Genomic DNA, 57,121 nt, shown 5'->3' on the forward strand with positions numbered 1-57,121 from the left:
AATCCCGGTCCGGGTGGCTGGGGCGCGCTGCTGAAGTTTCGTGGCGCGGAGCGCGAGCTCTGGGGCGGTGAAGCCAATACTACCAACAACCGCATGGAGCTGATGGCGGCGATCCAGGCCCTGGCAGCGCTCAAGCGGCCGTGCCGCATCCGCCTGACCACCGATTCCGAGTACGTGATGAAGGGCATTACCCAGTGGCTGGTGAACTGGAAGAAGCGCGGCTGGCAGACGGCGGCCAAGCAACCGGTCAAGAACGCCGAGCTCTGGCAGGCCCTCGACGAGCAGGTCCAGCGCCACGAGGTGGAATGGCGCTGGGTGCGCGGCCATACCGGTCACCCGGAGAACGAGCGGGCCGACCAGTTGGCCAACCGTGGGGTGGATGAAGTCCGACAGATCAAACAGGCCGCCAAGGCCTAGCGGCGCGAGAGGTAACGATGAGATACGTAGTTCTGGATACCGAAACCACCGGCATGCCGGTCACCGATGGTCACCGGGTGATCGAAATCGGCGGCGTCGAGGTCATCGGCCGGCGCCTGACCGGGCGTCACTTCCACGTCTATCTCAATCCGGATCGGCAGATCGACGAAGGCGCCATCGCTGTCCACGGCATCACCGATGAGTTCGTCGCCGACAAGCCGCGCTTCGCCGAGATCGCCGACAGCTTCTTCGAGTTCATCGAAGGTGCCGAGCTGATCATCCACAACGCGCCCTTCGACGTGGGCTTCATTAACGCCGAATTCGCCCGGCTGGGTAGCCATCCCGAGCGCGCCGACATCACCCAGCACTGCACGGTGCTCGATACCCTGGTCATGGCTCGCGGTCGCCACCCCGGCCAGCGCAACAGCCTGGATGCGCTGTGCAAGCGCTATGGGGTAGACAACTCCAACCGCGAACTCCACGGTGCGCTGCTCGACGCCGAGATCCTGGCGGACGTCTACCTCGCCATGACCGGTGGCCAGACCAGCCTGTCGCTGGCGGCCCACGGCCAGGAAGGCAACGGTGACGGCAACTATGTCATGCCGATCAGGCGGTTGCCGGCCGATCGTTCCCGTACCCGGGTGATCAGTGCCACGACTGCCGATCTCGAAGCCCATGCGGTGCGCATGGCGGCCATCGAGAAGAGCTGCGGCAAGACGCCGCTCTGGCTCGCGGGTGAGCGCGCCGAATAGTCTTACGGCTCTCTAATCGGTCTTGGCGGGTGCAACCCGGGATGTCAGTGCCTACGCTCGTCCGAATAAACAGAAAGGCTTCACAATTTTCAGCTATCGTTCAACAAAGTTGGTGCACGCTGACCGTTTGGACCTGAATGAAGTACCGAATTTCGAGTCGTGTGGAACTTTGTTCACTTTCCGTATTCCTATAGCGAATCACGTGATCGCTGTGCTTGTACGATCACAGCGCGGGCAACGGCAGAGGTAGCAGGTTCCGCTCGAACGCCTCCGCGGTGATGCGTAGGTGGAAAAAGACGGTTGGCGTGACCTGATCAGGACGATCCGGGTACCTTAGCTTCATCAGGAATAGCAAGCCTTTTATCCCGTTCTTGGGTGGCGTTTGCGAGGTTGTAATGGCGCAGGAGGCGTAAGGCACCATGGTGACCGGAGCGAGAGCTTTGAGTTTGGTCCGCGAACAGCTGTTCGCGACCATCGAGGAAGCTGAATCCCATCTTGAACGATTCATCGTCGAGCGGCATTGCAGCAGCCTCTTGCAACGTGCGGTCGAAAGCATCGGCCAGATTCGCGGCGCCCTGACGCTCATCGAGCTGTCAGGCGCCCAACTGTTGGCGCATGAAACGCTACAGATCGCCAATGACATCCCTGCCGGTGCCGGCCCCGAACACGACGAGCACCTGATGTCGATCTGCCGTGGTCTGCATGTGCTGCGTCGTTATCTCGAACAGCTGCGCAGCGGGCAGGATGAAATGCCCGAGCTGCTGCTGCCGGCCATCAATGCCTTGCGGCTGGCCGGTGGCGAGCCGGAATTGCCAGAAAGCTACTTCTTCAGCGTTCGCCTGGATCAGCGTCCTTCGATCAGCGCCACGACCCGGCTGGCCTATCGTGACCGCCAGAACCAGGCGCGCAGCATGCGACGGATGTACCAGATCGGTCTGCTGGGCTTCTTGCGCAACGTCAACACCGCCGCGAGCCTCAAGCTGATGGCGCGGGCGCTGGAGCGATCCGCGACCCTGTTGCACGACCATGTCGGCGGCTACCTGCCGTGGGTTGCCGCGGCCACTGCCGAAGGCTTCGCCCAGGGTCGCCTGACCGCCACCCGCGAGCGCAAGCAGCTGTTCGCCCGGGTCGACCGGGAATTGCGGCAGATGCTCGGCAACGAGTTGCACGAGCCGGCGCGCAGCACCCTGAAAGAGCTTCTTTACCTGCTGGCGCTCGCCGGTGTCGACAGCGAGCATCCGCGCCAGGTGATGGCAGCCTATGGTATCGAGCGCCTGGGCTTCACCGACGCCCAATTGGAGGCGGGCAAGAAGCGGCTCGCCGGCCCCGGCCATGCCGTCATGCATTCGCTGTCCGCGGCGATTCGCGAAGAACTGGAAACGGTCAAGGACCTGATCGACCTCATCGAAAACGAGGTCCGCGAAGGCTCCGATTCCGGCCGCTCGGCGGTGTCTGACAACTTCTCCCGGCTCTATGTCCAGGTCGGGGTGTTGGGCAAGACGCTGGAAATGGTCGGCCAGCAAAACGCGGGCGAAGTACTGCAGCGGTGCCTGCCGACGCTTGCCCAATGGAAGGACAAATCCCTGACCCTGGAGGACCTGGTTCCTCTGGCGGACGCCTTGCTGCTGGTGGAGAGCCTGGTGGCGCAACCCGAGGGCCAGGGGAAGTTGCTCGACGTGCCGCTCGAAGCCGAGGACGTGCAGGTCAGTGTCGCCAACTACCAGTTGGGCGAGGCTCAGGCCCTGTTGCATCGCGAGGCCTACAACGGCCTGAACGAGGCCAAGCGGGCTATTGGTGCCTTCCTCGATTCGCGGGGCGATGCCCTGCATCTGGCCACCGTTCCCGCGCTGCTCGATACCGTGCGCGGAGCACTGTTCTTCCTGGGTAACCCCCGCGCCGCCGAGTTGGTACGTGCCTGCACCGGCTACATCCAGCGCTGCATGATCGAAGGTGGCCAGGCTTGCGAGCCCGCTACCCTGGAAGTCCTGGCGGACGCGCTGAGCAGTATCGAGTTCTTCGTCGAGAGCGGGGGTGCCGAGGGTCAGGACGGCACTCCGGAAATCCTCGACATCGCCGCCCAGAGCATTCGCGCCCTGGGCTGGACCTCGGCCGCCGCATGACGGCGTGGCAGCCCGGCTGGTTCCAGACGACCCAGGCGTCGTCCGGCCTGCTGGTAGTCCACAGCGGTCAGGCCTTTCTCTGCAGTGGAACGGACGTGCTCTTCAGCGCGGACGATGCGCGCATCCAGAGACTGGAAGGCGATCGGCATGGCTTGGGCCACTGGCAATCCCAGCCGGTCACTCTCCTGGAGCTGGATGCCCCAGGTGACTTCGAAGGCTGCAGCTGGCAGCCGCTGCGCCCTCTGATGCTGCAATCGCCCCATGCGCTGTTCAAGCTTCTCGGCTACGCCAACCAGATCGGCGTCTGGGCTCGGCAGCATAGATTCTGCGGCCAATGTGGCACTCGGACCTTCGCCCTCGACGGCCAGCGCGGCCTCTCTTGCCCGAATTGCCGACTCACCCAGTATCCGCGGCTATCGCCCAGCATGATCGCCTTGGTCACCCGCGGCGACGAGGTGCTGCTGGCGCGCTCGCCGCGCTTCGCGCCGGGGGTCTTCAGTACCCTCGCTGGATTCGTCGAACCTGGTGAGTCGGCGGAAGCCTGCGTGCACCGGGAGATCATGGAGGAGGTAGGGGTCACGGTCGGCAACCTGCGCTATCAGGGCAGCCAGAACTGGCCCTATCCGCATTCGTTGATGCTCGGCTATCACGTCGATTACCTGGCGGGCGAGATTCGCTGCCAGCCCGATGAGATCGAGGATGCCCGCTGGTTCGACCTACGGGACCTGCCACTGCTGCCGCCGCCGTTTTCCATCTCCCGCTATCTGATCGACCTGTATCGGGTCGAGCGGTTAGGCGGCGCCAAACCAGTGTTGCCAGATTAGTTTTACGGTCAGGGCCAACACCACGCAGATGAACACGGGGCGGATGAATTTGGCGCCGCCGGCGATGGCACTGCGGGCGCCCAGGTAGGCACCCAGGGTCAGCGACAGCCCCATGCTCAGCCCCAGCACCCAGAGCACCTGGCCGAGGACGATGAACATCGCCAGGGCGACGCCGTTGCTGACGAAGTTCATGGTGCGGGCGACGCCGCTGGCCTTGAGCAGATCGAGCGGGTAGAGCAGCAGGCTGCTGACCGTCCAGAAGGCGCCGGTACCCGGGCCGAAGACGCCGTCGTACATGCCCAGGGTGACGCCCTGCGGCCATTGCCGTCGTTGTGCCACGGGGGCATCGCTGAGTACCGGGGCCTTGGGCGTACCGCCGAACAACAGGTAAAGGGCGCAGCTGAACACCACCACCGGCAACAACTGATTGAGGAAGTCCGCCGGTAGGTGATGAGCGATCAGCGCACCCACGCCGGCCCCGACGGCCGTGGCGATCAGGCCGTTACGCCATTGGCGCGGCTGGAAGAGCTTGCGGCGATAGAAGGTATAGGCCGCCGTCGCGCTGCCGAAGGTGGAGCTGAGCTTGTTGGTGCCGATGGCCAGGTGGGGTGGCACGCCGGCCATCAATAACGCGGGGACCGTCAGCAGCCCCCCGCCGCCGGCGATGGCGTCTATGTAACCGGCGAGGAAGGCGACCCCGGCGAGCAGCAGCAGGGTCGTGGGGTCCAGAGCGAAATCGAGCATGGGCAGGGCAGGCCAGGTGGAACGGGGGCGCCATCATGCACCAGTCGCGTGCCCGTCACCACCCGTGCCGAGCCCTGCTCAATCCAGCGCTGGGAAGGGCAAGCCGACGTAGTTCTCCGCGATGGTGGTACGCCCCGCTCTGGAATCGAGCAGGGCACGCCATTCGGCATCCTGGACGCGTTGGGTGAAGGCATCGGTATCGGGAAAGCGGTGCAGGGCGGTGGTCATCCACCAGGAGAAACGCACGGCGGCCCAGATCCGCTGCAGGCAGAGCGTCGAATAGCGTTCCAGGCAGGCGGCATCGCCGGTACGGTAGGCTCTTTCCAGCAGTAGGTGCAGATTGCGCACATCGCCCAAGGCCAGGTTGAGGCCCTTGGCCCCCGTGGGCGGCACGATGTGAGCGGCATCACCGACCAGGAACAGCCGGCCGTACTGCATGGGTTCCACCACGTAGCTGCGCAGCGGCGCGATGCTCTTTTCCAGTGAGGGCCCTGTCACCAGGCGGGCGGCCGTTTCGGCGGGGAGACGGGCCTTGAGTTCGTCCCAGAAGCGCTCATCCGACCAGTTTTCCACCGAATCACCGGCTTCCACCTGGAGATAATAGCGGCTGCGCGTGGCGGATCTCATGCTGCAGAGTGCGAAACCGCGTTCATGACTGGCGTAGATCAGCTCCTCGCTGGCGGGCGGGGTGTCACTGAGTAGGCCGAGCCAGCCGAAGGGATAGACCCGCTCGTATTCGGTGAGCACCCCGGCAGGGATGGCGCGGCGGCACACGCCATGGAAGCCGTCGCAACCGGCGATGTAGTCGCAGTCGATCCGCAGTGTTTCGCCGGCGACCTTACAGGTGACGTAGGGCCGCTTGTCCTTGAGCTGGTGTGGCTGGACATCACTGGCCTCGTACAGGGTGGTAGCCCCACTGGCAGTACGCGCCTCCATGAGGTCTCGGGTCACCTCGGTCTGGCCATAGACGGTGACACAGCGCCCGCCCAGCAGGTCGTTCAGATCCAGACGCTCGCGTTTGCCGTCGATGGCGAATTCCACCCCCTCGTGCACCTGACCCTCACGTTCCAGGCGCGCACTGACGCCGGCCTGGCGGAGCAGGTCCACGGTGCCCTGTTCGAGGACGCCGGCACGAATGCGGCTGAGGACATGATCGGCGCTCTGGCGCTCGAGGATGACATTGTCGATGCCGGAGCGGGTGAGTAGCTGACCGAGGAGCAGGCCGGAAGGGCCGGCGCCGATGATGACGACTCGGGTATGCATGAAGGTGTCCTCTTGTGGGGCGTGATCGCCGCGTTCTTGTAAGGCTCCCCGGTATTTTTGGACGATTCACGACAGGGTAGTCAGCCCCTGAATACCTAAAATCTGGTACTTTTCGATGATTCGTGCGGCTATCGCCCGAGGTCGGATCATGACTGACGCCTATCCACCCATCTTCAAGCTGTATGGCGAGGCTCAGGCCTGGCCCGATCCCGATCTGCTGCATTGCGAGACGATCGAGAGCCGTAGTCGCCTCCACGCCTGGAATATCGCGACCCATCGCCATGCCGACCTGGTGCAGCTGTTGTACGTCCGCCAGGGGCGGGTGAAGCTGCAGCTGGAGGATTGGCACGGCGCCCTGTTCGGGCCCTTGCTGGTGGTGCTGCCGGTCCTCTGCGTCCACGCCTTCGAGTTCGATCCGGCGGTGGAGGGCTTCGTCATCACCCTGCCGGTACCCCAGGTCGAGCGTCTCAAGCTACGCTGCCAGCGGGCCGGCCAGGGGCTGTTCCAGAGCGCTGCGCGATTGCCGCTCGCCGCGACGGAAGCGGGGTGGATCGATCAACTGGTCGGCCAATTGGTCGGCGAATACCAAGGGCGCAGACCCGGGCGCGAGGTGATGCTCGAAGCTCTGCTCGACAGCCTGGCCATCTGGCTGCTGCGCCAGCAGACCCGAGCGGTGGCCGCCACCCTGCCGCGGCGTGCCGAGCAACACCTGGGGCGCTTCCTGGCCCTGGTCGAACAGCACTATCGTGCCCACTGGAACCTGGGGCGTTACGCCGCGGCCCTGGGCATCTCCGGGGTACACCTGAACACCCTGTGCCGCGAGTTGGCCGGTGCCTCGGCCTTGGCGATCGTCCATCAGCGCCTGCTGCTGGAGGCGCGCCGCAGCCTGACCTTCACCCAGGCCCCGGTCGCGGAGGTCGCCGATGCCCTGGGCTTTGCCGATCCCGCCTACTTCGCCCGCTTCTTTCGTCGCGGTACCGGCCAGAGTCCGCTCAACTATCGGCGTCGTGCCGGCGGGCAGGACCAGGGTTAAGGTCGGCATCCGCGGCGGCCAGGGTTTCCCCCACGCGGGCCGCCAGCACATCCAGGTTGAAGGGTTTGGCGATCAGGGTCATCCCCGGCTCCAGGTAGCCTTCCAGGTGAGCACCTTCGGCATAGCCGGTGGCGAAGACGACCTTGAGGCCGGGCCGGCGTTGGCGGGCGATCTCCGCCAGTTGGCGACCGTTCATGCCGGGCAGGCCGACATCCGACAGTAGTAGATCGATGGGGCGCGAGCTTTCCAGGATCGGCAGCGCACCGCGGGCGTCCTCGGCTTGCAGGGTCGCATAGCCCAGTTCCCGCAGCAGCTCCACCACCATCTGCCGGACCACGGGTTCGTCCTCGACCACCAGGATGGTCTTGCCGGCCCCGTTGGGCGTCACGGTCGAAGGCGTCGCACGCGGCACCTCGACGTCGGCCCCCAGGTAGCGCGGCAGGTACAGACCCACGGTAGTGCCGCGCCCGGGTACTGAGTCGAGCCTGACGTGACCCTTCGACTGCTTGGCGTAGCCGTAGATCATCGACAGGCCCAGCCCAGTGCCCTGGCCGATGGGTTTGGTGGTGAAGAAGGGATCGAAGGCGCGCGCCATGACTTCCGGCGGCATCCCGGTACCGTCATCCGTCACCAGCAGCGCGACGTAGTCACCGGCGCTCACCGCATCCAGGCCGTTGCCGCTTTCGTTCAGGTAGACGTTGCGCGTCTCGATGCGGATCGTGCCACCATCGGGCAGGGCATCGCGGGCATTGATGACCAGATTGAGCAGAGCGCTTTCCAGCTGGTGGGCGTCCGTCAGAGCCTGCCAGAGGTCGGCATGCAGATCCAGCACCAGGGCGATGTCGCCACGCAGGCTGCGCAGCAGCAACTCCTCCATGGAGCTTACGCTGGCATTGACCTGGATCGGTTGCAGGTCCAGCGCCTGGCGCCGGGAGAAGGCCAGCAGGCGCTGGGTGAGGGCGGCCGCGCGCTGGGCGGAGGTCAGGGCGGAGTTGAGGTACTGGTCGAATTTGTCCTGGCGCCCGGCCTTGTGATGGCGCTGCAGCATGTCCAGGCTGCCCATGATGCCGGTCAGCAGGTTGTTGAAGTCGTGGGCGATACCGCCGGTGAGCTGGCCGACCGCTTCCATCTTCTGCGCTTGGCGCAGCTGTTCCTGCAATTCCTGTTGTTCTGTGACGTCCCGACCCACGGCGTAGATGAGGCCGTCTTCGGCACTGGCCGTCCAGTCGAGGACGCGATAGCTGCCGTCACGGGCGCGGACGCGCGCCCTGAGGCTCGCAGCGCCTTGGCGCAAGCCCAGGCTGCGTAGGGTGTCGAAGACCAGGTGCTGGTCATCCGGATGGACCAGCTCGGTCAGTTGCAAGGTGGCGAGATCGGTCTCGCGGCGACCCAGCAAGCGGGTCGCCGCGCTGTTGACCGTCTTCACCTCGCCGTCGGTATGGCAGATCACCATGAGGTCGTGGCTGATGCGCCACATCCGATCGCGCTCGCGGGTCCGCAGCTCGATCTGCTGTTCGAGTTCCTGGCGCGAGCGGGTGAGCACCTCACGGGCGTCCACGATGCTCTGGATGTCGGTGCAGGTACCGAACCACTGCTCGATCCGCCCCGTGGCGTCGCGAACCGGCTGGGCCCGACCGAGCACCCAGCGATAGCGCCCGGAGCGATGCCGCAGCCGGTACTCGATGTGATAGGGCTCGCCAGTGCTGAGGCTGTGGTGCCAGACCTTCCAGGTGCGTTCCTGGTCATCGGGATGAAAGACATTGGCCCAGCCATCACCTTCCGTGGACCCTTCGGGCACGCCGGTGAATTCGTACCAGCGGTCGTTGAAGTAGAAATGGTGACCATCGGGGCGGGTGGCCCAGACCATCTGGTCGATGGAGTTGATGATGGCGCGCAGCTGCGCTTCGTTGCGCGCCAACTCCTGGGACTGCCGGCGATGGCCGCTGATGTCGATGAACAGCACGGCGAAGCGATCGCCTGGCAGGCGGTGCGCGCGTACCTCGTACCAGTGCTCGTGCGGCAGGTGCAGCAGGATATCGAACTGGATGAACTCCGCATCGGAGTTCATGAAGTCGGCATAGGCCGGCAACAGGTCCGCCTCCAACTGCGGCAGGGATTCGCGCAGGGTCTTGCCCACCACCTGCTCCAGCGGCACCCCGGTGAGGCTGGAGAAGATGGGATTGACCTCCAGGAAGCGGAAGTCCTGCATCCGACCGACGTCATCGCGGATGGCCTGGGCCATGTAGAAGCCCTCGCGCATGCCGTGGTAGAGCTCCTGCAGCCAGAGATCCCGTTCGGTGATGGCGGCCTCGTTGAGCTTGCGCTCGGTGATGTCGTAGCAGACCCCGAGGTAGCGTCCGGCGCCCTGGCCGGTCATCAGTTGGCCACGCCGGCCGAGCCAGCGCTCTTCACCGGTATCGACGCGGCGAATGCGGTATTCGAGGTAGTCCAGGGCGTCGTCGTCGGGGGTGGCCGTCAGGGTCCGCAGACTGCTCACGTCGTCCGGGTGCAATTGCTTGACCAGTTCTTCCTGGCTATAGCTGCGCTTTTCCGGGAGCCCCCATAGCTGGCAGAAGCCTGGGGAGACCAGCAACCGGGATTCGCCCGGCAGCAATTCGAAGGTGCCCACCCGGCCGACCAGTTGGGCCAGGCGCACCCGCTCTTCAGTCACCAACTGTTCGCTGCGGTCCTGCAGGACGTGGACGAACCCCCTGAGCTCGTCGGCTTCCTTCAGGGCCGTCGTCGCCACCTCCACCCAGCGGGTTTCCCCGCTACGCACACCGATCCAGCCGGCCCCCCGGCCATGCTCCTCGATCAGCGCCTGATGCTGGGCCGTGGCGAGGAAGCTGCCATCCCGTTCCGCGACGAGCAAGTCGGAGAGTAGCCAGCCGAGTGTGTCCGTTGCCGACCAGCCACAGAGCAGCTCGGCTCCGCGATTCCAGCGCTCGATGCGCCCCTGGCGATCGGTGATGACCAGGGCGTGGGACGTCAGCTGCGCTAGCGCCTGCTGCTCGAGCGAAGAAATCGACATCTGTGGCTTCCCTGTGACTGGCGCGTCAGGCTTCGACACCCTCGCTCAGTTGGACATTCAAACTGCGCAAGGCATTCCAGTACTCAGGATAGGTCTTGCCGACGCACTCGGGGTCGAGAATGCGAATGCCGGCGACCTTGAGACCCGCCAGGGCGAAACTCATGGCGATGCGGTGATCCGCGTGGGTTTCGATCACCGCATCGACCTGGCTGCCTGCGAGGGTCGGGTCGGCCGCGACCAACAGGTCGTCCCCCTCGACCGTCGCCAGGCCGGGGCGGATGGCGTTCAGGCCGTCGTGCAGGGCCGCGACGCGGTCGCATTCCTTGACGCGCAGGTTGGCCAGGCCGACGAAGCGCACCGGGGTCTCGTTGAAGGCCGCCAGCACCGCCAGGGTAGGGATGGCATCCTGCATCTGCGAGCCATCGATGACGGCCGGCAGCCGCGGGAAGGCGGCAATGAACTCGCGGGCCTTGGCATCGGGCTGGGTGAAGTCCGCGTCGGCCACCCCCAGGTCGATGGCGCCGCCGGTCAGGGCCTGGGCGGCCCAGAGATAGGTGGCGGCAGACGCATCCGGCTCGATGAAGTAGTCACGGGCGACGTAACCGGTCGGGGCGACGCGCCAGGTAGCCGCATCGAGCTGCTCCACCTCGGCACCAAAGGCGCGCATGGCGGCCACGGTGAGATCGACATAGCCACGGGCGCCGATCTCGCTGCCGCGCAGGGCCACTTCCACGGGTTCGCTGCCCAGGGCGGCGAGCATCAGCAGGGCGGAGACGTATTGGCTGGAAAGACCGGCGTCCACCTCGAAGCGGCGCGCGTTCAGGCGACCCTGGCCCGCTACCGTCACCGGTGGGCACCCAGTGGGAGCGTCCACCTGGATGCCGTTGGCGCTCAGGGTTTCCAGCAGGGGACCGATGGGTCTTTTCTGCATATAGGCGTCGCCGGTCAGGGTCACCTCGCCGTCGACGGTCGCCACAGCCGCGGTGAGAAAGCGCACCGCGGTCCCTGCGTTACCGAGGAACAGGGGCTGCTCAGGGCGTTGCAGGCGACCTGAGCTGGTGACCAGGAAGGTAGTGGCGTTGGGTTCGTCGATGGTGACGCCCATTAGCCGCAACGCCTCGGACATGTGGCGGGTGTCGTCGCTCTTGAGCGCGCCGGTGAGACGGCTGGTGCCCTTGGCCAAGGACGCCAGCAGCAGCGCCCGGTTGGTGATGGACTTGGAGCCGGGCGGGGCGATCCGACCCTGCAGCGCGATGTTGGGAGGGGTGACGGTGATGTAGGGTCTCGCGGACATGGGGGCTCCAGGCAACTTCGCGACAGCCATGGCGGCGGGTCGCAACAAAGTCGCCATGATGCCATTTCATGCCGTCCAGGCCCAGGCATGCCGGTGCGTAATACCACCCCTATAGCAGATAGGCTGTCTTTGGATACTCCTCCTTGTCACAAGCGGGTAATCAAGGCGGGGTAGTGCTAGGGCTTTTCCGCTGGAGGCACCTGCCATGTCCCTGACCCGTCCCGATCGCCGTCGTGTCCTGCAAGGCCTGGGCGCTACGCTGCTGCTACCAGCCCTGGGCAGCCGTACCTGGGCGGCGGCCGGTGGGCGTCCCGCCATCACCGATGGCGTCCAGGCCGGTGATGTCACCCAGGATCGCGCCCTGATCTGGAGTCGCACGGACAAGTCGGCGCGCCTGTTGGTGGAGTGGGATACCCGGGAAAGTTTCGCCTCGGCACGCAAGGTCATCGGCCCCGTCACCACCGCGGCCCAGGACTACACGGCGCGCATCGACCTGCGCGGATTACCCGCCGACCAGCGCATCTTCTATAGGGTCCGCTTCGAGGACGTGGATAGCGGTGCGCTCAGCGAGGCCGTCACGGGCCATCTGCGCGCGGCCCCGAGTCAGCGTGGCGATGTACGCTTCGTCTGGGGCGCCGACACCGTGGGCCAAGGCTTCGGCATCAATCCCGACATTGGTGGTATGCGGATCTACACCGCCATGCGCGAACGCCGCCCGGATTTCTTCCTGCACAGTGGCGACACCATCTATGCCGATGGCCCAGTGCCGGCACAAATGACCGTGGAGGAGGGACGCATCTGGCGCAATCTCACCACGGAGGCCAAGAGCAAGGTCGCTGAAACGCTGGCCGAATTCCGCGGCAACTACCGCTACAACCTGATGGACGATCACCTCCGCCGCTTCAATGCCGAGGTGCCGCAGGTATGGCAGTGGGACGATCATGAAACCACCAACAATTGGTCGCCGACCAAGGAGCTGGATGAGCGTTACCAGGTGAAGGATATCGGCGTCCTGAGCCAGAGGGCGCGCCAGGCGTTCCTGGAGTACGCCCCTATGCGCGGCGTTTCGGCCGACGGGACAGGGCGCATCTATCGGCAGATCGCCTATGGTCCGCTGCTGGACGTCTTCGTGCTGGACATGCGCAGCTATCGCGCGGGCAACGACAGCAACCAGGGCAGCGACGTCGGTGGGGCGGGGGCGTTCCTTGGGCGTGAGCAACTGGATTGGTTGAAGGGCCAGCTGCAGGCCTCGCGAGCTACCTGGAAGGTCATCGCTGCGGATATGCCCATCGGCCTGCAGGTGCCCGACGGCAAGGATGCCCAGGGGCAGGCGCGGTGGGAGGCGATCGCCAATGGCGATCCGGGTACGCCTAAGGGCAGGGAACTGGAGATCGCGGAATTGCTGAGCTTCATCGCTCGCCAAGGCATCCGCAACACCGTCTGGCTGACGGGCGACGTGCATTACTGCGCGGCGCACCACTACCATCCGGATCGCGCCGCTTTCCAGGATTTCGAACCCTTCTGGGAATTCGTCGCCGGCCCGCTCAATGCCGGCAGCTTCGGTCCCAATCCGCTGGATGCCACCTTCGGTCCCGAGGTAGTTTTTCAGAAGGCACCGCCCAAGCCCAATACTTCTCCCTTGTCCGGTTTCCAATTCTTCGGCGAGGTGGAGATCGATGGCCAGTCAGGCCAATTGACAGTGACTTTGAGGGATCTGGATGGCAAGGCTCAGTTCACCCAGCTGTTGAGCCCCAAGGGAGGTAATACCACCCATGCAGTATAGATAGATTTCAGACATAGCCTCGTGCCAAGTAATCAAAAGTAAGGCAATAAGGCGCTCAAATGCTACAATCTAGCTGTTATCTGGCTGGAGTCTGCAATGTACGAAGACATCAAGAGCGCCTTCGAAAACCTCCAGGCGAGTATCGTCGCCTTCAATGCGTTGTGGCCAAGCCGGGTAGTGGCGGCGAGAGTCTGGCGGCTGCCGCTGCTGGCACAACAGAGAGTGCCCGATCTCATCGAGGTTGAAGCCTTCGAGGGTAGTTCGGCAGTGGAGCTGACCCAGGAAGCCCTGTTGGCCTTCCACCTTCAGCCTGGGCAGGCACCCGGAACGGTAAGCCGCCTGCCGGGCTACATCGCCCTGAGCGAACCCCTGATGGCGGAAATCCTCGCCATCAATGCGTGCAAGCACGCCTTCAGCGCCGCCATCGAGCAGACCCGGCTGGAGTTGGAGCTGGCACCGGAAGCCCGGCCGCGGATCATGCGCAAGGCACTGGGCGGGGCCTTCAATACCAAGCAGTTGATCCGCAAGGTGCACGGTTTCCCTGATCCGGTACGCCAGCTGACCTTCACCTGGGCCGGCCATACCGCCGGAGGCGAGAGGGTCACGGTGGCGAAGGTCCGCGAGCAACTCAAGACCCTGGCCCTGGCCCGAGCGGATCGAGAACACACTGCCCTGGATCGCACGCCGGAATGGCAGGAGCATCAGGCGCTGATCCGCATGGCGGATGACGACATCCTGGTCAGGCACAAGAAGATCGCGCCTCATCCCAGGGCCATGCTCTGGTTCGGTGAGGAGAGTCGTTACGACGCCATGATCCACGCCAACCTGCCGGTGTTCGTGGTCCCCGCGCAGGACGGCATGCAGGTGGTGGATCTGCGTGACTTCGACCGTACCCAGCGCGGCGCGCTGCGTCCCGACATCAAGCCCCGTCGCGAAGTGCTGGCCACGCGACTGCTGTACCTGCCCACGGACAATCCGGAACGGCCGGCTACCCAGCGCAACAATGAGGCCACCCTGAAGCGCTCCACCTACAGCCGCTGAGCGAGGCGGGGAAGGCGATGGCGTTACCGAACACAGCCAGGTCGTAACGAGATCCTTCGTTGCCGAGTGAAAAGGTAACGAAATCTTCGTTACGCCTAGTCACCTGGCTCGGTGTCATTTTATAAAATCCTTAATTTTCAATAACTTAATAATGTTGGCACAGTGCCTGCTTTATTATTGGCACAAGAACAACAAGATGCGCCGCTACAAGCCCACAACAAGAACAAGACGGCTGAAGCTCGCGAACCGATCATTTTGGAGCTCCTTCGAGTGGCCAAAGTAATCTGTTCACTTCCCACCTCTTGGTGGGGCGTACTGACAATCGATGACGTTGGCGTCCGACAACAAAAACAAGAGGACAACGACGTACCTGGATGAGGGAGCCCAAGGGCTCCCTTTTTTCTTGCCTGCTGGAAAGCCTCGCCGGGTTGCCAAGCTACCCCCAGTACTGTGTATCAGCAGATAGCAGATATTGGGAATGTTCGTCATCGTCCTGATGATGGTCACCAAGCTCTATCCCCATCAGCTGCTGGCCTTCTTCGGCTAGCGTCGGCAGCGGCCTTCTTTGGCATGCCGCGGCACCTTGGACTAAGGTTTCCGCAACCCAACTCACTCTGGACGCTGCCATGGACTCCGCGAACGCCCCGTCTCCCCTTTGGTTGAACGAGCCGCAACGCTGGTCCGAGACCGAGGGTTCGCTGCACGTCCGCACCGACGCCGACAGTGATTTCTGGCAGAAGACCCAGTACGGCTTCGCACGCGACAGCGGGCATTTTCTCGGCCATCCGGTGGACGCGGACTTCACTGCTCAGGTCAGGATCACCGGGACCTTCACCGCCCTGTATGACCAGGCTGGGCTGATGGTGCGTCAAAGCAGCGAGCAGTGGTGCAAGACCGGACTGGAGATCAACGACGGCATCGCCCATCTGGGCAGCGTCCTGACCCTGGGGCATTCCGATTGGGCATTGGGGGCGGTACCGGATGCGCTGCATGGTTTCTGGCTGCGGCTGACGCTGCAGGCCGAGGTGTTGCGCATCCAGTACTCGCTGGACGGCCAGGTCTGGCCGTTGCTGCGCCTGTGCCGCTTCGCGAAGGGCGAGGGCGGGGTCCTCCAGGTCGGGCCCTATTGCTGTTCGCCGCAACGCGAAGGCCTGGAAGTGACCTTCGCCGACCTGCGGATCGGTCCGGCGCTCGGCAAAGACCTGCACGACCTGAGCTGAGGGCGCGTCGCTCAGCTCATCCAGTTGCCACCGTCGACGTTATAGGTCTGGGACACCACGTAGTCGCTGTCGCTGGATGCCAGGAACAGCGCCATGCCCACCAGGTCCTGCGCCGTGCCCATCCTGCCGTAGGGTACGGCATCGCCGACCAGGCGTTTCTTCTCGCCCAGCGGCCGCTTCTCGTAACGCGCGAAGAGGGCGTCCACACCCTCCCAGTGCTCGCCGTCCACCACACCCGGGGCGATGGCATTGACGTTGATACGGTGTTCGATGAGGTTGAGACCCGCCGACTGGGTGAGGCTGATCACCGCGGCCTTGGTCGCGCAATAGACCGCGACCAGGGCTTCGCCGCGGCGGCCGGCCTGGCTGGCCATGTTGATGATCTTGCCGCCATGGCCCTGGGCGATCATCTGCCGCGCGGCGGCCTGCAGGGTGAAGAGGGTACCGGCGACGTTGATGGCGAACAGCCGGTCATAGCTTTCGCGAGTGATCTCGACGATGGGTGCCAGGTCGAACAGCGCCGCGTTGTTGACCAGAATATCCAGCTTGCCGGTGGTGGCGACCACCTGGGCGATGGCGGCGTCGATGGCGGCCTGGTCGGTCACGTCCAGCGGCACGGCATAGGCGCGCTCACCCAGCTCCGCGGCGGTCTCGCGGGCCTGGTCGATGTTGATGTCGGCGATGGCCACCGTCGCCCCTTGCTCCAGATAGGCCTTGGCAAAGGTCTTGCCGATGCCGCGGGCCGCGCCGGTGATCAGCGCGCTCTTTCCTTCCAGTCTGTTCATGTTCGTTGCTCCGCTGGGCAGCTTGGGGCCGCGGCGCTCCTGGGGCGCTGCGGCGGTCGGTCGGTTACTTGGGATAGCCGGCGCGCTTCATGTCCCGCGCCGTCGCGGTCTGGGCGGCGGTCAGCGCCTGCTCGATGCTCATCTGCCCGGTAAGGGCAGCGGCGAACAGTTGGCCGATACTGGTACCCAGGGCCTGGAATTCGGGGATGGTCACGTACTGGATGCCGACGTAGGGCACCGGTTGGGCCGAGGGATGGGCGGGATCGGCATGCTGCATCATGTCCAGGGTGATCTTGGCGAAGGGCGCTGCCGCCAGATAGGCCGGGCTGTAGGTGGATTGGCGGGTACCCGGCGGTACGTTGGCGACGCCATCCCGGTCGGCCACCAGCTGTACGTACTCCTTGGAGGTCGCCCAGGTCACGAAGGTCTTGGCCGCGTCCTTGTGCTTGGCACTCGCCGGAATGGCCAATGACCAGGCGTACAGCCAGGAAGAGCCCTTGTCGGTGACTTCGCGAGGCGAGGCGGCGAAGCCGACCTGGTCGGCCACCTTGCTCTGGCTGCTGTCGGTGGTGAAGGAGCCCGCCACACTGGCATCGACCCACAGCGCGCATTTGCCACTGTTGAACAGCGCCAGGTTCTCGTTGAAGCCGTTGCTGGAAGCGCCGGGCGGACCGTATTTCCTGAGCGTGTCGACGTAGAAGGTGGCGGCCGCCTGCCATTCGGGACTGGTGAGCTGCGGCTGCCACTGCATGTCGAACCAGCGGGCACCGAAGGCGTTGGCCAGGATGCTAATGACCGCGACATTCTCGCCCCAACCGGGCTTGCCCCTCAGGCAGAGACCGTACTGCTCCTTGTCCGGCTGGTTCAGCTTGGCGGCGAAGGCGCCGAGCTGCGACCAGGTAGGCTCGGCAGGCATGCTCAGACCGGCCTGCTGGAACAGGTCCTTGCGGTAGTAGGTGACGGTGCTCTCGCCATAGAACGGCAGGGCATAGAGGGTGCCCTTGACCGACAGCCCCTCGCGTACCGCGGGGAAGATGTCGTTGACGTCGTAGCTCGCCGGCAGATCCTGCAAGGGTTCCAGCCAACCCTTGGCGCCCCACAACGGGGTCTCGTAGGTTCCTATGGTGAGGACATCGAACTGGCCGCCGCCGGTGGTGATGTCGGTGGTCAGCCGCTGACGCAGGACGTTCTCTTCTAGAACCACCCAGTTGAGCTTGATGTCGGGATGCTGCTGCTCGAACACCTCGGAGAGCCGCTGCATGCGGATCATGTCGCTGTTGTTGACGGTAGCGATGGTGACCGATTCGGCGGCCTGGACGCCCCCGGTCAAGCCCAGTGCAGTTGATAGCAGCAAAGTGAGGTAAGGCTTCATCCTGTCTCTCCATGGCTGCCGCAAGGGGCAGCTTGTTGTTGTTCTGGATCGAGGACCGCCGATGGAAATTTGATGCGGTGTGGCGGCTGGCACTGATTACAGCAGCAGCATCGAAGCCTTTGCTAACTGGCCATTGACCATTCGCTGATACTTTTTTGACGAGAAACGCCTGGTGCGGCGCAATCAAAAAAACATTGGTAGACCGCGGCAGGTGAGGGCGGGCAGAGTGGTCCCACAACAATGAACCGAGCAAGCGCCATGACGGTTTCCGCCTTCCTCGAAGCCCGGCCTGCCGAGCTGGAGGTGATCCTGGCCGAGCCAGACCAGAGCTTTCGCTGGTACGAGCATGACTATCCCTATGCGCTCGCCCGCTGGAATCATCACCCGGAGTACGAGATCCATCTGATCCGCCAGGGCAGCGGACGACTGTTGGCCGGTGACTATGTCGGTCCCTTCGCGGCCGGTCATGTCGCCCTGATCGGCCCGGATCTCCCACACGACTGGATCGGTGATCTGCCGCCGGACCAGGTAATCGCCGGGCGCGACGTGGTCATCCAGTTCACCGGCGACTGGCTGCGCGCGCTGAGTGCCTTGGCTCCAGAGCTGGGCACCTATCTACCGCTGCTGGAACGGGCCAGGCGTGGCCTGGAGTTCAGCGGCGAGACCGCCCGGCAGGCCGCAGAGCTGATCGAGGCCATCGGCCAGGCGCGAGGTGCGGCGCGGTTGCTTACCTTGTTCCAGCTACTCGGCCGGCTGGCCGAAGCGCCGGCTAGCGAGGTGATGGTCCTCGCCAGTGCCTGTTATGCGCCGGCACTGGACGCCCGCAGCGCCGCGCGGGTCCACCAGGCCTTCGACTATCTCCTCAGCGAGCTGACCGAGGATATCCGCTTGCCCGAGATCGCCCGGCGGGTGGGCATGAGCGAGGCCGGCTTTTCCCGCTTCTTCAAGAAGGTCACCGGCCATGGTTTCATCGAGCTGGCACGCAAGTTGCGCATCCAGCGTGCCTGTCGTTTGCTGATGCAGGCGGAACTGTCCATCGCCACCATCTGCTTCGCGGTGGGCTATTCGAATCTGTCCAACTTCAATCGGCATTTCCGCAACGAAATGCAGCAGACGCCGAGCGAGTATCGGCGTGGATTGCTGGTAGCCAGGCGCCAGGTGGGTGAGGGCGGGCGAGGGTAGCGGTGCCTCGCCCGCCGCTGGCGTCCAGATTGCTCTTTACTCGGCGCTCGACGGCTTGGCCCAGAGATTGATGTCGCCTTCGACCGCATGGGTATCGATCTCGGCCAGTTCTTCAGCGGTGAAGGCCAGATTGTCCAGCGCCGCCACGTTCTCCACGATCTGCTCCGGCCGGCTGGCGCCGATCAGGGCGCTGGTGATGCGTGGGTCGCGCAGGGTCCAGGCCAAAGCCAGCTGGGCCAGGCTCTGGCCGCGGCGCTGGGCGATAGCGTTCAAGGCGCGGACCCGCTGAAGGTTTTCGGCTGACAGATGACCCTGCTGCAGCGACTGGCCACCAGGCTGGTTGACCCGGGCATCGGCGGGCACGCCATCGAGGTACTTGTCGGTCAGCAGCCCCTGAGCCAGGGGCGTGAAGGCAATCACGCCACTACCCAGCTCTTCGGTCGCGTCCAGCAGATCCTTTTCGATCCAACGGTTGAGCAGGTTATAGGCGGGCTGATGGATCAGCAGCGGAATCTTCCAGTCGGCCAAAAGCCTGGCCATTTCGCGGGTCTTGGTGCCTGAATAGGAGCTGATACCTATATAGAGGGCCTTGCCTTGCTGTACCGCAGTGGCCAGGGCACCGGCGGTTTCTTCCAGCGGCGTATGCTCATCGAAACGGTGCGAATAGAAGATGTCGACGTAGTCCAGCCCCAGGCGCTTGAGGCTCTGGTCGAGGCTGGCCAGGACGTATTTACGCGAGCCGCCACCTTGGCCATAGGGCCCGGGCCACATGTCCCAGCCAGCCTTGCTGGAGATGATGAGCTCGTCGCGGTAGGTAGCGAAGTCTTCGCGCATTAGCCGACCGAAATTGATCTCGGCGCTGCCATAAGGCGGACCGTAGTTGTTGGCCAAGTCAAAGTGATTGATGCCCAGATCGAAGGCGGTGCGCAGCAAGGCGCGCTGCCGATCCAGTGGCGTGCTGTCGCCGAAGTTGTGCCACAGCCCAAGGGACAGCGCCGGCAGCACCAGACCGCTGCGACCCACGCGGCGGTAAGGAATACGGTCGTAACGATCGGAAGCGGCTTGATAAGCCATGCAAAGCTCCTTTGGAAGAAATGGGAATCGGCGGGACATGGAATCGGAAAGCTCCGCCCACCAAGGTATAGATGGTGACGTGGCGAAGGTGCCATCGGATTAGAGCTGCCGGTAACCACTTGTTCAAACCGGCGCGGGCATACGCCTGGAGTTCCAGCTAACGAAGAGCACAGGCGGAACGAGCACTCGGATTCTGCAGTGCCGGTGCATGAGCGTCTGTGACTGGCATCGCTTGGCGACGACCCTGGTAGGCTGGGCAACGAAGGAAGGTGGAGGTTCGAGCGTGAAAAGCGCGAGGCCCAGGGCCATCCCCCATAACCATAACTTCGCATAATGTATATTATGTTAAATTACGTATTACGCTGGCTTCTCTTCTGAGTCTTTTGCAGCGCTGATTCGATCATTCCGTGTTTGGCCTCCACTCTCTTTACCGCCATGTCCTTCGTGTTTATGGCATGAGGTGACTGTCGGTGAGCGGATTCAGTGCCATTCTCATCCGGCTAGCACAAGCCCCTGCATGGGATGGTCTACCAACGCCATTATCAAGTTAGTTCTAGCTAAGTAGCGCACCTTCGTGCGATCCATGTGTTGCCTAAATTTCTTACCCATGACTGTCGCCACGCTTTCACCGGCCGTATTCTCGCTCGCCTAAATCGAGCAGCGTGGGCATGACCTCAAGCGCGCAACGGACGAGCTGTGACGAGTCTGCGGAAGGTGAACTCAAAATAAAAATAGATTAGACTTTTGCCGATTCAGCTTGAAACCAAACTGAATCGGCAAAAGCTTTTGTTAATGAGGTGGCCCCATGCTTCGATAGAATCAGATAGAACCCTTAGAATAAATCTCTCTTATTTAGCCTGAGCGATGGGCAGGTTTTGGGTATTGAAAATGGCAAAGATGATACCTAGTCAAGGTGCTATTGACACAAACAGCTTTGGTGAACGTACAGTCTTTTCCTTGCTGAGAGATGGCTTACCTGAAGAGTATACGGTCATTCATAGCCTCCCATGGCTCTGTTCTGCAATTAAAAAAATTGACTCCAGTTTCGCCCCCACTGGAGAAATCGACTTTCTTATCATTCATGAAAGCCTCGGCGTACTTGCTCTCGAAATTAAAAGTGGCGCCTACCGTGTTGAGGGATCAATTTTTGTACATGTGCGATCTCAAAGAGTATCCAATCCGGTTATGCAGACCCGGAAAAACTCTCACGGCCTAGCGAGATGGCTCGGCTGTGATGAGAATTTACGGATAAGAATAGGATACGGGTTCGTTTTCCCGGACAGTAGTTTTGGAGAAAGCGACTTAGGTCCAGCTTTAACTGACCGCAGTACACCACTGCCTTCCAAGATCTTTGTACACCATGATGAGATGGGCGCCCTATCATCCAGAGTTGTCGACATCATGAAATACTGGAAGGCTGCGCTTGGCAATCCTCCCCTAGGGAGGGAGAAAGCAAATGCTATCCTTTCAGCATTGTGCCCACAGTACGATGGAGCCTTGACATGGGGAGCAAGAATATTATTCGATAATCACATGTGGTTACGACTAACTAAAGAGCAAGCCTCGGCTGTTGAAAGAGCTCTTAACAAGAAAAAAACGGTAATAACAGGCTGGCCGGGCACAGGAAAAACAATCATTGGAATAGAGGTCGCTAGAAGATTTTCAAGCGAAGGAAAAAACGTCCTATTTCTTACATTTAATTCTTTGCTGGCAGAAAATATCAAGATTCATCTAAAAGATGCGGGAAAATGTACGGTATCGACCTGGCACACATTCTGCCATCAAGCAAAGAAGAAGCTTGGTGTAGCCGCAGATGAAAAAATAGAGCCACAGGAGTGGTTTCAAAATAAATGCTGTGAAGACCTTGCCCAAGCTATAAAAAAAGGTCTTTTAAAAGCATACGATGCAATAGTAGTCGATGAGGCGCAAGCTTTTAACATTTCTTGGCATAAAACTCTACTTGACTGGCTGGGCGATAAGCCCGCTGTTTTTTTTGCTGACGAATCGCAAGTATTTTCGTTTGAAAAAAACACAACAGAACTATTAGGATTGTGCCATGAAGTAGGCACCGATTCACCTTACTACTTGACTTCGGTCATTAGAATGCCAAGACAGGTGACAAATCGGCTAATTGAAGCCAAGGACTGCGCCTACCAACTACACATTCCGCGACCCGAAGAGGACGACACTCTAAGAGAGATACTGACTTACGACTGGGCAAGCGATATCACTCTGCAGATTGATGAGTTGTGCTCAAGAGGCATGACAACAGAAGATATATTGATTCTCACTCGGCTTGAGCCGTCCGATCATCTTAAAAATCTTATTAGCACCTTAGGAGTAAAGCATGCGCTGGTCAGCCGCTATAGAGGCTTAGAATCCCCTGTGGTGATCATACTTGGCTGTGATGGAATGAGCGACCCCGAGCTGTTTTGCGCCTATTCCAGGGCAACCACTCTCTGCATAGCAATCTATATGATCGAAACCCTCACGCGGAAGATTGAGGGTGCATTTCAAAAAATCCTTGCCAAGGACGACGCTAATGCGCAAGAAATAAGTCGAGCATACAACAACTCCCTCACCACAAATATTATACTTCGCAAGAATGACGTGACAAGATACGACCTACATACAGTCGACCTATACTGGTCGAAATCTTGGGCAAGTTGGCTTGTACATACACCTTCAGAGGGTAGCTCGCACGAATTATGGGCCGATTATTTAGTGCAGAATTGGCCATGGAAAGTGTATCTATGGAGTGGTGATGCTCGCCGAAAAATTAGCCTAATACTAAAAGATGATGATAAAGGGGAGCCATATGTAAGCAGAATGCTCTACAGTATTTTTTATTGTGATGATTGCAAAGAATGCACGCCGCACCATATTCACTCAGAGGAATGCAGCTTTTGCAAGAGCGGCAATTGTCTCGCTCGCTCACAGAGTTTTACTTTAGAAAGCAATGTGGTTTCTACCGTATCCATGTTGGATCAACTAGTTTATAAAGCTCTCGGCCCTCAAGTATCTCTCGATAGAGTCGAGCTACAGGTACTGCCTCTCCCCTTGGCCGCAATGGGGGCCAGGCTGTACTCCGAGCAACGGGTAACGCAGTTCAATTTAGATTTATTAGCCTTGCCACCTGGCAAGTATTTTTACCGTTCTGCGCTTGCATTTGTCCAATCAAGAGCCCTACTACTAAAGCCGGGAAAGACCATTTCACATAGAAAGCTTGCAGAAGAGCTATATAGCCGCTACGAAGACTTAAAGCTTATAGGTGGAGCCTCATGGCAAACAAAAATAGCGCAAGCTCTTTCTACGTCATATGGGAAGGGACTTATAGCAAAAATTGATAAGGGGATTTATGGTCCTCCAAAAGTTCCACATGACGGGTAATAAGTACTACTAAAGCCCTATCTCTTTTTACGTAGGGCCATTCAGCGCGCCAAACCGGCCAATACGGCAGCGACATTGCCCTCAGCCTGCGCAGCGGTTTCCGCGTACAGGCTCCTGCCATGGGCGTCGATGGCCACCACGGCGGGACCGAGCCCGTGCACCCGGATCTTCGATAGGCGGTAATGGGTCAGCATCTCGGACCAGCCAACCTGGATTACGGCTTCGATGGCGCGCGACAGCAAGGTGCAGCCACCGCCTAGAAATGACAGGTAGACGCAGCCCACGCGTTGCATGGCGCGTACGCTGTGTTCGTCCAGGCCGCCTTTGCCGCCCACCAGGCGTAGGCCGAAACCCTCGATGAGACGGGGCATATAGGGATTGAAGCGGGTGCTGGTGGTGGGATTGATGTAGAGCATTTCGAAGGCACCGCCCTCCCCTTGGCTGTAACCGCCGAGATGGAAGAAGGCCTGGCCGTGTAGATCCAAAGGCGGTGGCGTACCGCTTTCCAGGCACTCGAGCAGCCGCTGGTGGGTCGGCAGCCCGGCGGTGATGATCACTTCGCCGTCGACCGTTACCAGATCGCCAGCCTGGAGCGCGCGAACCTGGGCTTCATCGAAGGGCGCTGTCAGTCGTTTCATGCTCGTCGTTCTCACTCGAAATAGTCGACACGGCCATCCGGATGAATCCGTGCGGAGCGCCGTCGGTTGATCCAGCAGTTGAAGCAGACAGCGACCGGGGTGAAGCCGTGACCGGCGGCGTAGTCGATGTGCACCGCCATGGTGGTGGCGTCGCCACCGGTCCCCATGGGGCCGAACCCCGTGGCATTGATCGCCTTGAACAGCCGCCCTTCCATCTCGGCCAGGATCGGCTCGGGATTCTGGCTGCCGATGGGTCTGAGGATGCCCTGCTTGGCGAGCTTGGTCGCGTAGTCGAAGGTGCCGCCGATGCCCACCCCTACCACCACTGGTGGGCAATGCTGGGGGCCGGCCTTGAGCACCACGTCCATCACGTAGCGTTCGATGACGTCCAGCGTGGGAAAGGTGAAGATTTCCAGCGCCGCCCAGCGGCCCGAACCGAGCGCCTTGGGTGAACAGGTGATCTCGATGTAATCGGCATCGTCGAGCAATTCGAACGTGGTGATCGGCATGTCCTTGCCGGCATAGCCCCGCTCCAGCGTCAGCGGATGGGTGACGTGCTGCAGCATCGGTGGCTGGATGCTGGCGACCAAATCGGCGAAGCCATCGACGATGGCCTGCTTGACCGGACCATCGAAGTTGACGCGGGTGCCGACCTTCACGAAGTACACCGGCACCCCCGAATCCGAGCAGACGAAGTGGTTTTCCTCTTCGGCGGCGCGAGCACTGGCGATCATCACGCCGAGGGTTTCCCTGGCGGTAGCATTGCGCTCCACGGCACTGGCACTCGCCAACGCCGCCTTGGTGTCTTCGGGAATCTTCTTGAGCGAGCGCTCGTACAGTTCGGCTGTCACCTGGCGCAACAGCGTGGAAGAAATCGTACCCATGGCTACCTCGACAGCTGAGTTGCATCTTGGGGGGTGGATGGGGCGTCGAGCCGTTCCAATGCCAGCGCCAGGCCCTGACCCACGCCGACGCACAGGGTCGCCAGCCCCAGCCGGCCGCCGGATCTTTCCAGTGCATGCACGGCGGTCAGGACCAGGCGCGCGCCGCTCATACCGAGCGGATGGCCCAGGGCGATGGCGCCCCCCTGGGGATTGAGCTGTGGGGCATCGTCCGCCAGGCCCAGGGCTCGCACCACGGCGAGGCTCTGGCTGGCGAAGGCCTCGTTGAGTTCGATGACGTCGAAGGCGGTGATGTCCAGCGCGAGCCGAGCCAATAGCTTGCGCACCGCCGGCACCGGGCCGATGCCCATGACCCGCGGCGCGACACCGGCGCTGGCCATGCCCAGGATCCGGGCCCGCGGCCTGAGTCCCTGGCGCTGCGCGGCCTCGGCACTGGCGAGGAATAGCGCTGCGGCGCCGTCGTTGACCCCCGAGGCGTTGCCGGCGGTCACGCTATTGCCGGCGCCGTTGACCGGCTTGAGCCTGCCCAAGGTCTCCAGGGTGGTGTCGGGACGCGGGTGCTCGTCCTGGGCGACGACCGTCTGCCCCTTACGGCTCTGAATCACCACCGGCACGATCTCCTCGGCGTAGAAGCCGCTGGCCTGGGCGGCGGCGGCACGGGCCTGGCTCCGGCAGGCGAAGGCATCCTGGTCGGAGCGCGAGACCTCGTAGTCCAGTGCCACGTTGTCCGCGGTCTGCGGCATGCTGTCCACGCCATACCGCTCCGCCATCAGCGGGTTGACGAAGCGCCAGCCGATGGTGGTGTCTTCGAGCTGCTGGGTGCGGGCGAAGCCGGACTCCGCCTTGCCCATGACCCAAGGCGCTCGCGACATGGACTCCACGCCGCCAGCGATCGCCAGCTCCATTTCGCCGCAGGCGATGGCGCGATAGGCGCTGCCGATGGCTTCCAGGCCCGAGGCGCAGAGCCGGTTGAGGGTAACGCCGGGGACCGAATCGGGGAGCCCGGCCAGGAGCGCGGCCATCCGCGCCACGTTGCGGTTGTCTTCGCCGGCCTGGTTCGCGCACCCCAGGAAGACTTCGTCGATGGCAGCGGGATCGACAGCGGGATTGCGCGCCAGCAAGGCGCGGATCGGTATGGCGGCCAGGTCGTCGGCACGTACCCCGGCCAGCGCGCCGCCGTAGCGGCCAATGGGGGTACGGATGGCGTCGCAGATAAATACATCACGCATGAACGAGAATTCCTTCGCAGCGGGGTGGCCTAGTGAGTGGATGCCTTGGGCTTGCCGGTTTCCGGTGGGGTGCCGAGCACGATCATGGCGGCGCCGACCAGCATCAGTACGCCATAGGCGGCCTGGGACGCGGCCATGCTGCCGGTGAGGTCGATGAGCGCGCCGACGACGACCGGCATGAAGACATCGCCGACGCCTGCGAGGGTGGTGACCAGGGCGATGCTGCCCGCCGCCGCCTTGCCGGTGAGCAGGCTGCCTGGCAGGGTCCAGAAGGGTCCGGTCGCCCCCAGCACCGAGGCGGTCGCCACCACCAGCAGGATCACCGACAGGGTGGTATCCGGTTGTAGGATGGACAACAGCATCCAGCCGATGGCGGAGACGCTCAGGCAGATCGCCACGTGCCAGCGGCGTTCGAGGACGCGATCGGAGTGCCGGCCCACCAGGTACTGGGCGATCATGCCCACCAGGAACGGCAGGGATGACAGCAGGCCGATGTGGAACAGGTCGGTCACGCCGGTACGACGGATGATGGTGGGAACCCAGAAGGCAGCGGCCACGGCCCCGCTGAACACCGCCAGCGCGGTAAAGGCCAGTACATAGACCCGTTTGTCCTTGAGCGCGCCCCATAGCGAGTGATGCTCGTTGGCGTTGCTGCTGTCGTCGCTCTTGAGTTCGTCGTCGACCAACTGCCGCTCGGCAGCGCTCAGCCAACGCGCCTCGGCCGGCGAGTTGTCGAGATAGCAGTAGGCGACCACGCCCATGACGCAGGCTGGCAAGCCGGCGATCAGGAACAGCAGTTGCCAATTCTTCAGGCCGAACAGGCCGTCCAGGTGCTGCATGATGGCGCCGGCCAAGGGCCCGCTGAGCATGCCGGAAATGGGAATGGCGGCCATGAACAGAGCGGTGACGCTGGCCCGCCGAGCGCGGGGAATCCAGAGGGTGAGGTACAGCAGCACCCCGGGAAAGAATCCCGCCTCGGCGACGCCCAGCGCGAACCGCAGGACGTAGAACATCGTCTCGCTCGACATCATCGAGAAGGACGCGCAAGCCAGGCCCCACATCAGCATGATGCGCAGGACGGTCTTGCGAAAACCGATGCGCTGCAGCATCAGATTGCTCGGGATCTCGAAGAGGATGTAGCCGACGAAGAAGATCCCCGCGCCTATGCCATAGACCACCTCGCGAAAGCCCAGGTCGCTCATGAAGCCCAGGCGAGCGAAGCCGATGACATTGCGATCCACCAGTGCCAGGACGTAGCAGATCATCAATAGCGGTAGGATCTTCCATTTGACCTTGGCGAAGGTCCGCTGGGCGAAGGCTTCGTCGTTTCGCAGCGGAACATGGATCTCGGCACTTTCGCGCGCTGTAATCATCGTTGAAGGCCCTGTTGTTGTTATCGTCGCGCACTCTTGCCAAGAGGGTTGAGCGCATCGGTCAGGTCGACGGACCCAGTGGTGGCCCGCCTCTTCATAAGACGCTGGCGCCCTTTAAAAGTCAATAGGTCATTTTTATAACCTATTGACTTTTAAGCGAGGCTTGCGGGTAATGAGTGGGCAATTTCGAGCGGCCGAACACCGCCGCCTCTCCCCCGCCCCCAGGACAACAACAATGACAAGCAACCTGACTACGCCAGCCCTGCTTGGCGCCCTACCCTTGTTGGTGATGGCCGACGCCTACGCTGATTTTTTCAAGGACAGCAAGACCTTCATCGATACCCGCACCTTCTACTTCCAGAACGACTATCGGGATGGGCCGGGCCAGAATCGCGTCGAGGAAGCCGCACAGGGACTGACCTTTCGCTTCCAGTCGGGCTATACGCCAGGCGTGCTGGGCTTCGGTCTGGAAGCGGCCCTGATGACCGGCTTCAAGCTGGATTCCAGCCCCGAACGTAGCGGCTCGGGACTCCTGCCGCGCGATGCCCAGAGTCAGCCTGGCGGCCCCGCCTATGCACGCGAAGCCCAGGACGAATACAGCAAGCTGGCCTTGACCGCCAAGCTGCGCCTGTACCGGGATACCGAGGTGCGCAGCGGCACGCTCATGCCCGATCTGGGGGTTTTGCAGCCCAGCGCAACGCGCCTGTTCACCCAGGATTTTCGCGGTACCGAAATCACCAATACCTCGCTGCCCGGCCTGACGCTCAAGGCGGGGCGGCTGGACCGGGAGCGGCTGCGGGACTCGACCGACTACGAAGGCATCAGCATCGCCTATGCCAATGGTCAGTATCCGCGGACGAGCGGCGGTGACTTCGATTACTTCGCCGCCAGCTATCGGCTCGGCCAGAACGCCGGGTTGGTCTACAACCTGGCACGGCTGGACGACGTCTATCGCCAGCAATTCCTCGGTTTCAAAGGCAAGCTGCCGGCCGGACCCGGGCGTTTCGTCAGCGATATTCGTCTGTTCGACTCGCGCGATACCGGACGCAGCGAAGCGGGTCGCATCGATAATCGCGTCTACGGCGGCCAGTTCGGCTACGAATGGCGCGGGCATACCCTGCAGGTGGGCTATCAACAGGTGGATGGCGAAGGCGCCTTCCCCTTCCTCGATGGCACGGCCACCTATCTGCTGACCGAGATGATGATCGCCAATTTCACCAAGGAGCAGGAGCGCTCCTGGCTGGCGCGCTACGACTACGACTTCTCCGCCGTCGGCCTGCCCGGCCTCCTGTTCAGCGTGCGCTACACCAAAGGGGACAACGCCGAGGTGGTCGGCTTCGCCGGCGAAGGCCGCGAACGCGAACTCGATACCGACCTCGGTTACACCGTTCCCCAGGGCAGCCTCAAGGGTCTGGGCGTGCGCTGGCGCCACGGCGTGATGCGCAGCAACTACGCCCGCGGCAGTGACCAGGATCGGGTGATCGTGGAATACCGCTTCGCCCTCTGATCCTCGCCTCTCACTCCGTGGCGCCGGCGGCAAGGCCGGCGCCGCTCCAGCCTGAAGGAAAGTACTGATGTCCAGCATGAAGAAGATTCTGGGCGGCCTGCTGCTCGGTGGTGCCCTGGCGGCGCCCGCCTGGGCTACCAGCGAGGCGCAGCAGCGCCAGGTAACCCAGGGCGACGTGACCATCGCCTACTCCGTGCGCGGCGCCGGGCCGCTGATCCTGTTGCTCGCCTCGACCGGCCGCGCCAGCGCGGAACTGGCGCCAGTGGCCGACCGCCTGGCGGCGCGCGGCTATCGCGTCGCCCTGCCCGAACCACGCGGCATCGGCGGCTCTATCGGGCCCTTGCACGAGGTGTCCTTCCATGACTTCGCCGCTGACTTCCAGCGGGTCGTTCGCGCCGAGGGCGGACCGGCCATCATCGCCGGGCACGCCTATGGCCAATGGATCGCCAAGACCCTGGCTGCGGACTATCCCGCCGATGTCCGCGGCATCGTGCTGCTCGCCGGCGGCGCTCGACAATGGCCCCGGGCGCTGTCCGATGCCGTCACCGCCCTCAACGATCCCGCCTCCTCGCGCGATACCCGTCTGGCTGCCCTACGGCTGGCCTTCTTCGCACCCGGCAACGATCCGACCCCCTGGCTTGGCGGCTGGCATCCGGAGGTGATGAACAGTCAGCGCCAGGCGCGCGAGCGTACCCCGCGGGCGAGCTACTGGAGCGGCGGGACGGCGCCCATCCTGGACTTGCAGGCGGAGGCCGATCCCTTTCGGCCGGCAGCCTCGCGGCAGGAGACCCAGGCGGAGTTCGGCGAGCGGGTCACCGTGACCGTCATTCCAGGGGCCAGCCATGCGCTGCCCGCGGAGAAGCCCCGGGAAACCGCCGATGCCATCGCCGACTGGGCAGCGACCTTGCCGCACCCCTGAGGGCCTGTTCAAAATCTCGCGAGCTAGAGCCAAACAAGGCGTTTTGAACGCAGTTTGGCCGACGCGCAGCAGATTATGAACAGGTTCTGAGAGCCGGCCAGGTCAGGCCGGCCCCGTCCGGGTTCAGCGTCCGACGAAGACCGGAGCGCGCTTTTCCACGACCGCCCGCGTCGCTTCGCGTGCGTCTTCGGTCGCCATCAACCGAGTGCTGTAGCCTTGCTCAATGCGGTAGCCCTCCTCCACCGGCAAGTCCTCGATCTCGTTGAGCGAGGCCTTGCCCAGGCGTAGGCCGAGCGGACTCTTGCTGGCGATCAGGCGGGCGAGTTCTTCCGCGCGCGCGCGCAGTGCCTCCGGCGCCACGACCTCCTCCACCAGGCCAATCCGCAGGGCTTCGGCAGCCCCTATGGGTTGGCCGGTGAAGAACAGCTTGCGCAGATTGCCCTGGCCGATCAGCCGCCCCAGGTGCGCGCCACCGCCACACCGGCCGACGTTGATCTCCGGCATGCTGAAGCTCGCCCTGGTCGAGGCCAGGCGGATGTCGCAGACCGTGGCCAGCACCGTACCGGCGCCCAGGGCGGGCCCATTGACCGCGGCGATCACCGGGATCGGACAGCGTCTGACCGAGGCGAAGCACTGGCGTACGACCGCGGCGCGCGCCGGATCGTCTTCTACCTTGGCGGCGAGGAATTCGTGCAGATCCAGTCCTGCGCAAAAGGCCCGCTCGCCCGCGGCGGTGAATACCGCACAGTTCACCGCGGGATTCTCCCCGAGTGCGTCGAACAGCTCGCCGATGGCCTGATAGTGCGCCAGGGTAATGGCGTTGACGGGCGGCCGATCCAGGGTCACCCAGGCGACGCCGTTATCGATCTCGAGTGTGAGGTTCTGCATGGTCAAAGCTCCTGTGGCGGAAAATCGAAGAGATGCGCGGGGTTGTCGACGAGGATCTGCCGGGCCACGGCCGGGTCATCGACCCAGCCCAGGAAGACGTCCAGCAATTCGCCGACATCCGGAGAGGCTTCGGCCATGCGCACGAAGGGCCAATCCGATCCCCACAACAGCCGCTCCGGGCGACGCGCCACCAGGGCGCGGTGGAAGGGCTCGACCTCGGTATAGGCCGGGGCCTGCCGTGACACCCGGCAAAGCGACAGCTTGACCCAGACATCCTCGTGCTCCAGCAGGGCGAGGAAGGCCTGGAAAGCGGGCGCCTGGACACCAGCGGCCGTGTCGAACTGCCCCATGTGATCGAAGACGACCGGCACCCCCAGCGGGACGATTTGCGCATGGAGCGCCGGGCAATCCGCCGCCTTCGCCCAGATGTGCGCGTGCCAACCGCGCTCGCGCAGCCGCGGCGCCAGCTGGCGCAGACTGTCCACGCCGATGCTGCCCTTGTACGGCTGGCCGGTGCTCGGATCGCGCATCTCGATGAAACGCAGACCCCTTACGCCCGCCTCGTGCAGGGCGTCCAGGTCGGCGTCGGTGATGTCCGGCGTGGCGACGGCGATACCACGGACGCGCTCGCCGAGCGTCGCGAGCGCCTTGACCAGCGCCCGGGTATCGGTGCCATAGGGGGCCGGCTGGATGAGTACGCCGCGGCTTAGCCCGACGGCGTCCAGCATCTGCCGATACACCGCGGGCGGAGCCAGGGGAATGGCGTAGGTGGCCGGCCCGGTGGGATAGCTGTCGAGGGGCCCGAACACATGGGTATGCACATCGCAGGCACCCGGCGGTACCGTGCGGGCCGTGGGGCGTGGCAGACGCGGCGCTATGGTATCCATCAGCGCTCCCCCTGGGCGTGCGGGTGACGGGCGACGAGCCGTCCTGGCGAAAGCTCTCCCAGCCGTGGCAGGCCGGCGTCCGCCGGCGTGGATACCGCGAGCGGCGCTTCGATGCCCTCCGGCAAGGGGATCCGATGCACATTGAGCGTCATGGCCACCAGGGTGTAGTAGCCGATGACCGACGAGAGCTCGACGATGCCGACGGTCCCCCAGCGCTGGTGCAGGCGCTCGTACAGCGCCTCTTCCACGTCGCCGTGGCCCTGCAGCTGTCGGGCGAACGCATAGACGTCCGCTTCGTCGAGGTCGGCGAACGCGGGCGCCGCCCCGTTGGCGATGGCCTGGACGATGGCTGCGTCCAGCCCGGCGGCGGCCGCGTCGCCGGCATGGATATGCCATTCGAGCTGGCTGTTCCAGCGGCGCGCGGTCACCAGGATGGCCAGCTCGGTCAGCCGCTTGGGCAGTACGCAGTCGTAGCGCAGCACCTCACCCAGGCGCTGCCAGCGGTCAGCCAGCACCGGGTTGTGCATGGCGGCGCGCAGCGGCCCCACCAGTCGCCCGCGGGGACCGCGAATCACGGCGTTGTAGACCTCGGCCTGGGCGGTGGTCATGTGCTGCGGATCGAACAACGGAATTCGGGCCATCTTTCACTCCTGGGTGACGGCGGTGGCGCGGGACGTCGCGATGCCCAGCTCCCGGAAGACTTCCTCCGTGTGCTGACCGAGCAGCGGCGGCGCACGATCGAAGACCAGCGGTGCATTGCGCAGGCGGATCGGGCTGACCACCTGGGGCACGCTACCCGCCAGGGGATGCTCCAGCTCGCGCAGCATGGCGCGGGCCTTGACCTGCTCGTCGGCGAAGACCATGGGCACGGTGTTGATCGGCCCGCACGGCACCTGTTCCTGCTCCAGCGCGGAGAGCCAGGTCTGCATCGGCTGTTCCACGAGACGAGCTGCGATCAGTTCCAGCAAGACCGGCAGGTTGTTCACCCGCGCCTGGTTGGTGGCGTAGCGTTCATCGTCCGCTAGCTCCGGCCGGCCGATGACCCCGCAGAAGCGGCGGAACTGGCCGTCGTTGCCCACCGCCAGGACGATATGGCCGTCGGCGCACTTGAAGACGTCCTGCGGCTGGATGTTCGGATGCCGGTTGCCGGCTCGCTGGGGCACCTTGCCGGACACCAGGAAGTTCATCGCCTGGTTGGCCAGCACGGCGGTCTGCACATCGAGCATGGCCAGGTCGATGTACTCGCCCTCCCCGGTCCGTTCGCGATGCGCCAGGGCCGCCAAGACCGCGACGCTGGCGTACATGCCGGTCATGATGTCGACGATGGGAATGCCGACCTTCTGCGGACCGCCACCCGGCAGGTCGTCGCGTTCGCCGGTCACGCTCATCAGCCCGCCCATGGCCTGGATCATGAAGTCGTAGGCGGCGTGATCGCGCTTGGGGCCGGTCTGGCCGAAGCCGGTGATGGAGCAATAGATGAGATCGGGTTTGACCGCCAGCAGATCGTCGTAGCCCAGGCCATAGCGACTCAGGGTGCCGGCCTTGAAGTTTTCCAGGACGATGTCCGACTGCGCCGCCAGTTCCCGGACGATGGCCTGTCCGGCCGGATCGGCCAGGTCGATGGTCACCGAGCGCTTGCCGCGGTTGACCGCCAGGTAGTAGCCCGCCTCGCGGGTCGCCGTGCCTTCGCGATCCTTGAGGAAGGGTGGGCCCCAGGTGCGGGTGTCGTCACCCACCGCGGGGCGTTCGACCTTGATGACGTCGGCGCCGAGATCGGCGAGCACCTGCCCGGCCCAGGGGCCGGCCATGATGCGGCTGAGATCGAGGACGCGTACATGGGAAAGAGGTCCAGCCATGGGATTGACTCCGTGAGCGTTCAGGTGGGTGCCTGGTCGTCGCGAATCTGGGTCGCGATGACAGACGGGCGCTGTTGAAAGGTCGCGTACCACTGCGCCAGGCGCGGGTAGCGGGCTCGCCAGTCGAGAAAGGACCAACGGAAGTCGAGCTGGCCGAGGGCACAGCCGATGGCGATGTGGCCCAAGCCGAAGGGCGTCGCTGCCAGGCGCTCGGCCTGGGCCTCCAGCGCCGCCAGGATGCGTTGCGTCTTCAGGGCGAAGGTCGCGAGATAGGGGTCCTCGGCCTGGTCATAGGCCAGTCCCCGGTCCAGATACCAGTTGCGCCAGAGCAGCAGCAGATCGAGAAAGCCGTCGCCGAGCGCCTGCCAGGTGAGCGCCTGGAAGTAGGCGTCCCGCTCCCGGGGCAGCAAGCGTTCGCCGTCGTGCAGACCGTCGAGGTACTCGCAGATGACCCGCGAATCGAACAAGGCGGTGCCATCGGGCAGCAGCAACGTAGGGATCTTGTTGAGGGGGTTGTCCTGCATGACCGTTTCGTTGGGCTGGCTCATGCCGACCACGCTGCGCAGGCAATCCACCTCGGCGAGCAGCCCGGTTTCGTGCAGGACGATCATCACCTTGCGGACAAAGGGCGAGCGTGGGGACCAGTGCAGGACCAGGCGAGCCTCAAGGGGTACGGAAGAGGTAAAGGACACTTTTAAGCCTATCAGCTAACTTTATGACCTTTTCAGTATAGACACACCCCTGAGCCCCTTGTCATCCCCCGTGCGTGGTTTTTCTCGCCCGCGTCAGGCGCTGGGTGGCGCGGTCGCGTGGCTGGCGGGCCGCGACTCGAAAGCCGCGTGCCATTGCGCCAGTCCTGGCCAGTCGGCTTGCCAGTTCAGGTCGGCGAATCGCACCGCCAGGTAGCCCAGGGCGCAGCCGATGGCGATATGACCGATGCCGAAGGCGGCGCCATCCAGGGCCTCGAGCTCTCGTTCGAGCAGCGCGAGACTGGCCTCCACCTTGAGCGCCGAGGCGCGCAGCATCGCCTCCTGCCGTTGCTCCGGCGGGCGGTCGCGCTCATGACGCCAGAGGATCAGGGTGTCGCAGAGGCCATCACCGAGCGCCTGCCAGCGCAGTGCCTGCCACCGCGCCGGACCGGCGGCCGGATACAGGGTGGCGTCCGAGACCAGGCTGTCGAGGTACTCGCAGATCACCACCGAATCGTACAGCGCCGTGCCATCGGCCAATTCCAGGGTGGGAATACGGATCAGCGGATTGAGCGCCATCAGCGCCAGATTCGGCTCCTGCCGTGCGACCCTGGTGCGCACGCAGCTCACGCGCGGCGTGAGCCCCAGCTCGTGCACCAGGCACATGACCTTGCGCACGAAGGGCGACAGTGGCGACCAATGCAGGACGAGGTCGCTCATCAGATTTTCACCTTCACATCCAGGCGCACCACGTCGCCGCGATAGACGCCGTCACCGACGAACACCAGCCGCCCCTCGTCGTCGATGGCGCTGCGGTAACAGTAGGCGACCGGCGCATTGAGCGGGATATCCAGCGCCTCGGCGGTGGCGAGATCGGCGGTGCCGACGGTGATGGTCTGGTGCACCTCGGTCAGGGTGAGTCCTGGTAGGTCCTTGAGAATCCGCAAGGTGGTATGGGTTGCGAGGATGTCCTCGGGAATCTGCGCAGCCAGGCGCGCGTCGATGTAGGCGTCACCCACGTAATAGGGGCGTCCGTTGCGCAGGTGCCGCCGGCGCCAGCGCCGATATTGGGCCACCCGCTCGCCGATCTCGTGCTGGACGTTGATCGGCTGGGCCTCGACGTCGAAGGACAGGACCTCGATAGAGGCGCCGGAGGGTGACAGCAGCAGACCGGACCAGTCGGTCGGGACTTCGCACCAGAGCTGGTCCTGGGGCTGCTGGATGACGAAGGTACCCTTGGCCCGGTAGCGCCGGATGAGTCCGTCGTCTTCGAGCAGCCCCAGCGCCTGGCGGACGGTCGCCCGCGCCACGCAGCACTCGCTGGCCAGCTCGTCCACCGTCGGGATCTGCTCCCCTACCGGCCACAGCCCCTGCTCGATCCGGCGCCGGAACAAGGTCGCCAACTGGATGTAGCGCGCCACGCCACTCTTGCTGAAATCCACACCTGGCCGACCGGCCAGCAACTCTGTCTCTGTCATGGTCTCTCGCGCGCTAGACGCGTCCGTGGTTGTAGCTGATGGACCAGAGTATTGCATAAAGCCTAATGATTGCTTAATTGACCTTAGGGACAGGCCAGTACGGATATAAACCATAAGGTCATGTTATTGACTTTTTAAAGCGTAACCCCCTAGAGTGCGGCTCTCTTCCTTTCCCACAGAGGCGCACCCGTCATGAACCTTGATCTTTCAGGAATGCCGATCGGCGTCGTCGGCGCCGGCACCATGGGCCTGGGCATCGTCGCCCTGGCCCTGCGCGCCGGTCATTCCGTCTGGCTGTACGACACCCGCGCGTCCGCCCTGGAACAGGCGCGCACGGCGGTCGAGGCCAGCCTTGACCGGTGGGTGCGCCGCGGCGAACTCGAGGCGGCCGGGCGTGAGGCCTGTCGCCAGCGCCTGCAGCTCGCCCACGACGTGGCGGCCCTGGCCTCCTGCGGGCTGGTGATCGAAGCCATCGTCGAGAGCCTGCCGATCAAGCAGGCACTGTTCGCCCAATTGGAAGCGCTGGTCGCGCCGGACGCCGTGCTCGCCAGCAATACCTCGTCCATCTCCATCACCGCGCTGGCCGCCTCCCTGGCGCACCCGGAACGGGTAGTCGGCATGCATTTCTTCAATCCAGCCACGGTGCTGGCGCTCGTGGAGGTGGTCCGCGGCGAAGCCACGGCCCCGGAGATTCTCCAGCGCGTGGCCGACCTGGCCAGGGCCTGGGGCAAGCAGCCGGTGTTTTGCCGCTCGACGCCGGGCTTCATCGTCAACCGCGTCGCCCGCCCCTTCTATGCCGAGGCGCTGCTCGCCCTGCAGGAAGGCGCCGCCGCACCCGCTACCCTCGACGCGGCCCTGCGCGATGCCGGGGGGTTTCGCATGGGGCCGCTGGAACTGATGGACCTGATCGGCCACGACACCAATTTCGCCGTGACGCGCAGCCTCTATGATGCCTTCTTCCAGGACCCTCGCTATCGGCCCTCGCTGATCCAGCAGGCGCTGGTCGAGGCCGGCTGGCTGGGGCGCAAGATCGGTCGTGGTTTCTATACCTACGCGGCGGACGCGGCGGAACGGCAGGTGCCCCTCGCGACTGCCTGCCCGCCGCCGCGCCGAGTGGTCCGCCAGGGCGACTTTCCGGGTGCCGAGACGCTCTGTCGCCTGGCCGCCACCGCCGCTATCGAGATCGACGTCCAAGCCGGCGACGGTCAGCTGCTGCTCGACGAGGTAGTGCTGCGCCCCTCGCTGGGGCGCAGCGCCACCGCCCTGGCCGCGGAGCGGGCGGGCGCGCCGCTGGTGCTGTTCGACACCTGGACGGATCTGGAGCGCGCGTCCCTGGTGGTACTGGCCCATGCCGACGGTTGCAGCGAGGCGCAGTTGGCGCCGGTCATTGGCTTCTTCCAGGCGCTCGGCAAGCAGGTGGTGGTGATCGACGATGTCCCCGGCCTGCTGGTGACGCGCACCCTCTGCATGCTGGCCAACGAGGCGGCCGAGGTGGTCTGCCACGGCGTCGCCAGCGCCGAGGAGGTCGATAGGGCCATGCAACTGGGGGTGAACTACCCCCTAGGCCCGCTGGCCTGGGCCGACACCTTCGGCAATGCCGCGGTGGTCACCGTGCTGGACAACCTGGCGCGTGCCTACCCCGACGGCCGCTATCGGGCGAGCAGCCTGCTGCGTCGCAAGGCGCTCAGCGATACCCGCTGGCATGCCCACTAAAAGCTTGCCCACTCCAGAGAACCCCGTCATGACCACTGCCGTACCCGTCCGCCACGACCTCCATCCCGATGGCTACGCCGTCGTCACCCTCGATCGTCCGGAACGCCGCAACGCGCTGAATCTGGACATCAAGAACCGCCTGGCCGATACCCTGGCCAGACTGGACGCCGATCCCGCCGTGCACGCCATCGTGCTCACCGGGGCCGGTGGCTATTTCGTCGCCGGCACCGACATCGCCGAAATGCTGGATCTGACCCCCAGCCAGCACCACGCCCTGCGCACCGGGCGCCTGTTCGAGGTGGTCGATGGCTGCCGCAAGCCCGTGCTGGCCGCCATCGAAGGCTATGCCCTGGGCGGCGGCTGCGAATTGGCCCTGGCCTGCGACATCATCGTCGCGGCCCGGACGGCGCGTTTCGGCCAACCAGAAATCAACGTGGGCATCATGCCTGGCGCCGGCGGTACCCAGCGATTGCTGCGCACCCTCGGCAAGTACCGCACCGCGCTGCTCACCCTGACCGGCGAGCCCATAGGCGCGGAAGAGGCCTTCGCCGCCGGCCTTGTGTCCACCCTGTGCGAGGAAGGCCAGGCCCTGGAGCGGGCATGCTCCCTCGCCCGGCGGATCGCCCAGCAACCCCCGCTGGCCGTCGCGGCGATCAAGGAATTGCTGGCTACCGGCGAAGACGCCCCGCTGCACAGCATGCTCAAGCTGGAGCGCAGTACCTTCATCCAGCTGTTCGACAGCCAGGATCAGAAGGAAGGCATGCGCGCCTTCCTGGAAAAGCGCCCGCCGCGCTATCAGGGTCGCTGAACGTTCCCCCTCGTCGCGCGCCACCGGAGGCGTCATGCTCAATCCCAACACGCTGGTCACCCTGGGCCCCTTGCCGGACGCCCTGAGCATCGCCCTGCAGGATCGCTTTCACCTGCAGCCGCTGGAAGAAATCACGGAGAGCCAGGCATTCGAAGTGGCGGTGACCACCAGCATGCTCGGCTTGAGCGAAGGCGCCATGCGGCTGTTGCCGCGGCTCAGGCTCGTGCTGTGCAACGGTGCCGGTCTGGACCGGATCGACCTGGCCGCCGCCGAGCGGCGCGGCATCGAGATCTATCACACGCCCGATGCCGTGACGCAGGACACCGCCGACTTCGCCATCGCCCTGCTCTATGCGGCGAAACGCAGGTTGGCGCAAGGCGACCGCTTCGTGCGCAGCGGCGCCTGGTCGAACCAGCGCAACGCCCCGACGCGGCGGGTGACCGGCAGCCGCGTCGGCATCCTCGGCCTGGGGCGTATCGGCAGCCTGGTGGCTAGCCGCTGCGAGGCGCTGGGTACCCAGGTGGCCTATCACACGCCCCGGCGCAAGACGGATGCGCCCTATCGCTATGTCGACAGCCTGTTGGAGCTGGCCAGCTGGAGCGACACCCTCATCCTCTGTTGCCCCGCGACGCCCCAGACCCAGGGGCTGGTCGACCAGGCCGTCCTGGCGAAGCTGGGAGCGCAAGGCACGCTGATCAATGTGTCGCGCGGCAGCGTGGTCAATGAAGAGGACCTCATCGTGGCACTCCAGGGCGGCCTGCTGGGCTTCGCCGCCCTGGATGTCTTCGCCAGTGAACCCGAGGTCGATCCGCGGCTGCTGAGACTCGATAACGTTCTGCTGTCACCCCATGCTGCCGCGGTAACCCTGGAAACCCGCGCGGACATGGCCGAACTCTTGAGACGCCGGGCAGAGGCCTATTTTGCCGAGCGCGCTCAGCCCCGCTCATAGCAGTAGGGCGACGACGCTTTGGATCGGTTAGCCCTACGGCTATGGGCGCGGAGTCGCTCGAACGGCGGGGTTGCCGTTCGCTCAGTCGAGCGCCCGAACGATCATGCCCGCCTCTCCCGCCACGGCCTGCAGGCGGCAGACCGCGGGTTGCGCCAACAGACAGTCCGCCACCGCGGGCTCCAGTTGCCGGCGCAGCCGCCTGACCAGGTCGCGAGCACCGAAGCGGGGATCGTGGCCTTGGCAAAGGAAGGCCCTGGCGCGCTCGTCCAGCTCCAGGCTGCGCCCGTGGCGGCCCAGGCGCTGGTTGAGCTTGGTCAATTCGATGTCGAGCAGGCCGGGCAGCCAGTCGTGTTCGAGGCGTTCGAAGGCCAGGATGCGATCGATGCGGTTGAGGAATTCCGGATCGAAGTGCTGGTGCAGGCTCTCTTCCAGGATAAGGCTCTGGTCCTGGGGTAAGAGGTTCAGCCAGCGCCGCCAGCCGCGCTCGAAGCGGGCGCGGTAGGCCTGCACGGCGCGGGCGCCGAGGTTGCTGGTCATGAAGATGAGGCTGTTGCGGAAGTCGAGGCGCTTGCTGCCGGCGCTGAGCACCAGCTGGCCGCTGTCGAGCACGTTCAGCAGGGTGCGGATGACCTGGCGATCGGCCTTTTCCAATTCGTCGAACAGCACGATGCCGGGGCGACCATAGCTGCCGGCGATGGCCTCGGCATCGAACAGGGAGGTGCCTTCCTTACTGCCCACGTAGCCCGGCGGTGCCCCGGCTAGGGCCGCGGCGTAGTGTTCCTGGGCCAAGGTGTTCATGTCGATACGGCAGAGGGCATCCGGGCGGCCATGGATGGCCTGGGCCAGCAGCCGCACGATCTCGGTCTTGCCCACCCCGGTGGGGCCGATGAACAGGCTGACGCCGAGCGGCCGTTCCGGGTCGCCGATATCGGCCTTGACCACCTTGAGCAGGGCTTCCACCTGGTCGAGCACGGCGTCCTGGCCGAGGATGCGCGCGCGCAGTAGCGCCATGACCGCTGCCGGCTCGAAGAGGAAGCGCGAGGGCAGTGGCGCCTGGCCCTCGCGAGCCAGTTGGCCGCGATTGTGCTCCAGCAGGTCGTTGACGAATGGCATGCGCCCTCCTCCCTGCCGACTCAGCCCAGTTGCCGTTCCTGACCGGGATGGGGCAGTTCGCCCACCGGGCAGTCCGCCACGCCGAGGGTGGAACGGGTCATCCGCTCGACGTCTGCCTGGGCCTTCTGCGCATCCAATACCCAGGTGCGGTAGAAGTCGAAAGGACAGTCGGCCACGCCCTTGTCGCCGTCACCGGAGTTGTAGACGCCGGTGTAGCCGCGGTGCAGCAACTTGAACAGGTGGTTCTGCGACTGGTCGTTGGCACGGGCGTCGCGGATCTGCGAGACCGACAGCTGGGCGTACTGGATGCCCATCTCCTCCTCGCCGCACTCCCCCAGGGTGCGGCCATCGAACCCGATCAGCGCCGAATGGCCGAAGTAGCTGTACACCCCGTCGAAGCCGGTGGCGTTGGCCACCGCCACGTAGCAGTTGTTGGCCCAGGCCATGGTCTTGGCCATCAGCACCTGCTGCTCCTTCGCCGGGTACATGTAGCCCTGGCAGCGCACGATCAACTCGGCGCCCTTCATCGCGCAGTCGCGCCAGATCTCCGGGTAGTTGCCGTCGTCGCAGATGATCAGGCTGATCTTCAGGCCCTTGGGACCCTCGCTGACGTAGGTGCGGTCGCCGGGATACCAGCCCTCGATGGGGCACCAGGGAATGCACTTGCGGTACTTCTGCACGATCTCGCCCTGGTCGTTGATCAGCACCAGGGTGTTGTACGGGGCCTTGTGCGGATGCTCCTCATGGCGCTCGCCGGTGAGGGAAAAGATGCCCCAGGTCCTGGCCTCGCGGCAGGCGGCGGCGAAGATCGCCGTCTCCTCGCCGGGGATGGTCGCGGCGGTGGCCATCATCTCGTCGCGGTCGTACATGATCCCCATGGTGCTGTACTCGGGGAACACCACCAGGTCCATGCCCGGCAGGCCGAGCTTCATGCCCTTGATCATCGCGGCGATCTGGCGGGCGTTATCCAGGACTTCGGCCTTGCTGTGCAGACGCGGCATCCGGTAATTGACGACAGCCACGCCGACGGTGTCGGGGCTGCTGGAGATATCGCCATGGCGCATCGGGTTGCTCCTTGGAAAGGGATGAGCCGGGGATCAGTGACTGATCATCCAGGGCCGGTTGGACTGACTGGTCTTCAGCCCATGGGGATTGGCCTTGCTGCGCGCCACCGGTTTGCTCGGCGCGCAGCAACTGCAACCGGCGCCATGGCTGCGCTTGGCTTTGTATTCCTCCAGCGACTGGGGTGCGTGGCGCGCGCGCTCGTTGGTTTCGTGGGCGCGGCGCTGGCCGCCGGCCAAGGTCGCCAGGCCCGGCGCGCTGAGGATCACCCGCGGGCTCGGCGTCGCACAGTCGGGACAGCTGCAGGGATCGTCGCGCTGGGCCATGGGCCGCAGCAGGGTGAAGTCACCGCAGTGCGGGCAGTCATATTCGTAGATGGGCATGGCGGGCTCCTGGCGGCTGGGCACGGCGGAGGGCCGCGCCCGGGCGGCTCATTTGTCGTAGGCGATGGGCATGTCGATGCTGCCGTCCAGGTAGCGGGTCGGGCCGGCGGCGCTGGGGTTGATGTCGAATTCGAAGATGTCGGTCGGCAGCCAGAGGGTGGCGCAGGCGTTGGGGATGTCGACCACGCCGCTGATATGCCCCTGCACCGGCGCCGAACCCAGCAGCGAATAGCCCTGGGCGCCGCTGTAGCCGAATTTCTTCAGGTACTCGATGGCATTGAGGCAGGCCTGCTGGTAGGCCAGGTTGACGTCCAGGTAGTGCTGCTTGCCGGCATCGTCCACCGAGATGCCTTCGAAAATCAGGAAGTTGTTGTAGGTGGGCACGATGGGGCTGGGCTTGAAGATGGGATTCTTGATGCCGTACTTGGCCATGCCGCCCTTGATCAGCTCGACCTTCATGTGCACCCAGCCGGCCATCTCGATGGCGCCGCAGAAGGTGATCTCGCCATCGCCCTGGCTGAAGTGCAGGTCACCCACCGAGAGCCCGGCGCCTGCCACGTAGACCGGGAAGAAGATCTTCGAGCCCCGCGACAGGTCCTTGATATCGCAGTTGCCGCCATGCTCGCGCGGCGGCACGGTGCGGGCACCGGTCGCGGCGGCGGCATCCCGGGCCGCGCCGGTGAGCTTGCCCAGGTGCGCGGTGGCGGCGAACGGCGGATTGGCCAGCGGCGGTACCCGGGTCGGGTTGCTGTCGATCAGCTCCTGCTCGCGGGCATTCCAGTTGGCCAGCAACTTGGGGTCCGGCAGGCAGCCGATCAGCCCGGGGTGGATCAGCCCGGCGAAGCGCACGCCCGGGATGTGCCGGCTCTTGGTGAACAGGCCCTCGAAGTCCCAGATGGATTTCTGCGCCGAGGGAAAGTAGTCGGTGAGGAAGCCGCCGCCGTTCTGCTTGGAGAAGAAGCCGTTGAAGCCCCACAGCGAATCGGCCTTGGCGCCGATGTCGAGCAGGTCCACCACCAGCAGATCGCCCGGCTCGGCGCCCTGCACCCCCACCGGCCCGGACAGGTAGTGCACGGTGGACAGGTCGACATCGCGCACGTCGCTGGCGTCGTCGTCGTTCTTGATGGCGCCACCGGTCCAGTCGTAGGTCTCGAGGATGAAGTCGTCACCCGGCTTGACCCAGCAGGCCATGGGGATGTCCGGGTGCCAGCGGTTGTGGACGTTCTCGTTCTCGGTGGCGGCCTGGGTGAGGTCGACCTTGATCAGGGTATCGGTCATCGCGCAGCTCCTTGCTGTGCCGGTGGCGGGAGGGTTCCGAGCCAGTCTCGGGGCTGCCACCGGCCCTGCAAATACGTTGGATGACGTATGCCTTTAGCCCAGGCGTGGCGCGGCTTGTAGCCTCTTTTTAGACGTGCAGAAACGGCCGCCCAGCGTGTGCGGGGCGGCCGTGGGAAGCGTGACCTCAGACCGACAGGTAACGGCTGATGGTCGCCTCATCCACCCTGTCGCGGGTCTCCTCCACCACGAAGCGGCCCTTCTCGATCACCAGGAAGCGGTCGGCGATGTCGAGGGTGAAGGACAGCACCTGCTCGGATACCACGATGGTCAGGTCCCGCATCGTGCGGATCTCCTTCAGGGTGCGGGCGATGTCCTTGATGATCGATGGCTGGATGCCCTCGGTCGGCTCGTCCAGCAGCAGCACCTTGGGATTGGTGGCCAGGGCGCGGGCGATGGCCAGCTGTTGCTGCTGGCCGCCGGAGAGGTTGCCGCCCTTGCGCTGGCGCATCTCGTGCAACACCGGGAACAGCGCATAGAGATCGTCCGGCACCCTGCCCTTCGCCGAGGCCGGCAGGCCGGTCTGGATGTTCTCCAGCACCGTCATGTGGGAAAAGATCATCCGCCCCTGGGGTACGTAGGCGATGCCGCGTTCGACGCGCTGGTGGGTCTCCAGTTTGGAGACGTCCTGGCCGTCCACCGCCACGCTGCCGCTCCAACTCGGCAGGATGCCCATGAGGCTACGGAAGAAGGTGCTCTTGCCCATGCCGTTGCGCCCCATGACGGCAACGATTTCCTGTTTCGCCACGTCCAGGCTGAGTTCGTGGAGGATGCGGCTCTGGCCGTAGCCGGAGACGAGGTTCTGGATGGTGAACATGGCCGGGATCTCCGTGATCGGCTGCTTGGATGGAAAAAGAGGATCAGTGTCCCAGGTACACCTCGATAACCTTGGGATCGCTCTGCACCGCCTCCATGCTGCCTTCGGCCAGTACCTTGCCCTGGTGCAGCACCGTGACCTTGTGGGCGATGCTCTTGACGAATTCCATGTCGTGTTCGATGACCAGCACCGAGCGGCCCTGGCTGATGCGGTTGAGCAGCTCGGCGGTCTGGGCCCGCTCGGACACGCTCATGCCCGCCACCGGTTCGTCGAGCATCAAGAGTTCCGGGTCCTGCATCAGCAGCATGCCGATCTCCAGCCACTGCTTCTGGCCGTGGGAGAGCAGGTCGGCCTGCTGGTGCAGCAGGTCGGCGAGAAAGATCTGCCCGGCCACCTCTTCCACCCGCGCGACCACCGCCGCGCTGCGCTTGAAGAACAGCGCGCCGAACACCTTGCGGCCCTCGGGATAGGACATCTCCAGGTTCTCGAACACCGTGAGGTTCTCGTAGATCGAGGGATTCTGGAATTTGCGGCCGACGCCGGCGCGAACGATGTCGAACTCCTTCATTTTCGTCAGCTCGCGGCCGTTGAATTCGATGCTGCCGGCGGTGGCGCGGGTCTTGCCGCAGATCAGGTCGAGCACCGTGGTCTTGCCGGCGCCGTTGGGGCCGATCACCACGTGCACCTCGTTGCGATCGACATAGAGGTTGAGGTCGTTCACCGCCTTGAAGCCGTCGAAGGAGACGGTCAGGCCCTCGATGGCCAATACCGGCTTGGCCAGCTGGAAACCAATCGGACTGGTGTTCATGGCGTGGTCTCCAGCGGGGCCGGTTTGACGGGGGTGGGCTTGGCCGGTGCCGGTGCGGCGACGGCACGGGCCGGCTGGCGTCTAAGGCGGGCAATCAGGGGCAGGCCATGGCTCTTCCACAGGCCGGCGAGGCCGTTGGGGAAGTAGAGGACGACGGCGATGAACAGCCCGCCCATCAGGTACAACCAGAGTTCGGGGAAGGACTCGGAGAAGTAAGTCTTGCCGAAATTCACCAGCAGGGTGCCGTACACCGCGCCGAGCAGCGACAGGCGCCCACCGACGGCGGCGAAGATGACCATCTCGATGGAGGGCACGATGCCGACGAAGGACGGCGACATGAAGCCCACCTGCAGGGCGAACATGGCCCCGCCCACCGCCGAGAAGGCCGCGGCGACGCAGAACACAAAGATCTTGAAGCTGGCCACGTCGTAGCCGGAGAAGCGCACCCGCTCTTCTTTGTCGCGCATGGCCACCAGCAGCCGACCGAGCTTGGAGGCCAGCACGAAGCGGGCGAGCAGGATGCAGGCGAACAGCAGCGCAGCGTTGACGAAGTAGAGAGTGACCTTGGCGCTGTCCGGGCGGATATCCCAGCCCAGTACCGTCTTCAGATCGGTGATGCCGTTGACCCCGCCGGTGAGGCCCTGCTGGCCGATGATAAGGATGCTGAGGATGGCAGCGATGGCCTGGGTGACGATGGAGAAATAGACATCCCCGACCCGCCGCTTGAACATGGCCAGGCCGATGACGAAAGCAAGCAGGACCGGCACCGCGATCACCGCCACCAGGGTGAAGCCGAAACTGTGGAACGGCTGCCAGATCCACGGCAGTTCGGTGATCTGGTTCCAGTCCATGAAGTCGGGAATGCCGGGGGTGGACTGGATCTTGGTGCTCGCCGGGTCCGAGGCCTCCAGCTTGAGGAACATCGCCATGCAATAGCCGCCGAGGCCGAAGAAGATGCCCTGGCCGAGGCTGAGGATGCCGCCATAGCCCCAGCACAGCACCAGGCCGACGGCGACGAAGGCGTAGGTCAGGTACTTGCCGACCAGATTGAGGCGGAAGGTGTCCAGCGCCAGCGGGAATACCACCAGGATCAGCGCGGCCAGCACCAGTAGGCCGAGGGCGCCCTGGCGGCCGCCGAGCAGGTTGTCGATTGCCTTGTTCATCTCGCGCTCCCTACTTGCGGACTTTTGCCGAGAACAGCCCCTGGGGCCGCAGCATCAGGATGAGGATCACCGCCGACAGGGTCAGCACCTTGGCCATGGAGCCGGACAGGAAGAATTCCAGCAGCGATTGCGCCTGGGCGATGCCGAAGGCCGAGGCGATGGTGCCGAGCAGACTGGCCGCGCCGCCGAACACCACCACCAGGAAGGTATCGACGATATACAGCGAACCGGCAGTGGGGCCGATGGAGCCGATGGTGGTGAAGGCCGCGCCGGCCACCCCGGCCACGCCGCACCCCAGGGCGAAGGTCATGCGGTCCACGCGGCGGGTGTTGATGCCCACGGCGCGGGCCATCAGCCGGTTCTGCATGGTGGCGCGGACCTGCAGGCCCCAGCGCGAGCGGTAGAGCATGAGGAACAGGGTGAAGGTCAGCAGCACCGTCACGGCCATGACGAAGAGACCGTTCTTGGGAATGTCGATGCTGGCGGTCGGACTCCAGGAGCCCATCAGCCATTCCGGCATCTCGGCGCTCACCTCGCGGGCGCCGAATACCGAGCGAAACAGTTGCTGCAGGATCAGCGACAGGCCCCAGGTGGCCAGCAGGGTGTCCAGCGGCCGCTGATACAGCCGGCTGATCATCGCCCACTCCACCAGCCAGCCGATGGCGCCAGCGACGAAGAAGGCCAGGACGATGGCGAAGAAGAAGTAATAGGGCTGCAAGGCGGGCAGGTGATGCTGGATCAGCGTGGACACGACATAGGTGGTGTAGGCGCCGACGGCGAGAAATTCGCCATGGGCCATGTTGATCACCCCCATCTGCCCGAAGATGATCGCCAGGCCCAGCGCCATCAGCAGCAGCACGCAGAACACCGACAGGCCGTTGAAGCCCTGCATCACGGCGATCGCGCCGAAGTCCGATAAGCTTTCCATGAGGCTCTCCCGCGGAGGTGGGCGGGACCGCCGCAGGGGCGGTCCCGGTCAGGCAAGGCTTAGAGCGGCTGACAAACCGTAGCGAGCGGTTGTCAGGCGGGTGCGGGCGGCGCGCAGGAACCGGACTGGGCTCGCACACGAGTGTACGGGCGGTACATGAGGATTCCGAGCACTGCACGCGCCCGCCTGGCGGACGCGCAGTAGGTTTGCCAGTCGCTCTACTGGTAGCCTTTGGGGAAGGGGTTTGGCTCGATCAGCTCGGGCGACTCGTAGACCACCTTGAAGGTGCCGTCCGGCTGGATCTGGGCGATCCGCGAGCGGCTCCAGAGGTGATGGTTGTCATGCACCTTCACGTAGCCTTCCGGGGCGGTCTTGAGTTCCAGGCCCGGCGAGGCCGCGACCACCTTGTCGACGTCGAAGCTGCCAGCCTTCTCAACCGCCATCTTCCACAGCCAGGGGCCGAGGTAGGCGGCCTGGGTCACGTCGCCGATCACCGCGTCCTTGCCGTACTTGGCCTTGAACGCTTCGACGAAGGTCTTGTTGTTGGGATTGTCCAGGGTCTGGAAGTACTTCATGGACGAGTAGAAGCCGGCCATGTTCTCGCCGCCGATGCCGAGCATCTCGTCCTCGGTCACCGAGAGGGTCAGCAGATTCTGCTTGGCGGAGGTGATGCCGGCCGCCTTGAGCTGCTTGTAGAAGGCCACGTTGGAACCGCCGACCACCGCAGCGAAGACCACGTCGGGCTTCTTCAACTTGATCTTGTTGGTCAGGGAGCCGAACTGGGTGCCGCCCAGGGGGTAGTACTCCTCCCCCACCACCTCGCCGTGCAGCACGTTCTCGATGTGCTTGCGGGCGATCTTCATCGAGGTGCGCGGCCAGATGTAGTCCGAGCCCACCAGGTAGAAGGTCTTGGCGCCCTTCTCCTTGGCCAGCCAATCCAGCGCCGAGAGGATCTGCTGGGTAGCTTCCTGGCCGGTGTAGAAGACGTTCTTCGACTGCTCCAGGCCTTCGTAGAAGGTCGGGTAGTAGAGCAGGCCGTTGTCCTTCTCGAAGATCGGCAGCACCGCCTTGCGCGAGGCCGAGGTCCAGCAGCCGAACACCGCGGCGACCTTGTCGGCCTCCAGCAGCTTCTTGGCCTTCTCGGCGAAGGTCGGCCAGTCGGAGGCGCCGTCTTCCTGAACGATCTTGATCTGCCGGCCGAGCACACCGCCCTGGGCATTGATCTGCTCGATGGCCAGGCGTTCGGCCTGGATGGCGCCGGTCTCGGAGATGGCCATGGTGCCGGTGGCCGAATGCAACTGGCCGACGGTCACCGTGGTATCGGTCACGGCCAGGCCGGTGGTGTTGGCGGCATCCGCCAGGACACCCTGGCTGAACACGCTGGCCGCCAGCAGGGACAGGGCGGCGGCGCCCAACGCCAGGCGCCGGGGAAGGCTGGGTTTCAGGCCCGATGGTCTGTGCATCTTCTCGCTCCTCTAGGTGATTGCCGTCGTCCCTTGTGGCCAGGACCGCCGGGCTTTGGCTGCGGAGCAAGGATGGGGCGCCGGTGCGGGCGTGGAACATACGCAGGATGACGTAACGGCATACGTCATCTGACGTACTGCTCGCTGCAACGCCCTGGGGCATGCTCTGTCTCGCGCGCGCCCGCGCGCAGCCACACAAGCAGGCTGCCCAGGCGCTGTGCACCACGCCCAGGCAAGGGCACGGAACTTGCCTGAAGAGCGCACCGCCGAACCGTCAGGAGCCCTGCCGTGCAGCAGAACGGGACGCAACGCATCGCCAAGATCCGCCGGGACTACAACAGCTGGGTCGCCGACGAGACGCTGGAAGACTACGCCCTGCGCTACACCCCCCGCTCGTTCCGCAAATGGTCGGAATTCCGCATCGCCAACACGGCGCTGGGCGCCCTGTCCTTCCTGGCCCTGGAGGCCATCGGCGGCGCCCTGGCGATCAGCTATGGCTTCACCAACACCCTCTGGGCGGTGCTGGCGGTGAGTCTGGTGATCTTCCTCACCGGCCTGCCGATCAGCTACTACGCGGCGCGCTTTGGTGTGGACATGGACCTGCTGACCCGCGGCGCCGGCTTCGGCTACATCGGCTCCACCATCACCTCGCTGATCTACGCCAGCTTCACTTTCCTGTTCTTCGCCCTGGAAGCGGCGATCATGGCGCTGGCCCTGGAGCTGTACTTCCGCATCCCCCTGGCCCTGGCCTACGTGATCTGCTCGATCATCATCATCCCCCTGGTCACCTATGGCATCACCCTGATCAATCGCCTGCAGCTGTGGAGCCAACCGCTCTGGCTGCTCCTGCTGGCCCTGCCCTACGTCTTCGTCACCGCCAAGAACCCCGGCGCCCTGGCGGACTGGACCACCTTCGCCGGGCGCGAGGGCGAGGCCGGGGCCTTCAACCTGCTGTCCTTCGGCGCCGCCTGTACCGTGGGCCTGGCGCTGGTGACCCAGATCGGCGAGCAGGTCGACTACCTGCGCTTCCTGCCGGAGAAGACCGCCGAAAACCGCCGGCGCTGGTGGGCGGCGTTGCTGCTGGCCGGCCCCGGCTGGATCCTGCCCGGGGCGCTGAAGATGCTGGCCGGCGCCTTCCTGGCCTTTCTCGCCCTGCAGCATGAGATTCCCCTGGAGCGCGCCGCCGAGCCAACCCAGATGTACCTGGTGGCCTTCGGCTACGTCTTCTCTTCACCAGGCTGGGCCATGGGCGCCATGGTGCTCTTCGTCATCGTCAGCCAGATCAAGATCAACCTGACCAACGCCTATGCCGGCTCCCTGGCCTGGTCCAACTTCTTCGCCCGGGTCACCCACAGCCACCCCGGCCGGGTGGTGTGGCTGGTGTTCAATGTGCTGATCGCCCTGATGCTCATGGAGCTGGGGGTGTTCCAGGCCATCGAGGAGGTGCTCGGGCTCTATGCCAACATCGCCATCGCCTGGATCGGCGCGGTGGTCGCCGACCTGGTGATCAACAAGCCGCTGGGCCTGTCGCCCAAGCACATAGAATTCAAGCGCGCGCACCTCTACGACATCAATCCGGTGGGCGTCGGCGCCATGCTGCTGGCTTCGCTGCTCTCCGGCCTGGCCCATGCCGGGCTGTTCGGCGCCCTGGCCCAGGCCGCCTCACCGGCGGTGTCCCTGCTCGCCGCGCTGGTCTGTGCCCCACTGCTGGCCTGGTGCACCCGGGGGCGCTACTACATCGCCCGTACCAGCGTGCTGAAGCTGCTCCATCCGGCCCAGGTCCACCTGGAGTGCGTGCTCTGCGCCAACGCCTTCGAGCGCGAGGACATCGCCTTCTGCCCGGCGTACGGAGCGCCCATCTGCTCGCTGTGCTGCGCCCTGGACGCGCGCTGTGGCGACCTGTGCAAACCCGAGGCGCGGCTGTCGGCGCAATTCGACAGCCTGCTGCGCTGGCTGCTGCCGAACACCTCGGTGCCGCGCCTGCATACCCGCCTGGCGCACTACCTGGGCGTCCTGCTGGTCATGGTCGGGCTGATGTTCTGTGCCCTGGCATTGATCTACAGCCAGGTCTCCCAGGGCCTCCAGGGCGACGAGCGCCACCTGCTCTACCAGGGCTTCTTCAAGGCCTTCATGGTGCTCACCCTGTTCGCCGCGGCGCTGGCCTGGTGGGTAGTGCTGACGCGCGAGAGCCGCCACGTGGCCCTGGAGGAATCGACCCGCCAGACTGCGCTGCTGATGCAGGAGATCCAGGCCCACCGCAAGACCGACGAGGCCCTGCAGCGCGCCAAGGAGGCCTCCGAGGCCGCCAACGCCGCAAAGAGTCGCTACGTCACCGGCCTCTCCCACGAATTACGCACGCCGCTGAACAGCATCCTCGGCTACACCCAGATCCTGCAGCGCGACCCGGCGAGCAACAGTCGCCAGCAGGACGCCCTGGCCACCATCTACCGCAGCGGCTCGCACCTGCTGTCGCTGATCGACGGCCTGCTCGACGTGGCCAAGATCGAGGCCGGCAAGCTCAACCTGGAACCCTCGGAAATCCCCTTCCCGGAATTCATCGAGCAATTGCAGCAGATGTTCGCCCCCCAGGCCCAGGACAAGGGCCTGAGCTTCCGGCTCGACGCCCAGGGACGCCTGCCGGCGGTGGTCCGCGGCGACGAGAAGCGCGTCCGCCAGATCCTCATCAACCTGCTCGGCAATGCCGTGCGCTACACCGATCAAGGTGGCGTGGTACTGGGGGTGACCTATGCCCGGGAAACCGCCACCTTCGAGATCCTCGACAGTGGCCTGGGGATCGCTCCGGAACAGCTGGAACGGCTGTTCCAGCCCTTCGAACGCGGTGACCCACTGCGCCAGGACAACGGCCTCGGCCTGGGCCTGACCATCACCCGCATGCTGGTGACCCTGATGGGCGGGGCCCTGGATGTCCAGAGTACGCCAGGCCAGGGCACCCGCTTCGTGGTGCGGCTGTTTCTCTCCGAGGTACGCGTGCCCCAGGCGCTGGTCCACGTCGAGCACCACATCAGCGGTTACCAGGGGCCACGCCGGCGGGTGCTGGTGGTGGACGACCACCTCGACCATCGCCGCGTGCTCGCCGGCATGCTCGAGCCCCTGGGTTTCGAACTGGCCGAGGCCAGCAACGGCCAGGACGCCATCCGCCAGGTGGCCCTGTGGCAGCCGGACCTGATCCTCATGGACCTCGCCATGCCCCAGCTCGACGGCCTGGAGACCAGCACCCTGATTCGCCGCAACGGCCTCTCTCGGGCGCCGATCATCGTCATCTCCGCCAACGCCTTCGCCGATGACCGCGAACGCAGCGCAGCCGCCGCCTGCGATGACTACCTGGCCAAGCCGGTGCACACGCCGCAGTTGCTGGAGAAGATCAAGAAGCACCTGGACCTGGAGTGGCTGGAGCGCCCCGAGGTGTCGCCCAAGGCGCTCCCGCTCTCCCTGCAGGCACCCAGTGCCGCCAGTCTGACCGAGCTGCGGGAGCTGGGCGCCCTGGGCTACGTCAAGGGTATCCTCGAATGCCTGGACCGCATCGATCGCGACGAGCCCCTCAGCGCCGCCTACGTCGCCAGCCTGCGCAATCTGGTCAAGCGCTTCCAGCTCAACGACTTCAATCGCCGCCTCAAGGACAGCCTGCAGCCGGCCGACCTGCCCCTGGAAGGAGAACACCCATGAATGCCGTCCTACAGCCCGCTCCCGCCGGCGTCGTGCTGATCGTCGATGACACCCCCGACAACCTCGCGCTGCTCTCCGATGCCCTGGACGCCACCGGCTACATGGTGCTGGTGGCCATGGACGGCGCCAGCGCCCTGGAACGCATGCAGCGCCGCCGTCCGGACGTGGTGCTGCTCGATGCGGTGATGCCTGGCCTGGACGGTTTCGAGACTTGCCGGCGGATCAAGGCCCAGGCCGAGCTGGCCGACATTCCGGTGCTGTTCATGACCGCCCTGACCGACAGCGAGCACGTGGTGGAGGCCTTCGCCGCCGGCGGTATCGACTATGTCACCAAGCCGCTGAAGACCGACGAGGTGCTGGCGCGGGTGGCCGCCCACCTGCGCACGGCTCGGGAACTCCAGGCGGCCAGGAGCCTGCCGGTGAACCGGCCCCAGGCCAGGACCGCGCTGGACCTCGCGCCCCTCAGCAGCCGCTACCAACTGACCGGCCGCGAGGTCGAGGTACTGCACTGGGTGGCCTGCGGCAAGACCAATCGGGACATTGGCGACATCCTCGGCCTCTCACCGCGCACGGTGAACAAGCACCTGGAGCACGTCTACGTGAAGCTCGGCGTGGAAACCCGTACCGCCGCCGCCACCCTGGCCATCGCCGCCTGTCGATGACGAAAGCGTTGCGAAGGGCACTCCCATGCGTACCTTCGGCTCCAGGGGCAGGGCATCCCGCGGGGTACCTCGTCGGGCGGATTCGGCCCCCTCCTCGTGCATCTATCGTCGATTCACCCGGCGGGCTGGCGCATGCCAGGCGATCGCCCCGGTACGCTTGCCGAGTGCCGGAAGTGTGCACGGAGCCGGTACCTTCGTCGGTTGATCGCGTCCCCGCGGGCCGGCAAGGCTGTGCCAAGGCGTGGCTTAGGGTATCCTCGCGCCCGACCAAATCCGCTACCGATGAGCTGCACAATGGGTTTTGAACAACTAGCCGAGCTTCGCGACCGGCTCCGCGCCGAAAAGGCGCAGCTGCAACCTGCTGCCAAGCAGCAACCTCCGCAGAAGTCTCAGAAGGCGCAAAGACCGCAGAAGCCGCAGAAGCCGCCGCGCGAAGTCAGGTCGCCCGAAGAGGAAGCGGCTTTCGAGGCCATTCGGCGCCTGCAAAAGCACTTCCCGCTGGCCTTCCCGGTCAATCCGGCGCCCAAGGTGCCGCTCAAGGAAGGCATCCTCAAGGATGCCGAACAGCACCTGGGAACGCTCGGCCTCTCCCTCGACCAGCTGAAACTGGGCATCGCGGCCTGGTGCCAGGGGAATCGCTACTGGACGAGCATGAAGGAAAATGCCCCCCGGCTCGACCTCGCCGGCCAACCGGTTGGCGTCGTGACCGCGTCCCAGGCACTGCATGCGGCGCGCCAGGCCCGGCGCAAACGTGCACAGGCCCGCCGCGACAAGGCACCGGCGAAGGACAAGGCGGTCGAGGCCAGTCCTACGCCCCAGGCGGAAGCGGCTCAGTAACAGGGCTAGCACGGCAGCCTGGCTGCCGTGTTGCCGCTGCCATGGATACCCGCTCGGCTTAGATCGCCATGCCTGCCACCGACCGCTACGGTCTGCCGCTCTCGACCTCCTCCAGCGCTGCCGAGCATTACCGGACCGGCGTGGACCTGCTGTTGTCCCTCTGGCCCGGCGCGGCCGGGTCCCTGGAGCGAGCGATCGCCCTGGACCCGGACTTCGCCCTGGGCTGGGCCGCCCGCGCCCGCCTGTACCTGATCGATAACCAGGCGAGCGCCGCACGCAGCGCCATCGAGCGCGCGCAACGCCTGGTCGCACAGCGCGGGACGGAGCGCGAACGCAGTCACGTCCAGGTGCTGCAGCGGCTGGTGGCGGGTGAGTCCGCCCAGGCACTGCAAGGCGCCCTGGACCACGCCGAATGCTGGCCGCGGGATATCCTGATCCTCGGATTGCCCCTCGGCGCCTTCGGTCTGCTGGCGTTTTCCGGCCGTGTCGACCATGACCAGGCCCGGGTCGACCTCTGTGAACGCCATGCCCGGCATTTCGCCGCGGATGACTGGTGGTTCCAGACGTATCACGGCTGGGCGCTCGGTGAGAATGGCGACGTCGTGCGCGGGCGGACCTTGACCGAGCGTGCCCTCGAACGGCGCCGCCAGAACGTCAACGCCGCCCATGCCCTCACCCATGTGCTGCATGAATCCGGCGCCAGCGAAGAGGCGGCACGGCTGATCGCCGACTGGCTGCCCGACTATCCTCGCCATGGCACCCTGCACGGGCATATCGCCTGGCACGGTGCGCTGGTGGCCTTGGAACGGGGTGATGTCCAGGGCGCGCTGGCGCTCTACGAAGCCCAGGTGGCACCGGCCAATTCCACCGCCGGCCCGCTCAACCGGGTGAGCGATAACGCCTCCTTCCTGTGGCGCCTGGCGTTGCAACGCCATGAGGTCTCGCCGGCCCTATGGCAGGCCACGGCCGATAGCGTCACCGGGCTGTTCGAGCAACCCGGGCTGCCCTTCGCCGACGTCCACATGGTCATGATTGCCGCGGCGACAGGCGACCGGTCCGCCGTGGACGCCCGCCTCAACGGACTCGCCGCCCGGACTGCCGCTGGTACCCTCCCCGCTGGCCCCGTCGTCGCCCTGCTGTGTCGGGCCCTGCTGGCCTTCGCCGAGGAAGATTATCGCGCCTGCATCCAGCTGCTCGAACCGGTCCGCGCCGATATCGCCCGCATCGGCGGCAGCGGCGCCCAGCGCCAAGTCTTCGAAGACACCCTGCTGGTAGCGCTCATGCGTGGCGGAGAAAGCGCCAAGGCACTCACCCTGCTGGACGAACGCCTGCATCGACGCCCGTCGCAGCGGGATGAGCGGTGGCGTAGGGCGTTGGTGGCTGAAGGCAACTTCCAATAGCGAGCGATACCACGGCGAGTCCCCACCGGTAGTACCAGACGCTTCGTCTGGCGTAATCAGCGCGGCCTGTCCAATGGATAGCCGTCGCCTTCCCTTCTCCCGCGGCTAGCTTTCACGTTTGAGCAACATCGGCGCCCCGGTGGTGACGTCGAATATCTCCTGCCTGCAGTAGCCATTGGAAAAGGTGAATAACGCGAGATAGCGCTTTTGGGGCTCAGGCGTGAAAGTGCTGTGTACCGGCCCACAGGATCCTTTTCCACCCGAGGCATTCGACCATTCGGAATTCCCATACACCGTATAGGCGGCTCCAACCTCCAGAACCGTTTCTCTAGAGGGCACCGCCTTGAGCATCCCGCTATTCATCTTCTTGGAAAATTTTGCAATCCAGGGCAATAGCAACTCGTCGCCAGTGGCGCCGTCGTAGACCTTGCCAACTTGCACCTCGCCGTGCTCCTTCGACGTCAGTGAATAGGCTACTGGCATAGGGGCACCCGTGCTCCGCAGAAGCAGCACGGCATATTCATCCGTAGGGGTGAAGTTGGTCTGATAACTGACCGGAGCAGGTTTGGCTGGAACCCTGGAGGCGCATCCTACCGCCAGCGAAACCATGCAAAACAGGGAGCAAAGTTTGAGCAGAGGGGGAATGTTCAGCATAGGCTCTCGTCCGTGGCCTTTTTGAAAAGAGGCAGCATGCAGCGTCGGATGCAGCGACAAAAATGCCAGCGGACGGCCGTTTCGGATTTACCGGCTAACGGCAACAGCCTCCCATCTGCCTGATCTCCTTTACCAATTTAGGTGACGACGACGTCGCTACCTGGCTCAACTGTTGGTCAGATACCACCGCCAATCCTGCTCGCCCACCTCGGCCATGAATTGCCGGTATTCCGCGTGCTTGATGGCGAGGTAGACCTCGATGAAACGCTCGCCCAGCGCCTCCCGTGCCCAGGTAGAGCCCTCCAGCGCCCGGAGGGCGGTGAACCAGTCGGTGGGGAGGAATTCGGTGGCCTGCTCGTAGCCATTGCCGACGATGGCCGGGCCTGGATCGAGTTCGTCGCGGATGCCCTGGTGGATGCCGGCGAGGATGGCGGCCGCGGCCAGATAGGGGTTGGCGTCGGCTCCGCAGATACGGTGTTCGATGTGGCGAGTGACGGCCGGGCCGCCCGGGACGCGGAAGGAGACGGTCCGGTTGTTCACCCCCCAGCTCTTGGCCAGGGGCGCATAGCTGTTGGCCTGGAAGCGCCGATAGGAGTTGGCGTTGGGGCAGAAGATCGCCAGGGAGTCGAGCAGCCTGTGCATCATGCCGCCGATGGAGTGGCGCAGCAGCGGCGTGCCCTGGGGATCTTCGCTGGCATAGAGGTTGTTGCCCGCGGCGTCGGCAAGGCTGACGTGCAGGTGCATGCCGCTGCCGGCGCGGTCGCCGAAGGGCTTGGCCATGAAGCAGGCCTGCAGGCCGTGGCGATTGGCGACGCCCTTGACCAGCCGCTTGTAGCGCACGCCTTCGTCGATGGCCTGCAGGGCGTCGAAGCGATGCTCCAGGGTCAGCTCGACCTGACCGGGTGCGTATTCGGAAATGGCGGTACGCACCGGCAGCCCCTGCACCTCGCAGGCGGCGTAGAGATCGTCCAGGAACGGCTGCAACTGCTCCAGCTCGTACACGCCGTAGACCTGGGGCGCCTGGGGTCGACCACCATTCATTTGCAGCGCCGGCTGCGGGCGCCCCTCGGCATCGCGTTCGCGATCCAGCAGATAGAACTCCAGCTCCACCGCCATCACCGGATGGAAGCCATCGGCCTGCAGGCGTTCGATGACGCGCACCAACGCATGCCGTGGGTCGGCCGGGGTCGCCGGCAGGCCCTGGGTCGGGTGCATGCTGACCTGGACCTGGCCGGTGGGCGTGGTGCGCCAGGGTTGCAGGGTCAGGCTGCCGGGTACTGGATAGGTCCAGCAGTCGGCGTCGGCTACCTCCCACACCAGGCCAGTGGACTCGACGTCCTCTCCCTGGATGGTCAGCGCCAGGATGGAGCTGGGCAACGGCCGCCCTTGCTCGTAGATGGCCAGCAGTTCGTCGCGATGCAGCAGCTTGCCGCGGGGTATGCCATTGGCGTCGATCAGCTGCAGCTCGATGTGGCGCACCTCGGGATGGGCGGCGAGGAAGTCCCGGGCTTCCTGGGGATTGGCGAAGTTCATGGCTGGATCTCCCGGGCGCCAGGTAGGGCCAGGAGCTCGGTGAGCCCCTGGTCGAGGGTGGCCAGCAGCCGATCGACGTCGGCCATCTGGAGGTCCGGGCAGCACAGCGTCATGTTAT

General features: G+C 64.6%; 49 protein-coding genes and 1 other RNA gene (2 of these 50 cut by a window edge). 19 read left to right on the forward strand and 31 right to left on the reverse strand.

The features are described 5' to 3' along the window. From rnhA to nudC, 4 genes are all read left to right on the forward strand, one after another. Positions 1-417, forward strand: the 3' portion of a protein-coding gene (gene rnhA / locus QZ471_RS20245) for a ribonuclease HI (RefSeq protein ID WP_295467174.1). The gene continues 48 nt to the left of window position 1, outside the view; 417 of the gene's 465 nt are visible here — the last part of the coding sequence; the start codon falls outside the window, past its left edge; its stop codon occupies positions 415-417. Between the two features lie 17 nt (positions 418-434). Further along, positions 435-1,169, forward strand: a complete 735-nt coding sequence (gene dnaQ / locus QZ471_RS20250; protein WP_295467176.1) for a DNA polymerase III subunit epsilon — start codon at positions 435-437, stop codon at positions 1,167-1,169. Between the two features lie 419 nt (positions 1,170-1,588). Beyond that, the gene (locus QZ471_RS20255) at positions 1,589-3,289 is read left to right on the forward strand and encodes a ferrous iron transporter B (RefSeq protein WP_295467178.1); all 1,701 of its coding nucleotides are present in this window, start codon (positions 1,589-1,591) and stop codon (positions 3,287-3,289) included. Then, complete coding sequence (gene nudC, locus QZ471_RS20260) at positions 3,286-4,113, forward strand: NAD(+) diphosphatase (protein ID WP_295467180.1); 828 nt, start codon at positions 3,286-3,288, stop codon at positions 4,111-4,113. The genes QZ471_RS20255 and nudC overlap by 4 nt, the downstream gene beginning before the upstream one ends. On the opposite strand, the gene QZ471_RS20265 is transcribed toward nudC, so the two are convergent. Both QZ471_RS20265 and pobA read right to left on the reverse strand, forming a co-directional pair. After that, complete coding sequence (locus QZ471_RS20265) at positions 4,081-4,863, reverse strand: TSUP family transporter (protein WP_295467307.1); 783 nt, start codon at positions 4,861-4,863, stop codon at positions 4,081-4,083. The genes nudC and QZ471_RS20265 overlap by 33 nt on opposite strands. Positions 4,864-4,935: 72 nt before the next feature. Further along, positions 4,936-6,120 carry a 4-hydroxybenzoate 3-monooxygenase gene (gene pobA, locus QZ471_RS20270; protein ID WP_295467182.1) on the reverse strand — a complete coding sequence of 395 codons (1,185 nt, stop codon included), beginning with the start codon at positions 6,118-6,120 and terminating at the stop codon, positions 4,936-4,938. 148 nt (positions 6,121-6,268) lie between these two features. Between pobA and QZ471_RS20275 the strand changes: the two genes are divergently transcribed. Beyond that, positions 6,269-7,153: a helix-turn-helix domain-containing protein gene (locus tag QZ471_RS20275; RefSeq protein ID WP_295467184.1), complete on the forward strand. Its 885-nt coding sequence runs from the start codon at positions 6,269-6,271 to the stop codon at positions 7,151-7,153. On the opposite strand, the gene QZ471_RS20280 is transcribed toward QZ471_RS20275, so the two are convergent. Together QZ471_RS20280 and aroA are read right to left on the reverse strand one after the other, a co-directional pair. After that, entirely contained in the window at positions 7,113-10,184 is a 3,072-nt protein-coding gene (locus QZ471_RS20280) for a hybrid sensor histidine kinase/response regulator (protein WP_295467186.1), read from the reverse strand. The genes QZ471_RS20275 and QZ471_RS20280 overlap by 41 nt on opposite strands. Before the next feature lie 25 nt (positions 10,185-10,209). Further along, the gene (gene aroA, locus QZ471_RS20285) at positions 10,210-11,478 is read right to left on the reverse strand and encodes a 3-phosphoshikimate 1-carboxyvinyltransferase (protein ID WP_295467188.1); all 1,269 of its coding nucleotides are present in this window, start codon (positions 11,476-11,478) and stop codon (positions 10,210-10,212) included. A gap of 205 nt (positions 11,479-11,683) precedes the next feature. On the opposite strand from aroA, the gene QZ471_RS20290 reads away from it, so the two are divergent. From QZ471_RS20290 to QZ471_RS20300, 3 genes are all read left to right on the forward strand, one after another. After that, positions 11,684-13,261: an alkaline phosphatase D family protein gene (locus QZ471_RS20290; protein WP_295467190.1), complete on the forward strand. Its 1,578-nt coding sequence runs from the start codon at positions 11,684-11,686 to the stop codon at positions 13,259-13,261. Positions 13,262-13,357: 96 nt separating this feature from the next. Continuing rightward, on the forward strand, positions 13,358-14,302 hold the full coding sequence (locus tag QZ471_RS20295; protein ID WP_295467192.1) for a DNA replication terminus site-binding protein: 945 nt from the start codon (positions 13,358-13,360) through the stop codon (positions 14,300-14,302). 626 nt (positions 14,303-14,928) lie between these two features. Further along, positions 14,929-15,522: a DUF1349 domain-containing protein gene (locus tag QZ471_RS20300; RefSeq protein WP_295467195.1), complete on the forward strand. Its 594-nt coding sequence runs from the start codon at positions 14,929-14,931 to the stop codon at positions 15,520-15,522. Positions 15,523-15,533: 11 nt separating this feature from the next. Here the strand turns inward: QZ471_RS20300 and QZ471_RS20305 are convergent, their stop codons facing one another. Further along, positions 15,534-16,307, reverse strand: a complete 774-nt coding sequence (locus tag QZ471_RS20305; RefSeq protein ID WP_295467197.1) for an L-iditol 2-dehydrogenase — start codon at positions 16,305-16,307, stop codon at positions 15,534-15,536. 64 nt (positions 16,308-16,371) lie between these two features. Further along, positions 16,372-17,679, reverse strand: coding sequence for a sugar ABC transporter substrate-binding protein (locus QZ471_RS20310; RefSeq protein WP_295467199.1), 1,308 nt, complete (start codon positions 17,677-17,679; stop codon positions 16,372-16,374). A 258-nt stretch (positions 17,680-17,937) separates the two neighbouring features. Here QZ471_RS20310 and QZ471_RS20315 point away from each other — a divergent pair, with 258 nt between their 5' ends. Then, positions 17,938-18,861: an AraC family transcriptional regulator gene (locus QZ471_RS20315; RefSeq protein ID WP_295467201.1), complete on the forward strand. Its 924-nt coding sequence runs from the start codon at positions 17,938-17,940 to the stop codon at positions 18,859-18,861. Between the two features lie 36 nt (positions 18,862-18,897). On the opposite strand, the gene mgrA is transcribed toward QZ471_RS20315, so the two are convergent. Then, entirely contained in the window at positions 18,898-19,935 is a 1,038-nt protein-coding gene (gene mgrA, locus QZ471_RS20320; RefSeq protein ID WP_295467203.1) for an L-glyceraldehyde 3-phosphate reductase, read from the reverse strand. Between the two features lie 888 nt (positions 19,936-20,823). Here mgrA and QZ471_RS20325 point away from each other — a divergent pair. After that, a complete protein-coding gene (locus tag QZ471_RS20325) occupies positions 20,824-23,325 on the forward strand; it encodes an AAA family ATPase (RefSeq protein ID WP_295467205.1) in 2,502 nt (833 codons plus the stop codon). A gap of 41 nt (positions 23,326-23,366) precedes the next feature. Here the strand turns inward: QZ471_RS20325 and QZ471_RS20330 are convergent, their stop codons facing one another. From QZ471_RS20330 to QZ471_RS20345, 4 genes are read right to left on the reverse strand one after another with little or no spacing between them, the layout of a single operon-like run. Beyond that, positions 23,367-23,963: a fumarate hydratase C-terminal domain-containing protein gene (locus tag QZ471_RS20330; protein WP_295467207.1), complete on the reverse strand. Its 597-nt coding sequence runs from the start codon at positions 23,961-23,963 to the stop codon at positions 23,367-23,369. Positions 23,964-23,974: 11 nt separating this feature from the next. Continuing rightward, on the reverse strand, positions 23,975-24,847 hold the full coding sequence (locus QZ471_RS20335; RefSeq protein ID WP_295467209.1) for a fumarate hydratase: 873 nt from the start codon (positions 24,845-24,847) through the stop codon (positions 23,975-23,977). A 2-nt stretch (positions 24,848-24,849) separates the two neighbouring features. After that, entirely contained in the window at positions 24,850-26,094 is a 1,245-nt protein-coding gene (gene pcaF / locus QZ471_RS20340) for a 3-oxoadipyl-CoA thiolase (protein ID WP_295467211.1), read from the reverse strand. Between the two features lie 29 nt (positions 26,095-26,123). Next, complete coding sequence (locus QZ471_RS20345; RefSeq protein WP_295467213.1) at positions 26,124-27,467, reverse strand: MFS transporter; 1,344 nt, start codon at positions 27,465-27,467, stop codon at positions 26,124-26,126. A gap of 235 nt (positions 27,468-27,702) precedes the next feature. Between QZ471_RS20345 and QZ471_RS20350 the strand changes: the two genes are divergently transcribed. Together QZ471_RS20350 and QZ471_RS20355 are read left to right on the forward strand one after the other, a co-directional pair. After that, positions 27,703-28,974, forward strand: coding sequence for an OprD family outer membrane porin (locus QZ471_RS20350; protein WP_295467215.1), 1,272 nt, complete (start codon positions 27,703-27,705; stop codon positions 28,972-28,974). Between the two features lie 67 nt (positions 28,975-29,041). Next, complete coding sequence (locus tag QZ471_RS20355) at positions 29,042-29,893, forward strand: alpha/beta hydrolase (RefSeq protein WP_295467217.1); 852 nt, start codon at positions 29,042-29,044, stop codon at positions 29,891-29,893. A 123-nt stretch (positions 29,894-30,016) separates the two neighbouring features. Here the strand turns inward: QZ471_RS20355 and QZ471_RS20360 are convergent, their stop codons facing one another. The 7 genes from QZ471_RS20360 to QZ471_RS20390 form a co-directional block, all read right to left on the reverse strand. Then, positions 30,017-30,781, reverse strand: a complete 765-nt coding sequence (locus tag QZ471_RS20360) for an enoyl-CoA hydratase-related protein (RefSeq protein ID WP_295467219.1) — start codon at positions 30,779-30,781, stop codon at positions 30,017-30,019. A 2-nt stretch (positions 30,782-30,783) separates the two neighbouring features. Next, the gene (locus QZ471_RS20365) at positions 30,784-31,668 is read right to left on the reverse strand and encodes an amidohydrolase family protein (protein WP_295467221.1); all 885 of its coding nucleotides are present in this window, start codon (positions 31,666-31,668) and stop codon (positions 30,784-30,786) included. After that, positions 31,668-32,309, reverse strand: a complete 642-nt coding sequence (locus QZ471_RS20370; protein WP_295467223.1) for a carboxymuconolactone decarboxylase family protein — start codon at positions 32,307-32,309, stop codon at positions 31,668-31,670. The genes QZ471_RS20365 and QZ471_RS20370 overlap by 1 nt, the downstream gene beginning before the upstream one ends. 3 nt (positions 32,310-32,312) lie before the next feature. Continuing rightward, positions 32,313-33,524, reverse strand: a complete 1,212-nt coding sequence (locus QZ471_RS20375) for a CaiB/BaiF CoA-transferase family protein (protein WP_295467225.1) — start codon at positions 33,522-33,524, stop codon at positions 32,313-32,315. A 20-nt stretch (positions 33,525-33,544) separates the two neighbouring features. After that, positions 33,545-34,216 (reverse strand): glutathione S-transferase N-terminal domain-containing protein, encoded by a 672-nt coding sequence (locus tag QZ471_RS20380; RefSeq protein ID WP_295467227.1) that lies wholly within the window; start codon positions 34,214-34,216, stop codon positions 33,545-33,547. A gap of 93 nt (positions 34,217-34,309) precedes the next feature. After that, positions 34,310-34,933 (reverse strand): glutathione S-transferase family protein, encoded by a 624-nt coding sequence (locus tag QZ471_RS20385; protein ID WP_295467229.1) that lies wholly within the window; start codon positions 34,931-34,933, stop codon positions 34,310-34,312. Next, positions 34,933-35,691, reverse strand: coding sequence for a GntR family transcriptional regulator (locus QZ471_RS20390; protein WP_295467231.1), 759 nt, complete (start codon positions 35,689-35,691; stop codon positions 34,933-34,935). The genes QZ471_RS20385 and QZ471_RS20390 overlap by 1 nt, the downstream gene beginning before the upstream one ends. A 192-nt stretch (positions 35,692-35,883) precedes the next feature. Between QZ471_RS20390 and QZ471_RS20395 the strand changes: the two genes are divergently transcribed. From QZ471_RS20395 to QZ471_RS20405, 3 genes are read left to right on the forward strand one after another with little or no spacing between them, the layout of a single operon-like run. Then, complete coding sequence (locus QZ471_RS20395) at positions 35,884-37,404, forward strand: 3-hydroxyacyl-CoA dehydrogenase (RefSeq protein ID WP_295467233.1); 1,521 nt, start codon at positions 35,884-35,886, stop codon at positions 37,402-37,404. Between the two features lie 28 nt (positions 37,405-37,432). Then, complete coding sequence (locus tag QZ471_RS20400) at positions 37,433-38,212, forward strand: enoyl-CoA hydratase-related protein (protein ID WP_295467235.1); 780 nt, start codon at positions 37,433-37,435, stop codon at positions 38,210-38,212. A gap of 34 nt (positions 38,213-38,246) precedes the next feature. Further along, positions 38,247-39,161: a 2-hydroxyacid dehydrogenase gene (locus QZ471_RS20405; protein ID WP_295467238.1), complete on the forward strand. Its 915-nt coding sequence runs from the start codon at positions 38,247-38,249 to the stop codon at positions 39,159-39,161. An 81-nt stretch (positions 39,162-39,242) separates the two neighbouring features. Here QZ471_RS20405 and QZ471_RS20410 read toward each other — a convergent pair whose 3' ends face one another. The 10 genes from QZ471_RS20410 to urtA form a co-directional block, all read right to left on the reverse strand. After that, the gene (locus QZ471_RS20410; protein ID WP_295467240.1) at positions 39,243-40,274 is read right to left on the reverse strand and encodes an AAA family ATPase; all 1,032 of its coding nucleotides are present in this window, start codon (positions 40,272-40,274) and stop codon (positions 39,243-39,245) included. Positions 40,275-40,294: 20 nt separating this feature from the next. Next, positions 40,295-41,338: an aliphatic amidase gene (locus tag QZ471_RS20415; RefSeq protein WP_295467242.1), complete on the reverse strand. Its 1,044-nt coding sequence runs from the start codon at positions 41,336-41,338 to the stop codon at positions 40,295-40,297. A 33-nt stretch (positions 41,339-41,371) separates the two neighbouring features. Further along, on the reverse strand, positions 41,372-41,719 hold the full coding sequence (locus tag QZ471_RS20420) for a zinc ribbon domain-containing protein (RefSeq protein WP_295467244.1): 348 nt from the start codon (positions 41,717-41,719) through the stop codon (positions 41,372-41,374). Between the two features lie 48 nt (positions 41,720-41,767). Next, positions 41,768-42,997, reverse strand: coding sequence for a formamidase (fmdA, locus tag QZ471_RS20425; RefSeq protein WP_295467246.1), 1,230 nt, complete (start codon positions 42,995-42,997; stop codon positions 41,768-41,770). Positions 42,998-43,181: 184 nt separating this feature from the next. Next, complete coding sequence (urtE, locus tag QZ471_RS20430; RefSeq protein ID WP_295467248.1) at positions 43,182-43,871, reverse strand: urea ABC transporter ATP-binding subunit UrtE; 690 nt, start codon at positions 43,869-43,871, stop codon at positions 43,182-43,184. 43 nt (positions 43,872-43,914) lie between these two features. Further along, a complete protein-coding gene (urtD, locus tag QZ471_RS20435) occupies positions 43,915-44,679 on the reverse strand; it encodes an urea ABC transporter ATP-binding protein UrtD (RefSeq protein ID WP_295467250.1) in 765 nt (254 codons plus the stop codon). Beyond that, positions 44,676-45,842 carry an urea ABC transporter permease subunit UrtC gene (urtC, locus tag QZ471_RS20440; RefSeq protein WP_295467252.1) on the reverse strand — a complete coding sequence of 389 codons (1,167 nt, stop codon included), beginning with the start codon at positions 45,840-45,842 and terminating at the stop codon, positions 44,676-44,678. The genes urtD and urtC overlap by 4 nt, the downstream gene beginning before the upstream one ends. A 10-nt stretch (positions 45,843-45,852) precedes the next feature. Next, entirely contained in the window at positions 45,853-46,770 is a 918-nt protein-coding gene (gene urtB / locus QZ471_RS20445; protein WP_058785716.1) for an urea ABC transporter permease subunit UrtB, read from the reverse strand. Between the two features lie 66 nt (positions 46,771-46,836). After that, positions 46,837-46,928: non-coding RNA, sX9 sRNA (locus tag QZ471_RS20450), on the reverse strand. A gap of 60 nt (positions 46,929-46,988) precedes the next feature. Beyond that, positions 46,989-48,233 (reverse strand): urea ABC transporter substrate-binding protein, encoded by a 1,245-nt coding sequence (gene urtA / locus QZ471_RS20455; RefSeq protein WP_295467255.1) that lies wholly within the window; start codon positions 48,231-48,233, stop codon positions 46,989-46,991. Between the two features lie 288 nt (positions 48,234-48,521). Here urtA and QZ471_RS20460 point away from each other — a divergent pair, with 288 nt between their 5' ends. From QZ471_RS20460 to QZ471_RS20475, 4 genes are all read left to right on the forward strand, one after another. Further along, entirely contained in the window at positions 48,522-51,917 is a 3,396-nt protein-coding gene (locus QZ471_RS20460; protein WP_295467257.1) for an ATP-binding protein, read from the forward strand. After that, positions 51,914-52,579, forward strand: a complete 666-nt coding sequence (locus QZ471_RS20465; protein WP_295467259.1) for a response regulator — start codon at positions 51,914-51,916, stop codon at positions 52,577-52,579. The genes QZ471_RS20460 and QZ471_RS20465 overlap by 4 nt, the downstream gene beginning before the upstream one ends. A 294-nt stretch (positions 52,580-52,873) precedes the next feature. After that, positions 52,874-53,416 (forward strand): ProQ/FinO family protein, encoded by a 543-nt coding sequence (locus QZ471_RS20470; RefSeq protein ID WP_295467261.1) that lies wholly within the window; start codon positions 52,874-52,876, stop codon positions 53,414-53,416. 68 nt (positions 53,417-53,484) lie between these two features. Further along, entirely contained in the window at positions 53,485-54,816 is a 1,332-nt protein-coding gene (locus QZ471_RS20475; RefSeq protein WP_295467263.1) for a tetratricopeptide repeat protein, read from the forward strand. Positions 54,817-54,921: 105 nt separating this feature from the next. Here QZ471_RS20475 and QZ471_RS20480 read toward each other — a convergent pair whose 3' ends face one another. The 3 genes from QZ471_RS20480 to QZ471_RS20490 all read right to left on the reverse strand — a co-directional run. After that, a complete protein-coding gene (locus tag QZ471_RS20480; protein ID WP_295467265.1) occupies positions 54,922-55,470 on the reverse strand; it encodes a hypothetical protein in 549 nt (182 codons plus the stop codon). Positions 55,471-55,635: 165 nt separating this feature from the next. After that, positions 55,636-57,003 (reverse strand): glutamine synthetase family protein, encoded by a 1,368-nt coding sequence (locus QZ471_RS20485; protein ID WP_295467267.1) that lies wholly within the window; start codon positions 57,001-57,003, stop codon positions 55,636-55,638. Further along, on the reverse strand, positions 57,000-57,121 hold the final stretch of the coding sequence (locus QZ471_RS20490; RefSeq protein WP_295467269.1) for an aspartate aminotransferase family protein. Its footprint extends 1,282 nt past the window's final position; 122 of the gene's 1,404 nt are visible here — the last part of the coding sequence; its start codon lies off the right edge, out of view; the stop codon is at positions 57,000-57,002. The genes QZ471_RS20485 and QZ471_RS20490 overlap by 4 nt, the downstream gene beginning before the upstream one ends.

It is taken from the genome of uncultured Pseudomonas sp. (genome assembly GCF_913774235.1).
Lineage (GTDB): Bacteria > Pseudomonadota > Gammaproteobacteria > Pseudomonadales > Pseudomonadaceae > Chryseomonas.

Bases quoted from the DNA above. Each gene is read 5' to 3' on its own strand.
- QZ471_RS20485 (WP_295467267.1), bottom strand. From the start codon at position 57,003: ATGAACTTCGCCAATCCCCAGGAAGCCCGGGACTTCCTCGCCGCCCAT.
- QZ471_RS20305 (WP_295467197.1), bottom strand. From the start codon at position 16,307: ATGAACAGACTGGAAGGAAAGAGCGCGCTGATCACCGGCGCGGCCCGC.
- QZ471_RS20325 (WP_295467205.1), top strand. From the start codon at position 20,824: ATGGCAAAGATGATACCTAGTCAAGGTGCTATTGACACAAACAGCTTT.
- QZ471_RS20275 (WP_295467184.1), top strand. From the start codon at position 6,269: ATGACTGACGCCTATCCACCCATCTTCAAGCTGTATGGCGAGGCTCAG.
- pobA (WP_295467182.1), bottom strand. From the start codon at position 6,120: ATGCATACCCGAGTCGTCATCATCGGCGCCGGCCCTTCCGGCCTGCTC.
- QZ471_RS20335 (WP_295467209.1), bottom strand. From the start codon at position 24,847: ATGGGTACGATTTCTTCCACGCTGTTGCGCCAGGTGACAGCCGAACTG.
- QZ471_RS20480 (WP_295467265.1), bottom strand. From the start codon at position 55,470: ATGCTGAACATTCCCCCTCTGCTCAAACTTTGCTCCCTGTTTTGCATG.
- QZ471_RS20295 (WP_295467192.1), top strand. From the start codon at position 13,358: ATGTACGAAGACATCAAGAGCGCCTTCGAAAACCTCCAGGCGAGTATC.
- QZ471_RS20360 (WP_295467219.1), bottom strand. From the start codon at position 30,781: ATGCAGAACCTCACACTCGAGATCGATAACGGCGTCGCCTGGGTGACC.
- QZ471_RS20280 (WP_295467186.1), bottom strand. From the start codon at position 10,184: ATGTCGATTTCTTCGCTCGAGCAGCAGGCGCTAGCGCAGCTGACGTCC.
- QZ471_RS20385 (WP_295467229.1), bottom strand. From the start codon at position 34,933: ATGAGCGACCTCGTCCTGCATTGGTCGCCACTGTCGCCCTTCGTGCGC.
- QZ471_RS20255 (WP_295467178.1), top strand. From the start codon at position 1,589: ATGGTGACCGGAGCGAGAGCTTTGAGTTTGGTCCGCGAACAGCTGTTC.
- QZ471_RS20470 (WP_295467261.1), top strand. From the start codon at position 52,874: ATGGGTTTTGAACAACTAGCCGAGCTTCGCGACCGGCTCCGCGCCGAA.
- QZ471_RS20365 (WP_295467221.1), bottom strand. From the start codon at position 31,668: ATGGATACCATAGCGCCGCGTCTGCCACGCCCCACGGCCCGCACGGTA.
- QZ471_RS20290 (WP_295467190.1), top strand. From the start codon at position 11,684: ATGTCCCTGACCCGTCCCGATCGCCGTCGTGTCCTGCAAGGCCTGGGC.
- QZ471_RS20350 (WP_295467215.1), top strand. From the start codon at position 27,703: ATGACAAGCAACCTGACTACGCCAGCCCTGCTTGGCGCCCTACCCTTG.
- QZ471_RS20345 (WP_295467213.1), bottom strand. From the start codon at position 27,467: ATGATTACAGCGCGCGAAAGTGCCGAGATCCATGTTCCGCTGCGAAAC.
- QZ471_RS20465 (WP_295467259.1), top strand. From the start codon at position 51,914: ATGAATGCCGTCCTACAGCCCGCTCCCGCCGGCGTCGTGCTGATCGTC.
- QZ471_RS20400 (WP_295467235.1), top strand. From the start codon at position 37,433: ATGACCACTGCCGTACCCGTCCGCCACGACCTCCATCCCGATGGCTAC.
- urtC (WP_295467252.1), bottom strand. From the start codon at position 45,842: ATGAACAAGGCAATCGACAACCTGCTCGGCGGCCGCCAGGGCGCCCTC.
- QZ471_RS20310 (WP_295467199.1), bottom strand. From the start codon at position 17,679: ATGAAGCCTTACCTCACTTTGCTGCTATCAACTGCACTGGGCTTGACC.
- urtA (WP_295467255.1), bottom strand. From the start codon at position 48,233: ATGCACAGACCATCGGGCCTGAAACCCAGCCTTCCCCGGCGCCTGGCG.
- QZ471_RS20395 (WP_295467233.1), top strand. From the start codon at position 35,884: ATGAACCTTGATCTTTCAGGAATGCCGATCGGCGTCGTCGGCGCCGGC.
- urtE (WP_295467248.1), bottom strand. From the start codon at position 43,871: ATGTTCACCATCCAGAACCTCGTCTCCGGCTACGGCCAGAGCCGCATC.
- QZ471_RS20475 (WP_295467263.1), top strand. From the start codon at position 53,485: ATGCCTGCCACCGACCGCTACGGTCTGCCGCTCTCGACCTCCTCCAGC.
- QZ471_RS20410 (WP_295467240.1), bottom strand. From the start codon at position 40,274: ATGCCATTCGTCAACGACCTGCTGGAGCACAATCGCGGCCAACTGGCT.
- QZ471_RS20420 (WP_295467244.1), bottom strand. From the start codon at position 41,719: ATGCCCATCTACGAATATGACTGCCCGCACTGCGGTGACTTCACCCTG.
- urtB (WP_058785716.1), bottom strand. From the start codon at position 46,770: ATGGAAAGCTTATCGGACTTCGGCGCGATCGCCGTGATGCAGGGCTTC.
- QZ471_RS20370 (WP_295467223.1), bottom strand. From the start codon at position 32,309: ATGGCCCGAATTCCGTTGTTCGATCCGCAGCACATGACCACCGCCCAG.
- QZ471_RS20330 (WP_295467207.1), bottom strand. From the start codon at position 23,963: ATGAAACGACTGACAGCGCCCTTCGATGAAGCCCAGGTTCGCGCGCTC.
- pcaF (WP_295467211.1), bottom strand. From the start codon at position 26,094: ATGCGTGATGTATTTATCTGCGACGCCATCCGTACCCCCATTGGCCGC.
- dnaQ (WP_295467176.1), top strand. From the start codon at position 435: ATGAGATACGTAGTTCTGGATACCGAAACCACCGGCATGCCGGTCACC.
- QZ471_RS20415 (WP_295467242.1), bottom strand. From the start codon at position 41,338: ATGCGCCATGGCGATATCTCCAGCAGCCCCGACACCGTCGGCGTGGCT.
- QZ471_RS20315 (WP_295467201.1), top strand. From the start codon at position 17,938: ATGACGGTTTCCGCCTTCCTCGAAGCCCGGCCTGCCGAGCTGGAGGTG.
- QZ471_RS20355 (WP_295467217.1), top strand. From the start codon at position 29,042: ATGTCCAGCATGAAGAAGATTCTGGGCGGCCTGCTGCTCGGTGGTGCC.
- QZ471_RS20300 (WP_295467195.1), top strand. From the start codon at position 14,929: ATGGACTCCGCGAACGCCCCGTCTCCCCTTTGGTTGAACGAGCCGCAA.
- QZ471_RS20375 (WP_295467225.1), bottom strand. From the start codon at position 33,524: ATGGCTGGACCTCTTTCCCATGTACGCGTCCTCGATCTCAGCCGCATC.
- urtD (WP_295467250.1), bottom strand. From the start codon at position 44,679: ATGAACACCAGTCCGATTGGTTTCCAGCTGGCCAAGCCGGTATTGGCC.
- QZ471_RS20390 (WP_295467231.1), bottom strand. From the start codon at position 35,691: ATGACAGAGACAGAGTTGCTGGCCGGTCGGCCAGGTGTGGATTTCAGC.
- nudC (WP_295467180.1), top strand. From the start codon at position 3,286: ATGACGGCGTGGCAGCCCGGCTGGTTCCAGACGACCCAGGCGTCGTCC.
- QZ471_RS20405 (WP_295467238.1), top strand. From the start codon at position 38,247: ATGCTCAATCCCAACACGCTGGTCACCCTGGGCCCCTTGCCGGACGCC.
- fmdA (WP_295467246.1), bottom strand. From the start codon at position 42,997: ATGACCGATACCCTGATCAAGGTCGACCTCACCCAGGCCGCCACCGAG.
- mgrA (WP_295467203.1), bottom strand. From the start codon at position 19,935: ATGGCTTATCAAGCCGCTTCCGATCGTTACGACCGTATTCCTTACCGC.
- aroA (WP_295467188.1), bottom strand. From the start codon at position 11,478: ATGTCCGCGAGACCCTACATCACCGTCACCCCTCCCAACATCGCGCTG.